Origin of the sequence: Natronomonas sp. (genome assembly GCF_046483325.1) — an archaeon.
Lineage (GTDB): Archaea > Halobacteriota > Halobacteria > Halobacteriales > Haloarculaceae > Natronomonas.
Window position 1 is genome coordinate 1 of sequence record NZ_JAWODL010000038.1, and the last position, 57,671, is coordinate 57,671.

Consider the following 57,671-nt stretch of genomic DNA (forward strand, 5'->3'; position numbering starts at 1 on the left):
GGGGAACTCACCTACGCCCGGTACGGGCTCTGGCACTACGTCAAAACGGCGCAACGCGGTACTGACGGGAGAGGTTGCCGACCGTGTAGAATCCATCCTCCACGAAATTGCCGACGAGAAGGGCTTGGACATTCAAAACCTGACTGTCCAGCCCGACCACGTTCACCTATTCGTCAGTAGCCCGCCCAAACACAGCCCATCACTGCTCGCCAACTGGTTCAAGGGCATTTCCTCACGGAAATACAACCACCGCCACGCCGACCACGACGGCGAGAAAATTCGGTGGGCACGCGGCTACTACGCCGGAACAGCCGGGCACGTCTCCAGCGAAACTGTCGAGAACTACATCAACCGGCACAAGGAGGCCGAAGCGTGACCGAACTCACGAAAACGCTCGAACTGAAGCTTGTGGACCCGAACGTCCACAAGCGGCAGAAGCTTCGTGAGACACAGGACGCGTACCAGCAGGCACTTCAGGCCGCCTTCGCCGCTGGCTGTGACACACAGTCAGCCGCCAACGACGTGGTTGTCGAGTACGACCTGAGCGGCTACGCCAAAAACGCCCTCAAGAAGTACGTCCCACAACTCTGTGGGAACAGCTACGATGCCGACAAGCTTCACGACGACCATCCGGTGCGGTTCACCAACGAGGGACTGCAACTTGACCATCAGCCACAGAACGCTATCGAGTGGTACGTCAAAGTCCCACACCACGAGGATTACCACCTCTGGATACCGGCACGCGCCAATCCCGAACAGCGGGAGTGGCTCGAAGCGGTGTACGCAGACGACGCCGAGATGGGTGAAAGTCGGCTGTTCGAGCGGGACGGGACGTGGTATCTCCACATCACCGTTACCCGCGACGTGGAGGACGAATCTGAGGCGTCCGCCGACGAGCGGACGCCGATAGGCGTGGACATTGGAGAAGCGAGTCTCGTCACGGTGTGTCACCGCGACGAGAGCGGTTCTCCTGTTCGCCCCGAACTGTGGGCCGACGACGGCAAGACCGTTCGTCGGCTCCGCAAAACCTACTTCACCGCCAAGCGACGGCTTCAGCAGCGCGGCAGTGAGCGAATCGCGGAGTCCTACGGCGACTCGCTGTGGGACCAGATTGACGATGTGTTCCACCGTGTAACCCGCGAGGTCGTGGCATACGCCGAGTCTGTCGAGAACCCAGTGCTGGTGCTGGAAGACCTGACGTACATCCGCGAGAACATGGACTACGGCGAGGACATGAACCGACGGTTGCACGGGTGGGGCTTTGCCAAGCTCCACGCACAGATTCGCTACAAAGCCGCCGAGAAGGGGATTCCCGTCGAGACGGTGAATCCTCGGAACACATCGAAGGCGTGCCACGCTTGCGGTGAACACGGCTACCGGCCACGACAGGCGACGTTCAGATGCTCGAACGACGACTGCTGGCTCGGTGAGTATCAAGCCGACGTGAACGGGGCGATAAACATTGCAGACCGCTACCGTAGTGGAGAGAGTCACCGCCAAAGCGACCGGACTTCCCGACAGAAGGCCGGTGACGATGACTCGGCTACGGATGGGGCCTCTTTGACCGGGCCACAAGACAGCCACGCCGATGCTGAAAACCAGCAGACGACGCGTGGAACGTATGCGTCTTGAAACCAACAGGCCGCTACACTCGGCCTGAAATCCCGTGGTGGGATTCCTCCGCGTTCACGCGGAGGAGGTCAATTCCCGTTACGCTAACACTTATCTAAGTCCTATTCACATAATCCGGTAGCACATGATACGCACAGGTGTAGATATTGGTGGCACATTCACCGACGTGATCATCTTCGACGAAGCATTGGAAGACATCGAAATAACCAAAACGCCGTCGACACCGGACAACCCCGCTGTCGGCGTGATAAACGGTCTCGAAAAGGCGGCGACACCGATCGAGGACATCGACTTCTTCTCGCACGGGTCGACCGTCGGGACGAACGCACTCATCGAGCGCGAGCTCCCGCGTATCGGCCTCATCACGACGGAGGGGTTTCGAGACGTCCACGAGATCCGCGACTCGACGAAAGACGAACTGTGGGACGCCTACGAGGACGTCGCCGACCCGTACGTGAAGCGGCGCGACCGGCTGGGCGTTCCCGAACGGATCGACGCGAACGGGGATGTCGTCGAACCGCTCGACGAGGACGCCGTCCGTGAGGTCGCACGCATCTTCGAGAAACGCGGCATCGACACCATCGCCGTCTCGCTCATCAACGCGTACGTCAACGGCGAACACGAGCAGCGAATCGCCGATATCGTCGCAGAGGAGCACCCGGACGCCTTCGTTTGTACCTCCCACGAGATCCTGCCGGAGATGTTCGAACACGAGCGCAGTAGCACGACCATCATCAACGCGGCGCTCGTACCGGTCGTTCGGGAGTACCTGACCGACCTCTCGGCGCAACTGGACGAACGGGGCTATCACGGTGACGTACTCGCGATGCACTCGGGCGGCGGCGTGATGACGACCGAGGCCATCGCCTACTACGCGGCCCGGATCGCGAACTCCGGGCCGACGGCGGGGGCCATCGCCAGCCAGTACATCGCGGACCAGTGTGGCTTCGAGAACGCCATCGGCTTCGATATGGGCGGCACCAGCGCCGACATCTCCTTGACCCACGACGGGGACATCGAGATGACCGACCAGTGGTCGGTGGAGTACGGCTACCCGATCATGTTCCCGTCGACCGACATCGAGACCATCGGGGCGGGCGGCGGCTCGATCGCGTGGATCGACGACGGCGGATCCCTCCGCGTCGGACCGCGGAGCCAGGGTGCCGATCCCGGCCCGGCCTGCTACCAGCGCGGCGGTGACGAGCCGACGATCACCGACGCGAACGTCGTCTTGGGCTGGGTCGACCCGACGGCCTTCCTCGGAGGCGACATGGACGCAACGGCCGATCGCGCCCGCGAGGTCATCGAACGGGACATCGCCGATCCGATGGGCATGGATCTGATCGAGGCGACCTCCGCGGTCGAGCAGATCGCCGTCGCGAACATGTGCAACGCCGTCCGACTGGTTTCGACCAGCAAGGGGTACGACCCGCGGGATTTCGCGCTGGTGGCGTTCGGCGGTGCCGGCCCGATGCACGCCGCCCACGTCGCCCAGCAGATGAGCATTCCGAAAGTCATCGTCCCGCCGTATCCCGGGATCAACTCCGCGCTCGGCTGTCTGCTCGTCGACGTCGAGCACGACCTCTCGCGGACCTTCATCGCCGACGCGACGGCCGACGTGGTGACCGAGATGGAGGACGCCTTCGGGGAGATGGAGTCGGAGATACACGAACGGCTCGCCGCCGAGGGCGTCGAGGACGACGAGATGCGGATGGATCACACGGTGAAGATGCGATACAAGGGGCAGTTCCGCTCGCTGGAAGTGCCCTGTTCGCGCCCCATCGACAGTATCGAGACGGTCCGCGAACGCTTCCACCGCAGCCACGAGCGGACCTACGCCTACTCCGACGAGGAGCAGCCGGTCGAACTCTACGGCCTCCACGTCACTGGTCGCGGCGTGGTCACAAAGCCCTCGTTCCCGCAGATAGCGGCGGGCACCGCGGAAGACGCCCACCGTGGCACGCGCGAGGCTTACTTCGAGGAAGCCGGTGAGTACGTCGAGACGGACGTCTACGACCGCGACGCACTCGGGGCCGGGGCCACATTCACCGGCCCCGCGATCGTCGAACAGATGGACTCCACCGTCGTCGTCCCGCCGCAGGTGACGGCCGAGGTGGACGAAACGGGCAACATCATCATCACGGTATAACAATGGCAAAATCACGACCTCAAGCGGATATCGACCTCGACCCGGTGACGTTCGAAGTGCTACGCAGTTCCTTCCGGAACCTCGTCGACCGGATGGCAGAACAGATAGAACGGACGTGCTACTCCTTCGTCATTTACAATCGCGACTTCAGCAACTGCCTGAACGACGCGCAGGGCAACACGGTGATGCAGGGATCGAAGGACATCGCGGTCCACGTCGGCACGCTTCATTACACCTGTAAGGCGACGCTCGAGTACTTCGAGGGCGACATCAACCCCGGCGACGTCTACATGGTCAACGACCCGTATCTGGGCGGCACCCACATCAACGACGTCAGGATCATGCGCCCGGTGTTCCACGATGGCGAACTCATCGCCGTCACGCAGTCTAACGGTCACTGGGCGGACGTCGGCGGGCCCGCGCCCGGCTCGTTCAACATCGAGGCCAACAGCCACTTCGCGGAGGGACTGCGCATCCCACCGGTGAAGATCTGGGACGCCGGCGAGTTCCGCGAGGACGTCGCCAACGTCCTGACGACGAACATGCGACTCTCCGAAGACCGCCTCGGCGACATGCGCGCGCAGGCCGAAGCGACGAAAATCGCGGCCGACCGACTGCTGGAACTCGTCGAGAAGTACGGCGTGGAGACGGTGCTGACCGCCTTCGACGAGTCACAGGACTACGTCGAGCGCATCATGCGCGAGCAGATCCGCAACCTGCCGGACGGGACCTGGCGGACGGAGGATTACATCGACGCCGACCCGCATAAAGAGGAGGGCTTCGTCAGCGTCGACGTCGAGATGACCATCGACGGCGACGAGGTGCACTACGACCTCTCCGGGTCGGACGAGTATATCGGAAACTTCCTGAACGCGACCTTCGGCACTTCCTTCTCGGCGGTCATCGCCGGGACGAAGATGTTCTTCCCGGACGTCCCATTGAACTCGGGGATGTACCGCGTCGTCAGCGCGGAACTGCCGGAAGGAACGGTCGTCGACGCACCGGCACCGATCCCCGTCACGGGGGCGGTCGCCGGCACCTACGAGAAGGTGATGAACGCCATCTTCGAGCTCTGGTCGGAGGTGCTACCCGAGCGCGCGATGGCCGGCGCGTTCAACCTCGAATACCTGCTGGCGGGCGGCAACGACCAGCGGGAGGGACGCGAGGGCCAGGAGTTCGCGTGGTACGACTGGATGGCCGGCGGCTGGGGCGGCCGCGACGGGAAGGACGGTTCGAACGCGACGGCACCGGTGTTCGGTGCCGGACTGGCAGTGCAGTCACTCGAAGGACAGGAGCGTGAAGCGCCACTCCTGACCAGTCAGCACGACATCGTCACCGATTCCGCCGGTCCCGGCGAGTACCGCGGCGGCTGCGGACTGCGCAAGGGTGGTCGAATGCTCGACTGCGAGGGCAGCGTCATCTCGTACTGTTCGGATCGCGCCCGCTCCATCACGTGGGGCATCAACGGAGGGCTCCCCGGTATCCCCCACGGCGTGACGCTCACGCGGGAGGGCGAGGACCCCGAGGAGATGGGTACCGTCTTCTCGAACGTCCCCATCGGGCCCGGTGACGAGTTCGGCCGTCCGTCCTCGGGCGGTGGCGGCTTCGGCGACCCGCTCGACCGCGACCCCGAAGCCGTCGTCGAGGACGTCAAAGACGACTACGTCTCCATCGAACGGGCGGCCAAGGACTACGGCGTCGTCATCGAGGAGGTCGACGCCGACCTCTGTGCGTACGATATGGACGAGGACGCCACCGAGGAGAAACGGGCGTATATCCGACAGAACCGCGACGACTGGCTCGAAGCGGATCCCGAGGACATCGCACGGCGCTACCGCGACGGCGACCTCGACGGACTCGATTTGATCCGCAGATACGGCGTCATCTGCGATTGGTCGAACGGCGAACTGCTCGAACGGACGACCGAGCAGTTCCGCGAGATGCTCCGGGACAGAGCAGCGAGCGAGTGGAGCTAGACTGCCCCCGATAGCCACCCGCTTTCGACGACCGAAGCACATAGTATCCCCACGACGGAATGGCCGTCTATGGGCGAACTCGAACTCGTCGTCGACGACACCGTACTGACCGCCGAACTGTTGCCGGAGCGGGCGCCCGAGTCTGTCGCCGCCGTCCGGGCGTTCCTCCCGCTGGACTCCGAACTCATGCACGTCCGCTGGAGCGGACACGCGACGTGGGTCAACATCGACGACCTCGATCTCCCGGAGCTTCCGCGCGAAAACCACACCGTGTATCCGTCCTACGGCGACCTGTTGCTGTACCCCGGGTACAAGAACGAACAGGAGATCCTCGTCCCCTGTGGCCCGACCTGTTTTAAGAGTCCCGCCGGCGAGCTCGCGGGCAATCACTTTGCGACGCTGTCCGCCGACCGCGACCGCCTCGCCGCGCTGGAGGAGAGGACGCTTCGGGACGGCGCACTCGATATCACGATCCGGTTGGCCGACTGAGCGAGGCACCTTCTACCGCAAAAACGACCGTGTCGCGTGACTACTCGGCGCGCCGTTGTGCCGTCGCCGCCTCGTCGACCGTCAGGTCGTCCGTCAGGACGACCCCGTACACGCGTTCCGCGCGCGCTTTGCTGAGGAGGTCGTCCCGAACGTCCTCGCGGACAGCCTCGGGGTCTCGCGCCTCGGGGTCGCCCCAGCCGCCGCCGCAGGGGCCGATCGTCTGGAGAGACTGCCCCGCGTCCATCCGCTTGTTCGACATCTTCGAGCGGGGCGTCGACTCGTCGATTTCGTCCTCGACGATGACCGCGCCGGGCGTGCCGTCGTGGCCGCCGTCGAAGCCCCACGGAGGGTACTTGCTACCATCGCCCTCGATGGAGACGCGCCCTGCCGTCTGGAACTCCATCTCGCGAATGGCACCGATACCGCCGCGGTGGGTGCCAGCCCCCTCGACGTCTTCTCGCAGTTCGTAGCGATTGACCCGGAGCGGGTAGTGGCTCTCGATGTCCTCGATGGGGTTGTTCCGCGTGTTCGCGTACAGCGTGTCCACCGCGTCGAGGCCGTCCTTCGTCGGTCGCGCTCCGTAACTCCCGGATGTGATGTCCATGTACACCCAGTACTCGTCGTCCTCGGTCACGCCGCTGTACGTACAGATCTTCAGGTTGCCGATGCCCGCGCAGGTCTTCTCGGGGACGACCCGTGCGAGCGCCTGCAGCGTGAGGTCGGCCAGTCGGTTCCCCGGGCAAAAGCGCGCGATGGTCGGCGCCGGGAAGCGGGGGTTTGCGATGCTGCCAGCCGGCGCGTGGACGTGAATCGGCCGGGTTATGCCGTGGTTTTGCGGGACGAGCTCGAACTCCTCCGTATCGAGCAGCGTCGAGCGGATCACCAACAATACGGCGGGAACGACTGTTCCCTCGAAGGGCATGTTTATCGGTCGGCCGTCGACCTGGTCGGCACACCGCGAGAGGTCCACGTTGATGTCCGAGCCATCGATCTCCAGATCGACCGCGAGGAGGATGTCCTTCTCGCGCTCGTCGTCCGAATCCAGGAAGCCGTCGATGTAGCCCTCCGCGGAGTAGGTGCCGTCGGGCAGCGCTTCGATCTCATGGCGGAGCATCCGCTCGGAGTAGTCCATCATCGCCTGGCCGGCCAGTTTGACGGTGTCGTGGTCGTACTCGTCGAAGAGGTCGTGAAGCCGGTCGGCGCCGACCCGAGCGGCGGCGATCTGTGCTTCGATATCGCCCATGACCATGTCGGGGACCCGGATGTTGTCCTCGATGAGTTGCCAGGCGGTGTCGTTGCGCTCGCCGCCCTCGATTATCTTCACCGCATCGAGACGGACGGACTCGCTGTAGGCGTCGACGGTGTCGATGATGCAGGTACCGGGCTTGTCCGCTCCGACGTCGAGGTGATGCGCCGTCGTCACCGAAAAGGCGGTGAGATCACCGTCGCGGAATACGGGGATGACGACGGCGAAATCGGGAGCGTGGCTCGCGCCGTAGTAGGGATCGTTGTGCAGGATCACGTCCCCTTCTTCGAACGTCGCGCCGCGTTCTTCGAACAGGTCGACGACGCCCCGGACGTAGGCTGGAATCGGCCCCATCTGCAGCGGCGTGCTGTCGGTCTCGGCGATCTGTCGGGCCTGTTCGTCCAGGATCGCACAGCCGAAGTCCTCCGATTCGCGAATGATCGAGGAGTAGGACATCCGCGTGAGTTTGTGCCCCATCTCGTCGCAGATGTTGACGAGACTGCCGCTGATGACGCGCTGTCTGACGGGGTCGATGTGGTCCTCCGGGTCGTCGACGCGGTTCCGCGGGCTGGTCTGATCGAGAACGGTGCGGTCGGTTTGGGTGGTCTTGCTCATATATATCACTCCGTGTTGACGAGTTCGATGTCGCCGTACTCACGCACCGTCGCCCGGAAGTCCGGCGGGACGATGAGCGTCGAGTCCTTCTCGCCGACGATGGCCGGCCCCTCAACGACGTGACCGGTGCGCAGGTCCGTTCGGTCGTAGAACGGCGTGCGATGGCTCCGGATGTCGCCACCGACGCTGAACTGTACCTCTTCCCGGGCGAGGACGTGCTCGGAGCTGTCCGTCGACTTCTCCGGGACAGAAACGAGGTCCGAGGAGGGAATCCCGCCGTAGCCGGTGACCCGTTCGTTGACGATTTCGACGGCGTTGTCCTCGAAACTGTGGCCGAACTCCGCTTCGTGGGCCCGGTCGAAGCGCTCGCGAATGGTCGCCAGCGCGTCGAGATCGCCGTCGGTCCCGACGGGAATGTTGAGTTCGTACCCCTGTCCCTCGTATCGGCAGTCGGCGGTCATTTCGATCGTCATGCCCGCGCGATCGATACCGTCCGCGCGGAGTCGTCGTTCCGCGGCCGCGATGAGATCGTCGTAGTTCGTCTGTACCTTCGCGTGGTCGGCGTCCTCGACGAGCGTAAACTCCGTGTTGATGTAGTCGTACTGGAGGTCCGTCGTCGACAGACCGACCGCCGAGAGGACACCGGGGTTGGCCGGAACCAGCGTCCGCTCGACGCCGAGTTCGCGGGCGACGTCCGCGGCGTGCATCGGGCCGGCACCGCCGAACGCCACCAGCGTGAACGCGCCGGGGTCGCGTCCCTTCTGTACGGTCTTCGCCCGGATGGCGTTCGCCATGTTGTTGTTGACGATGTCGAGCACGCCCAACGCCGCGTCGACGGTGTCCATCTCGAGCGGCTCCGCGACGTGTTCAGTCACGGCCTCGGTCGCACCGCCCGTATCGAGTTCCATCTCCCCTCCGAGGAAGAACTCCTCGCGGATGCGTCCGAGTGCGACGTGCGCGTCGGTCACCGTCGGCTCCGTCCCGCCGCGGCCGTAGGAAACCGGGCCCGGAATCGCCCCGGCGGATCGGGGCCCGACGCGGAACGCCCCACCCTGGTCGACGTGAGCGATCGAGCCGCCGCCCGCGCCGATGGTCTCGATGTCGATCATCGGTGCCATCACCGGATAGCCGCCGATCTCCGTCTCGCGGACGTTCGCCTCCACGATGTCACCGTCGTCGATGATGCCGATGTCGGCGCTCGTCCCGCCCATATCCAGCGTGATGGTGTTGTTCGGCGACTCCGTCGGGGTGTTGGCGTCGCTGCGCCACTGCCCGCCGAGAACGCCCGCCGCCGGCCCCGAAAAGAGCAGCGAGACGGGCTTTTCGACGACGATCTCCTCGGTCGCGATGCCGCCGTTCGACTGCATGATATGCAGTTCGGCATCGATATCCATACCCGAGAGTTGTTCTTTGAACCGGCTGATGTAGGCGGCCACGGGCGGACCGATGAAGGCGTTCATCGCGGTGGTGGTAAAGCGCTCGAACTCGCGGAACTGCGGATACACCTCGCTGGACGCCGTCGCGTACGCCTCGGGGTACTCCTCCTCGACGATCTCCTTGGCTCGCTGTTCGTGGTCGTCGTTGAGATACGAGAACAGAAAGCAGACAGCGATGGCGTCCACGCCGTCGGCGCTGAGTTCGTCGACGGCCTCACGGACGGCGGTCTCGTCCAGTTCCGTCTCGACGCTGCCGTCCGGCGGGACGATCCGTTCCGGAACCGTCTTTCGGTGACGGCGCTCGACCAGCGGTTTGTCCTGCCAGGGGATGTCCTGTTGTATCGAGTAGTTCTGTGGCCGCTGGTGGCGACCGATGTGTGTGATGTCGCGGTAGTTCTCCGTCGTTATCATCCCCGTCTCGACCCCGTCGTGTTCCAACACCGCGTTGGTCGCGATGGTCGTCCCGTGGAGGACGTAGTCGATGTCGCTCGGGTCGGTCCCGGTCATCTCACACAGTTCCCGGATGCCGGTGAGCGCACCCTCCGATGGGTCCGCCGGCGTCGTACTCACCTTGTGAATCGTCTGTGCGTTCTGGACGTTGTCGACGAGATAGAGATCGGTGAACGTGCCACCGATATCGATCCCCAAAATCTTCATTGTTAGCTATTCTCCTCCGGACAGATTATCAGCGTTATGGTTCCCTGCACTGGTGTGATTCGGCAGGCCCGTTTACACTAACAGTTATTGAGACGGACCGATAACCGTTCACACAGAGTATGACCATTCGAATCAAGGCGATCAACCCGAACACGACGCTGGAGATGACCGAGAACATCGGGCGGCAGATACGTCGATACACGAGCGACGACGTCGAAGTCGAAGCCGTCTCGCCGGAGAAAGGCCCGATCAGCATCGAATCCTACTACGACGACTTCCTCGCGGTTCCCGGCGTCTTAGAGGAAATACTGAGTGCCGACGACGACGTCGACGCGTTCATCAACGCCTGCTGGGGCGACCCCGGCATCGACGCCTGTCGGGAGGTCACGGAGAAGCCGGTCGTCGGCATCGCCGAAGCGTCGATGTACACCGCCAACATGCTCGGCGCGAACTTCTCCGTCGCGACCATCCTCCCGCGCGCACGTGACTTCATCGAAGAGCGGATCAAAACCACGGGACTGTGGGGCCAGTGCGCCTCGGTTCGGTGTACCGAACTCACCGTCGTAGAGACCGAAGAGACCCGTAACGCCGCCGAAGAAGCGCTCTACGACGCCGCGGTGACGGCCATCGAGGAGGACGGCGCGGAGGCGATCTGTTTGGGGTGTGCCGGCATGGGCGGGCTCGACGAGCCACTCGAAGAGCGCTTGCCGGTCCCAGTCATCGACAGCGTGGCCGCTGCCGGCGTCATCACCGAGGGGATGGTGCGGCTCGGCAAGACGACGAGCAAGATCATGACCTACAAACAGCCGGAGTCGAAGGAACTGAAAGGCTATCCCGACTGGCTGGAGTTCTGAGCGGAGCGACTACCGACGACCGATAGCGTCGTCGACGCCAGGTCGTCTACCCGCGCTTTCATCGAAATCCGCCTGGATCGCCGTCTGCGTCGATAGAACAGAGCGGAACGAATCACCGGGATCCGATCGTGGACCCCATTTTCAGCCGGCGCATAACCGACGGAGTGCTCGGTCACTGCACGCTATCGACGAACGCTGCGATCGGCACGCGCGAGTGTCGTAATATATAATTCACTACCCGTGCAATCGTATGGCATGGTCGTGATAGATATCAACTGCGATATGGGAGAGAGCTTCGGCAACTACACGATGGGCAACGATGCGGCCGTGATGCCCTTCATCACGTCGGCGAACATCGCCGGTGGGTTCCACGCCGGCGACCCTCACGTGATGAACGAGACCGTCGAACTCGCGGCCGAGCACGGCGTCGGCGTCGGCATCCATCCCGGACTGCCGGACAAGATGGGATTCGGTCGCAGAACGATGGACGCCACGCCCGAGGAAGTGCGCGACTACGTGGTCTACCAGCTCGGCGCGCTCCGGGCCTTCGCGGACGAACACGGCGTCACCTTCCAGCACGTCAAGCCCCACGGCGCGATGTACTCGATGCTCTCCGAAAGCGCAGACCACGCACGGGCGGTCATGGAGGGTATCCTCGAGGTCGACGACGACCTCATCTACCTGGCGACCGACAGCAACATTTACCAGGTGACGGAGGAGTACGACGACCTCAGGGCGGTGTTCGAGGGGTACGTCGACCTCGAGTACCGCGCCGACCGGAGCCTCATCGTCGAACAGGAGAAGGGAAGCCGCGATCCGGAACTGGCCGCCCAGCGCTTCGTCGACATCGCCACGGAGGGACACGTCGAGGCTGCGAACGGCGAGATGATAGACGTGCCCGCCGAGAGCATCTGCATCCACGGCGACGGGCCGAACCCGGTAGAACTGCTCGAAGCGATCCACGACGCGGTCGACGATCACGATATCGAACTCGCGCCGCTGTCGGAAATCGCCTGAGCGTCACGCGCTGATTTCGTCGAGGGCGCCGCGAAGCGCCTCGATCGTTTCTTCGAGTTGCGCCCGTTCGATGCTCAGCGGCGGCTGGAGGCGCATCACGTTCTTGTGGAAGCCGCCGACGCCGATGATGATGTGCTCGTCGCGGAGATGCTCGCTGACCTTCTTGGCGTACTTCGGGGCCGGCTCGGGGGACACGCCCATCGGGCCGGTGTCGCCGTCGGGATCGACCAGTTCGAGACCGCGCATCAGTCCCAGCCCGCGGGCCTCGCCGACGACGTCGTACTCCGACTCCAAGGCGGCGAGTTCCCCGTCGAGCCAGCCGCTCTGCTCGCGTGCGTTGTCGACGAGGCCGTCCTGCAGGGCATCGATGGTCGCGTTTGCCGCCGCGCAGGCGACGGGGTTACCGCCGAACGTCGAGAGGTGATCGCCGGACTCGAAGGCGTCGGCGATCTCCTCGGTCGCCGTGAAGGCACCCAGCGGCAACCCGTTGGCGATGCCTTTGGCCTGTGGCATGATGTCCGGGACGATGTCGTAGTGATCGACGCCCCACATCTCGCCGGTGCGACCGTAACCAGACTGCACCTCGTCGACGATGAGCAAGGCGTCACGCTCGTGGGCGATCTCCTGAACCCGCTCGAGCCACCCCTCCGGCGGCACGACCAGCCCGGCTTCACCCATGAGGGGTTCGACGACGACCGCCGCGAGGTCGTCGGCGGTGTGGGTGTCGATGACTCGCTGGACGTCGTCGGCGCAGGCGTTCGAACAGGGACCGCCGTCGCACATCTGACACCGGTAGGCATAGGGCGGCGCGGCGTGGGCCACATCGTTGATCGTCGGTGCCATCTCCGATTTGTAGCTCTTGTTGCCCGTCAGCGCGAGGCTACCGAGCGTCCGGCCGTGAAAGCCCATCTCCAAGGCGACGATCTCCTTGCTCCCGGTGTACTTCCGAGCGAGTTTGACCGCACCTTCGACGGCTTCCGTCCCGGAGTTACAGAAAAACGACTTCTTCAGATCCCCCGGCGTTACCTCGGCGAGTTTCTCGGCGAGGTCCGCGACGGGTTCGCTCGGATGGAGGTACGAACAGCCGTGGATGAACCTGTCGAGTTGCTCGTGGGCTGCGTCCACCATCGCGCGGTTGCCGTGGCCGGCGTTGGTGACGGAGATCCCCGAGAAGACGTCGAGATACTCGTTGCCGTCGTAGTCCTCGACGTAACACCCCTTCGCCCGTTTGATGGGAACGTCCAGGGACTTCCAGATGGGCATCATGTACTCGTCGTATGTCGATTCGATGTCCTCGTTCGATGTTGACCGTCGTGTTTGTTCAGACATATGTGGGCACCCGGTCGCGATGACCGTTGTGTACCTAATCAACGTAAGCCAAAATACAAAAAACTACCCTCCGTCAGATCGGCGGATGACGTCGAATCCGTCCGTTTTTCGAAGGCGTCGAAGCGGGATACGTCGGAAGGAGGCTCGTTCGTCGACGACGTTCGCCGTCTCATTGCACCGTCCGGACGGCTCGCCGGACGCGTAACGCTTGCCGGTCACGTCGGAGCGAAACCCACCGGTAATTATATGATTACAACTGCAGAATAGAACGCCTGTTGATGTCAGAATCCAGAATAGAGCGACAATCGCTCCCGTCGCCACGGTACGAGTATGGAGGCGACGACCACATATTCGTCGAGCTTGCGGAGTCGATGAGCTTCTCCGCGAACTTCAAGGCACAAGCCATAACGCAGGAACTCAGAGCGCACGACCTGTCGGGAATCATCGAAATCGCCGCCTCGAACGCATCGTATCTCCTCCACTTCGATCCGGGAGCGATCGCCCCGGACGATCTCATCGAGGAGCTTCGCGCCATCGAAGACGCCATCGACCTTACCGAGTACGCGTGGGAGGCCCGAGTCATCGACGTCCCGGTACTCTACGACGACCCGTGGACCCACGAGACGCTGATGAAGTTCCGCGACCGCCACCAGGATCCCGACGCGACGGACCTGGAGTACTCCGCCCGTATCAACGGCTTCGACGGCCCGGAGGAGTTCATCGAGGCTCACGCGGGCGCGCCACACATGGTGACGATGGTCGGGTTCGTCCCGGGGCTGCCCTGGACGTTCCAGATGGTCCCGCGCGACCAGCAGATCGAGGTACCGAAGTACGTCCAACCGCGCACGGAGACGCCGTCGCGCGCCGTCGGCTTCGGTGGTGCCTTCACCGCCATCTATCCGGTGCAGGGCGCCGGCGGCTACCAGCTGTTCGGCCGGACGCCGGTGGAGGTACTCGACGTCGACCAGCAGCTGAGCGCCTTCAGCGACTCGATGGTGTTGCCGAACCCCGGTGATATCATCAACTTCCGGCGCGTCGATCGCGACGAATACGACGTCATCCGCGAGGAGGTCGAGGCCAACGACTACGAGTACAACATCGAACCGTTCAAGTTCGAACCGGAGGCGTTCTTCGAGCGACCGAAGTCTTACACCGAGCAGATCACGGAGGTGCTCGAGTGATGTTGCACGTCACTGAAGGCGGTCTGTCGACGACGGTACAGGACACCGGCCGGTTCGGCAACTACCACATCGGAATGCCGCCGTCGGGCGCGGTCGACCAGTACGCCCACCGCGTTGGGAACTTCCTCGTCGGAAACGAGGCCGAGGCGGCCACGCTGGAGATGACCTACACCGGCCCGACCATCGAGTTCGACGAGGACGCGCTCATCGCCGTCTGTGGCGCCGACATGTCGCCCGAGCTGGACGGTGAGGCCGTGCCGATGTGGACCGCGGTCGGCGTCGACGCCGGACAGACCCTAGATCTCCAGTTCGCGACCGAGGGAGCGCGCGCGTACCTCGCCGTCGCCGGCGGCGTCGACGTCGACCAGGTGATGGGCAGTCGCGCGACGTACACGCTCATCGGTATCGGCGGCTACGAGGGTCGCGGACTCGAAGCGGGCGATGAACTCCCGATCGGCGACGCGTCCGTCGACGGGTGGGAGGGTGCGACGGTCGACGACGCGTTCATTCCCGACTACGGCGACGACGATCCGATCCGCGTCGTGATGGGACTGTGTGACTACCGGCTGACCGACGAGGGGCGCGACGTCCTGCTCGGAACCGAGTGGAAGATCAGCGACGAGGCCGACCGCGTCGGCTACCGGCTCGACGCCGACGTCGACATCCAGGGTATGTTCCGCGAGCGCGAGCAGCCCTTCGGCGCGGGCACCGACCCGACCAACGTCGTCGACCTCGGCTACCCCATCGGCTCGATACAGATGGCCGGCCAACCGATCGTCCTGATGCGCGACGCCGTCACCGGTGGTGGGTACGCGACCGTCGGCACGGTGATCAGTCCCGACCGCGGCACCCTCGCTCAGGGACGGTCCCACGAGACGGTCACGCTGAAATCGGTTTCCGTCGACGAAGCGCTGGCGGCACGGGAGGCGTGGAACGACCGCCTGGAAACGCTCCGCGATCGACTGCTGGACTGAGCGCCGTCCCGCTGCCCCGACGTGGGATGCTATCGCCGTCCCAGGGGGGAAATTATATAATCGCTCCGAGAGTTGTGACCGGTATCCGAAAATGGCTGAAACTATCACTATCGAAGCACCGATACCAGGCGTATTCTACCGACGACCGGACCCGGACACTCCCGTCTTCGTCGAGGAGGGTGACGAGGTCGAAGCGGGCGAGAAAGTCGCACTCATCGGCGTGATGAAGAACTTCCACGATATCACGGCGGATACGGACGGCGTCGTGGTCGAGTTTCTCGTCGAAAACGAGAGCGAGGTCGAGGCGGGCGACGGGCTCGTGACTATCGAGCCGAACTGACGGGGAGACAGTAGTTATTTAGTCGGCTCGGCCCTCTACCCGGTGTGTTCGACAAAGTCCTCATCGCCAACAGGGGCGAAATCGCCATCAGAATCATCCAGGCGTGTCGCGAACTCGGCGTGACACCCGTCGGGATCTACAGCGACACCGACGAAACCGCGAAACACGTCAGGTTGGCCGAGGAGGCGTACAACGTCGGCGGCTCCGTCGCCCGCAAGAGCTACCTCAACGTCGACGCCATCCTCGACGGCGCTCGCGAGGCCGAGGTCGATGCGATCCACCCCGGCTACGGCTTCCTCGCGGAGAACACGGCCTTCGCGAGCGCCGTCGAGGAGAGCCGGTTCGTGTGGGTCGGCCCGCCAAGCGACATCATGGAGCAGTTCGGCGAGAAGACCAAGGCCAGAGCGTTGATGGACGAGGCGGGCGTTCCGATCGTGCCGGGCACGACGACCCCCGTCGAAAGCGTCGAGGAGATACACGAGTTCGGCGAGGAACACGGCTTTCCGCTGGCCATCAAAGCCGACGGCGGCGGTGGCGGGCGGGGGATGCGAGTCGTCCACCGCGACGACGATATCGACGGCGAGTTCGAGGATGCCCGTCACGAGGCCGAGGCGTACTTCGGCAACCCCGACGTTTATATCGAGCGCTTTCTCGACGATCCGAAACACATCGAGGTGCAGGTGCTCGCCGACGAACACGGCAACGTCCGGCATCTCGGCGAGCGGGATTGCAGCATGCAACGGCGCCAACAGAAACTCATCGAGGAGACCCCCTCGCCGGCGCTCGACGACGAGGAGCGTGACGCGCTGTGCGAACGAGCGCGCGAGGGCGTCGCGGAGGCCGGCTACGTCAACGCCGGTACCGTCGAGTTCCTCTATCAGGACGGCGACTACTACTTCATCGAAGTCAACGCACGCATTCAAGTCGAACACACCATCAGCGAAGTGGTGACCGGCTTCGACATCGTGAAATGGCAACTGCGAATCGCCGCCGGGGAAGAGATCGACTTCGAACAGTCCGCGGTTGAGCCACGCGGGGCCGCCATCGAGTTCCGCATCAACGCCGAAGACCCATCGAGCGGCTTCGATCCGCTCCCGGGAACCGTCGAGACGTACCGTCAGCCTCGGGGGATCGGCGTCCGCGTCGACGACGGCATCGACGAGGGCGACGCTATCGCGCCTTTCTACGACTCGATGTTCGCGAAGTTCGTCGTCGCCGGCCAGTCCCGCGAGGAAGCGATCGAGCGGGGCAAACGCGCCCTCGGCGAGACGACGATCGAGGGCGTGCCGACGACGATCCCCTTCCACCGACAGGTGCTCGATGACGATCGCTTCGTCGCGGCGGAACACTCGACGACGTTCGTCGAAAAAGAGATGGATGTCGAGTAGCCCGCTCAGTGCATCGCGTCGCCACCGTCGGGACTCAACGTCTGTCCCGTGTAATAAGAGCTGTCCTCGCTCGCGAGGAAGACGGCGGTCGGAACCACGTCCTCGACGCGACCCAGTCTGTCCATCGGTAGCTCGGCTTCCTTCGCCTCGCGCCACTCCTCGGAGATGTCCTCGAGCAGCGCCGTCTCGATGGGGCCCGGTGCGATCGCGTTGACTCGCACCGTCGGTGAGACCTCCCGGGCGAGTGCCCGCGTGAACGCGATGACGCCGCCCTTCGCCGCGGAGTAGTGGACCAGCTCTTCGGCCCCCTTGATCCCTAACTGTGAGGCGACGTTGATCACGGAGCCGTTTCCGGAATCCAACATTCCCGGGAGCGCAAAGCGGGTCGTCAAAAAGACCCCGCGCAGGTCGACGTCCATCGTCTCGTCCCACATCTCGACGGGCATCTCCGCGAGTTCGGACTGCGTGAGGATCCCCGCGTTGTTCACGAGCACGTCGACCGTCCCCCACTCCTCCTCGAACCGCTCGAGCATCGATTGAACGCTATCGGCATCGGAGACGTCACCTTCCAGCGCCATCGCCTCGCCGCCGCCGTCGGTGATTTCATCGACGACGTCGAGTGCGACGGCTCGCTCGCCGTCACCCGGCGGATGGTTGACCGCGACTCGCGCACCCGCATCCGCGAGGCCTTCCGCAATGCCGCGACCGATACCGCGGCTCGCTCCCGTGACTAATGCGTTCGCTTCTGGTAATCGAGGCATGAGCCACCCTACCGAGGCCACATAGAAATATGTTCCCAGAAAGATCGTCCGACCCTACGAGGAGGAACTAAAGAAGATGATGAACCCGCCGACCGCGAGCAGTAGCGTCGAAAAGACGGTCGTCACGGCACCCAGCGCGAACAGTTCCGGAGTCGCACGCGTCCCGGCGGCGATCGCGAAGATCTGGATCGGGAGCGTGTTGTCCTGACCGACGAGGAGCAGACCGCGGGTCGCCTCGTTGTACGACAGCGTGAAAGCGAACACGGCGGCACCGAGGACGGTCGGCGCGATCTGGGGAAGGATTATCTCGCGGAAGCGCGTCCAGCGATCCGCCCCCATCACGCGTGCGGCCCGTTCGTTCTCGGCGAGCGTTCGCGGGAACCCGGCCAACAGGACGATGACCGCGAACGGCATCGTCCAGACGACGTGGACAGGCGTCGCCAGCCAGAGGTTTTGCCCGATACCGAGCAGTTCGCTGAGGAACAGTGACGCACCGACCCCGTAGGTGATACCGGGCGTGATGATGCCGAGGATGAGGAGATACAAAAGCCCCCGCTGCCCCCAGAAATCGTACCGATACGCCATTGCGGTCGCCGTCGAGAGGATCGTCGTGATGACTGTGACGACCAACGCGAGCTGGAGCGACCGTATCGTCGCGTCGATTATCGTCTGGTTCTCGAACAGTATCGAGTACCACTCGGTGGTGAATCCGACGAACGGAAAAGTGAGACCGGCACTGTTGAACGAGAAGGCGATCAGCGACAGTATAGGCGCGTAAATATACACGACCATGAACGCGACGAAGGCGATGAGGACGTGCCGCATGTTCAGCCGTTCGGATAATCGTACCAAGGTGGATTTGTGCCTGGTACTACTCGTGGCTTTCGATTCGGTTGCCATTACACTGTGCCAACACGCATAGTGACTTAAAACCGACGGAGCGGGCGAACGTTGGTGTTATACTGCTCGGTTGCTTGGCCATATAGTATGAGTCAGGACGCGGGCAACGACGGCAAAGTGGGGCGAGCACCGCCCGGAATGGAGGGCGCGGAGTTTCCGACTGCGAACATGAACGCGGTTTGGGCCATCGCGGGCGTCGTGGCGTCGACACTCGGCCCGACGCCGCGGGACAAACTCATCGTGACGGCGCTGGAAACGCGTCAAGAGGAGAACCCGGCGAACCCGCCACAGGACGTCTTTACGGTCACGACTGACGGCGCGACGATACTCGAGGAGCTCCCGCTGGAACACGCCATCGCGCCGCTGGTGCGGCGCATGATCGGTCCGGAACGGCCGGGGGACACGGACATCGAGGGGAAGGACATCTACGACGGCGTCACGACGAGCGTCGTCCTCGCGGCGTCGCTCCTCGACGAGGCGAGTGAGCTGATGGAACTGGGCGTCCACCCCACCGATATCAAACGCGGGTACTGGTCCGGGCTAAACGTGGCGACGGAGGCGCTGGCGGAGCTGGCGCGGCCGCTCGATCTGGCGAACCGAGAGCGTGCGGAGGCGATCGCGCGCTCGGCGATGAACGGCAACGACGTCGGCGGCCTCCTCGAGGCGTGGGTACCGCTCGCCGTCGACGCCGTCGAACAGGTCGGCGCACCGAACGGAAAGACGTTCGCGATCAGAACCAAGCGGACCGGCCGACTCAGCGAGTCCCGTCTCGTCGACGGCGCGATCCTCGACCGGAGCGGTCGAGCGGACGATGGGATGCCCAAACGCGTCGAGGACGCGTCTGTGCTCGTCCTGGGCGGACACGGTACCGGCGGTCTCATCGACCCGGCGCTGGAACGGGACTGGTCGGCCGCCAGCGACGAACCGGTCGACCTATCGAAACTCGCGTCGGCGTTCGACGGCCGCCGGGAGGACATCATCTCCGACATCGTCACCGCCGGCGTCGACGTCGTCCTCGCCCGACAGGGGATGGAGCCGGAGTACAGAGCCGCACTCGCGGATCACGGGATCCTCGGCGTCCGTGCGGTCAACCGGCTCAAACTCGCGCAGGCCGCGCTCGCGACCGGCGCGACGATCGTCAACGACGTGACCGACATCAGGGCCGAACACCTCGGATACGCGGGGAGCGTCTCCGAACGGCACCACGACCCGCGTCCCGGCCGTCGACGCACGCGAAAGATGATCGTCATCGAGGGCTGCGACGGCCCGAAGTCTGTCACGGCGCTACTTCCGGGGACGCTCGATCAGGGGGGTGAGGAACTCACCAGACAGCTCAGAAAAGCCGCCGCCGCCGTCGCTTCGGCGGCCGGCCACGGCACGGAGTATTCCGGCTACGTTCCGGGTGGCGGCGCGACGGACGTCGCCGTCGCGCGACGGGTTCGGGACACGGCGACGACTCACGGCTCGAAAGCGCAGTTGGCCGTGGAAGGATTTGCCGACGCGCTCGAGATGGTCCCATTCACCATCGCGAAGAACGCCGGTGACGACCCTCTCGATGCCGTCGCAGACATCCGCGTGAGGCAATCGACCCACGGTGACACCTACGGCTACGTCGTCCCGGAGCGATCAGTCACGGACGTTCTCGATGCGGGGATACTCGACGCACACGCGACCCGCCGCCGGTCGCTCGTCGTTGCGACGCAAGTCGCCAACATGATTCTCGGCATCGACGATGCGCTCGAGGCGCGGTATATGTGGGAGCGTCCCGACCCCGAGGACAAGATTTACGACAAGCGCGCCAAGAATGTCGAAGCCGCGCGCGAAAGCGACGAATAGGGAGTCGTCAGCTCTGTGCGATTTCGGTAATGTCTACGGTTCGCAACAGCGCGTAGACGAAGATGAAGATCATGAGCAACAGCATCATCGACATCGCGGCGGCATCGGGGTACCGCAGTCCGCGGTTCACCGAGTCGTAAATCAGCGTACTGATCGTCCCCTGTCCGCCGCTGAGGAAACTCGGTACCGAGAAGTTACCGATGGTCAGAACGAACGTGAACATACAGCCGATCGCGACGCCCGGCAGGCTCATCGGCAGCGTGACGTGGCGGAACGTCTGGACGGGGTTGCCACGGAGCGTCTCCGAGGCGTCCAATAGGTCCTCGTCGATCTGGGACAGCGAGATGTAGATCGGCGCCGCCATGAACACGACGTAGTTCTGTAGATAGCCGATCCCCATCGACAGCGGCGAGAACAGCAGCACCGAGATCGGTTCGTCGATGATCCCGATCCAGATGAGCACCTGGTTGATTATCCCTGTTCGGCCGAGGATCGGGATGTACCCGATGGTTCGGACGATGTCCGACGTCCAAAACGGGATGACCAGAAACAGCAACAGCAGGATACCCCCCTTTTCACTCAGGTAAAACCGGAGGTAGTAGGCGATCGGGTAACCGAAGACGAGCGTGATCGCGGTCACGATCAGGCCGATCCCGACGGTGAGTGCCGTCGCCGAGAGGACCGTACCCGAGAGGACGGTTTCCGTGTACGAATCCAGCGTGAACTCCCAGATGACCGAGAACGACTCGTAGGTGAGGAAACTGTATATCGCCACCACTCCCAGCGGTGCCAGCAGGAAGACGGTGAACCACAGCACGGTCGGGCCCGTGAGGACGTGGATTTCACCGAGCGACAGGTCTCGGTCGCCGGGCAACAGTTTGTCGGCTGTGCTCATGGCTTACGCACTCGTGAAGTCGCGCCAGCGGTCGGTCATGTAGCTCGCGTTATCGGGCCAGATCTGGAAGAACCCGATCCTGTCGATGCGCTCCTCGATGGGGCCGCTGTCCCGGGTGCTGCCGTCGTCGGACGGCTCGCCCTCCTCGTCCGCCCAGTCGTGTTCGAGCGGATCGAAGAGCGCCGGTTCGTCGATGGGATCGTACGTGGCCTCGCCGTTGTAGGCCCAGTCGTAGTACTCCGGTCCCATCCCGTCGCCGGTGTCGTCGGAGCCGTCGCGGACGAGCTCTTCGTTCGGGTAGTGGGGGACGGAGTACCCGTAGCCCTGAATGAAGCCGGGGAAGGCCGCGCCGTAGTGAACGTCGATGAGTTTCGCGACCTCGTCGTAGTTGTTGCGGTTGGACGCGCCGGGGTTCGTCGGGGAGATACCGCCGTACCAGTATCGATAGCCCTGGTAGCCGTTCTGGCCGGTCTCCATGGTCGCGTAGGTGATCGGCGTTCCCGACCGACGGGTGTCGAGCGCGGCCGGTTGCCAGAGGTCACCGATGACCGCCTCCTCGCTGGCCATCAGGTTGACCGATTCGCCGTACGCTTCCCACGTCGACCGGAACTGCCCGCTCGTCTTCTGTTCGATGAGGAAGTCGATTGCGGCGTCGAGTTGTTCTTCGGTCGGGTTGTTGAGGTCACCCACCTCACCGTCGAGCATCCCGTTGTCGACGAGGTGCATCAGCGCCTGCGGGATGGTGATCGAGGACGTCGAACCGATGATTGCTTCGCCCTCGTATTGGTCGTCGAAGAGGTCGCTCCAGAGGGTCGACTCATCGACGTACTCCGGATTGTAGCCGACCGCGTCGAAGTTGTAAACGTGTGGCGCGAAACGCAGTTCCGTCCGCTCGTCGTCCTGCCACAGGACCTCGTTCACGGTCTCCGTTTGTGCGCCGAGATCGCTGAGACGCTCGCCCGGGTTGGTGAACAGTTCGGACGTGACCTCGGGATCCCACCCGGGGAGATCCTCCGTTGGTACCGGTATGTGGGCATCGTTATCGTTGACCAGGGCACCGGCGCCAGCCGTGTCGAGAGAGAACGCGTCGAAGCTCTCCCGCTCGCCGCCGAGTATGCGCTGCTGGACGGTGGGGATCGTCGCGTTCGTCGTGTCCACGTCGATGCCGGTGACGTTAGTGTAGATTTCTGCCTGCCCGTCTCGAACGGCCCACGCCGGGCCGATCCAAGTGAGCGGGCGTTCGCCGCTGTCGAGCCCGTCGCCATTACCGTTTCCACCGTTCCCGTTACCGTTACCGTTACCGTTGCCGCCGGTGCCGCCGTTGCCGCCGTTACCGCCGTTGCCGCCGTTACCCCCACTGCATCCAGCCATTGCTGCCCCGGCGCCGGCTATGCCGGCGTATTTGACAAACTTTCGTCGCGGAATCTGATCATCAGTCATATTCTTCAACTCACCTTATGTAACATCTCATATTAAGCTTTGGGAGGAGAGCAATATTCAAACATATTCAAACAGACCGGTGGGTGGAACGCGCTCGCCAAATGAGATAAGACCGGATACAAACGACAGCACCAACGGTGCAGAAGTCTCGAACGAGGGGTGAAACGCGAGCGCAAAACCTTCATTACCGGGCTAGATGAAGGAGGGGTATGAGCGCTGAAGTCGCAGTCATCAGCACTGGCGGTACCATTGCCAGCACCCGAGACGAGACGGCGGCGACACCACAAAAGAGTGGTAAAGAACTGATAGCGGCTGTTCCGGAACTGTCCGAGTACGCGACGCTATCGGTTCGTGACATCGCGCAGGTGCCGAGTTTCGATATGGATCTCGACACCATCGCCGACGTCGGCGACGCGGTCGCCGACGTGATCGCCGCCGACGCCGACGGCGTGGTCGTCACCCACGGCACGGACACGATGGAGGAATCCGCCTACGTGCTGGATATAACCCGCGATTTCGACGTCCCGGTGGTGTTTACGGGCGCACAGCGGCGCCCCGATGAGCACAGTCCCGACGGCCCCGCGAACATGCTAGCGGCGGTACGTGCCGCAACGCACGATCGCCTCCGGGCTGCCGGCGGCGTCTACATCGCCTTCGACATGGAGTTACACTCCCCCCGCGACGTGACCAAGTCCCACACGAGCGCGCTCGGGACGTTCGATTCCCCGGACAAGGGACCCGTTGGATCGTTCACGAGGGAGAGTATTCGGTTTCATCGACAGCCAGGGAGCTACAGCGGAACGTTCGTTCCCACGCGGTCGTCCGCGGACGTGCGAATGATCAAGTCCGCGGTCGGTATCGGTTCCCAACAGCTCGACACTGCCGTCGAACAGGGTGTCGACGGCGTCGTCATCGAGGGAACCGGTCTCGGCAATACCACGTCAGCGCTGGGTAACGCGGTCGGCGAGGCCGTCGAGCAGGGGATCCCAGTCGTCGTTACCTCACGGTGTCACGCGGGATCGACTGGCCCTGTGTACGGAACCGACGGCGGTGGGCAGACGCTCGTCGACAACGGTGCAGTCCATGCGGGCGATCTGCCCGCACACAAGGCCCGACTGAAGCTCGCGTTCGCGCTCGAAGCCGTCGACGAACCGCTCACCGCAACGGAGTACTTCTGAACGGTCAGTTCGTGCCAAACGTTTTTGACGGGTGGTTGCGGTCTCTAGTACGTATGCAACGTTTGAACGACCGCGTGGCGCTAGTCACAGGTGGGAGTTCGGGTATTGGAAACGCAATCGCCGCCGCGTTCGGCCGCGAAGGGGCCGACGTCGTCGTGGCCGACGTGCGTCGGGAGCCGAAACTCGACGACGAGCGGTCGGTGTTCGATAAACTGGACGAGGCCGACGCGGAGAGCCTGTTCGTCGAGACGGACGTGACCGACGAGACGGCCGTTCGCGAGGCGGTCGAGGCGGCCGTCAGCGAGTACGGCGGGCTCGATATCCTGGTCAACAACGCCGGGATCTACTACCAGTACGAAGCACACGAAACGCCGACGGAGGAATACGACGCGATTACGAACGTCAATCTGCGCGGCACCTTCCTCTGTAGCAAGGCAGCCATCCCGGAACTGAAAGACAGCGAGAACGCGAAGATCATCAATCTCTCGTCGATATTCGGGCTCGTCGGAGGGGGCTCGAGCGCCGCGTATTGCGCGTCGAAAGGCGGCGTTTCGAACCTGACACGGCAGATGTCGCTGGACTACGCCGACGACGAAATCAACGTCAACGCCATCGCACCGGGGATCATCAAGACTGCACAAAACGTCGAATGGCGCGAGAACAACCCGGAGATCGTCGCCGACTGGGAGGCGAAGACGCCGTGGCCGCGGTTCGGCGAGCCGGAGGACGTCGCAGCGGTCGCCGTGTTCCTCGCGAGCGATGAAAGCGATTTCATCACGGGGGACATCCTGAGCGTCGACGGCGGCTGGACGGCACAGTAGACCAAGCGTGACAGCCAACGTTATGCGAGTGAAATACCTATCACCGAGCGAAACCAACGATTTAATACATGATTGAAACCATCCTGATAGCCGTCGAGGACAACGAAACGCGCATGCGACCGGTAGTCGAACACGCGGCAGAGATCGCCAGCGGTCTCTCCGCCCACGTCGTTTTGTATCACGTGTACGAACCTGACGAGTTCAAAGACTTACTGTCGGCACTCGATTATGAATCGGCGGATCCCGCGGAGATGGCTCGACAAAACGGGACGATCGAACTCGCGGCGGACATCCTGACAAAGGCAGGTGTGGACATCTCGGTGGAGGCCTCGACGGGGACGGCTGACGAGGAGTTGGTATCCTTCATCGGGACACACGACATAGACCACGTGTTCGTCGGCGGCCGAAATCGCTCGCCGGCCGGGAAGGCGATCCTCGGGAGCGTCTCACAACGGATCATGCTCGGCACCGACGTGCCCTGTACGCTGGTCAGATAGTGGCGATACTCTCGCCTAACCACAACAACTAATATACGCCGTCGCGCTTTATATTCGTAATGAGTTCAGAGACGGCATTGTCGATAGAAAACTTATCGAAACATTATTCGAACGAAACTGTCCTCCGAGATATTTCACTGGACGTCGAGACCGGTGAATTTTGCGTTGTTATGGGCCCGAGCGGGAGCGGAAAGAGCACGCTGTTGCAGTCTATTGCCGGACTCATCGAGTACGAGGGAACGATACGGATCAACGGTACCCCGGTCGAGACGGTCCCGGTGGAGGAACGTGATCTTGGATACGTCTTCCAGGAGTTCGAGGACGCGCTGTTCCCGCACAAGACCGTTTTCGAGAACGTAGCGTTCGGCCTCCACCAGCAGGACGCCGACTATACCCAGTCGGAGATCGACGAGCGAATCGACGAGGTGCTGGAACTGCTCGCTATTTCGCACACTCGCGACGACCTCCCCACGGAGCTAAGCGGCGGCCAACAACAGCGTGTCGAGCTGGCGAGACAGCTCGTTCGGGAGTGTGACATCGTACTCTTGGACGATCCGTTGGCCGATCTGGACTACAAACTGCAAAAGCGGATGGAACTCGAAGTCCGCCAGATCCAAGAGGAGATGAACAGCACGTTCGTTTATGTCACGCACAATCAGGATCAGGCCCTCAAGTTGGCCGACAAGCTGGTCATCCTCAATCAGGGTCGAATCGAGCAGATCGGGCACCCCGAGGAAGTGTATTACGAACCGGCCTCGGCGTTCGTGGGGCAGTTCGTGGGTGACTCGAACGGTTTCATCGGAAACGCGACCCATGGGGGTGACGACACGGTGGCTGTCGAGACGGAGATCGGGGAGATGTCGGCGAGGGTGCAGGGCGACGATATCGACCCGAACCAGCGATCGATCACGATCGTTCGGCCCGAAGACGTGGGGTTCGGCGACGCGGCGGTCGGGCTGGACAACGTCTACGAGGCGACGTTCGTCGACTGGACATACATGGGCAGAGAAACCGAGTACGCGTTCGAAATAGAGGGCCTCGACTACGCAATCCGGTCGATCAAGGACGGTACCCCGACGATCGGCAACGAAACGATCGGCGAGTCGATATCGATCGGCTGGGACAAGGCGGATACGCTCTGTTTCAGTACGCTGAGTTCGGCGTCGACCGCGACTGTCGAGACTCTCATGGAGGTATAATCATGTCCGATATAGAACACAGCACTGAAGTGGAACCGACCGCGGCGAGCGCCGGCGAGGGCGAACGCATCTCAGCAGAAAGCGACTCCCGAAACAAGATCTTGGAGGTGTCGGGGCTGACGAAGATCTATCCGGACGGCACGCTCGCAGTCGACGACATCAGTTTCAGTATTCGTGAAGGTGACTTCTGTGTCGTTATCGGCCCGAGTGGCTGTGGGAAGTCCACGACGTTGCACTCGCTGGTCGGGAAAATCGAGCCGACCGAGGGGACCGTCGAGCTCGACGGCGAGGAGATCACCGACACGAACACCTACGACAGGGACATCGGACTGGTCTTTCAGGACTTCCAGCTGTTCCCGCATCTCAACGTGGAGGAGAACATCCGGTACGGTCTCGAACGTATCGACCTGCCCGATAGCGAAATCCAGCAGCGACTCGACGACATCATCGAAACGATGCGACTGGGCGGGAGCAAAGATCGCGATCCGATGGAGCTGTCGGCGGGACAGAAACAGCGGGTCGCGCTCGCGCGCAGCCTCGTCCTCGAACCCAAGCTGCTGTTGTTGGACGAGCCGCTGGGTGACATGGACTACAAACTGCAAAAACACATGGAGCAGGAACTGCTCCGCATCCACCGGGAGTTCGATACGACGATGGTCTACGTCACGCACGACCAGACCCAGGCGATGCGCCTCGCCGACCAAATCATCGTGATGAACGACGGCAAGATCGAGCAGGCCGAATCCGTCAACCGGACGTACAACAAGCCCGCGACAGCGTTCGTCGCGACGTTCGTCGGAGACTCGAATATTTTCAACGGGACCGTGACGGACGTCAGTGAAGACGGGGAGCTCGCTCACGTCGAAACGCACCTCGGAACGTTCGTGGCGTCGACGGCCAATCTGAGCTCTTCGCCTCAGGATGTCGTTGGGACTCAACTCTCGTTCAACGTTCGGCCACAGCACCTGTCCCTCGATGGCGCGGGCGAAAACGAACTCGAGTGCCGCGTCGAGGACATCATCACCCACGCCGGCCAGGGAACGCAAGTGTTGCTCGAACCCGTCGACGACGAATCGATGGAGTTCCAGCTGTTGAACCGCGAACTCATCTCCGATCTCGACGAGACGGTCACCGTCAACTGGGCGAGTCACGACACGGTGCTCCTCGAGAAGACGAGCGTCGTCGATGACGTCGACCTCCAGAAGGATATCCTGGGCGAGTAACGTATCAGTGAGATAATCACTCTTTTTCGTTCCGCGGTCAAACGCCGCCAGAGTCGGTATCGGTTCGTCGGGATACGTCGCGTGATTTTTACACGGAGCACCCGAAACTGACGACCGGATCGAGCGCGGGAAATTAGTGATAGGAATACTACTGTTTCAGAAATGTTTTAGTGTGACTCGGTTCAATCGCTAGACGCATATGACGTCAACAGTGTGCCTATCATACGATTTCGACGCCGTATCGACGTGGCTTTGGTCATACGACTCATGGGACATGCCAACGCGGCACTCTCGCGGTGTTTTCGGTGCAGAAAAGGGAGCGCCCCGACTCCTCGACCTCCACGACAAGTACGAAGTTCCGGCGACGTGGTTCATCCCGGGACATACGATAGACAGTTTCCCCGAGATCTCCGGCGAAGTGTACGACCGAGGGTACGACATCCAACACCACGGCTGGAGTCATACGGGGCCGGCGACGTACGATACCAAAGAAGACGAGATGGCGGACGTCGAGCGCGCGATCGAGTCTATCGTCGACCTCACCGGCGAGAAACCCGACGGATATCGCTCGCCTGCGTGGGATTACTCCGAGAATACGCTCGAGATCCTCGACGAGGTGGGTATCGAGTGGGACTCCAGCAAGATGGCGTCGGACTTCGAGCCCCACTGGGTGTACGGCGACTGGAGCGCTCCAGAAGACGGGCCGTACGACCGGGGCGAACCGACGGATATCGTCGAACTACCCGTCTCCTGGCAGCGTGACGACTGGCCAGCGCTGACGTTCACCTGGGCGCGTCCCCACCGAATGGGCTACGTGAGCGAGGATTCGCTGTTCCAGCGCTACTACGACCAGTTCGACTGGATGCACGAGCACGTCGACGACGGGGTGTTCGTCATGACGATGCATCCGCAGGTCATCGGTCAGGGGCACCGTCTCTCCCGGCTCGAAGACCTGATACAACACATGCAGAAGAAGGACGACGTCGAGTTCAAGGAGATGCACGACGTCGCGACCGAGTTCCGAAAGAACAACTGAGCATCGACGCGGTCGTAGGCGACCACTACTCCAGTATTTTTGCTTTCATTTCCTCGAACTCCCGGTCGGTGATCGCCCCGCGGTCGTACAGGTCTGCCAGTCGTTCGAGGGCGTCCAGCGATTCGGTAACGCCGCCCGCAGCGTCGCGGTGAGTACGCTCCCCGGTGAGTTCCGTAGCATCGATGTACTGGCTCGCCGAATCCGTTTCGGCGCTTTCTGTCTGTGACGTATCGATACGGTACGATTTGTCCCCGGTTCGAACGGAAAGACGGTGGTTACCGCCTGGAGCGTTCTCCGCGTTGACCGCGACGACATCGCTAAACGGGACACTCAAGCGTTCGATGTCGTCCGTTCGGGGGAGAAGCACCAAGAGCCGTCGGTCGGTCACGACTGTCGACAGGGACGTCCCGCTGCTCGCAACCTTGCGACGGCGGCGACCCGGATCGGATTCCGGGGCGGATTCGTCGACGATATCGAGCATGCTGCCGGTGAGAAAGTACTGGGGCCGTTCGGCGTCCTCTAGGAGTTCATGGAGGGGTTGGCCGTTGATTTCTCGTCGTAGTACCTCGGTCGTGACGGAATCACCGTCTGCCGTGTCGGCGAGTTCGTCGAGGCGGTCGGCGTCGGTCATATACCTGCAGGTTCGCCGCAGATACCTAAAAAGTGCGCGCTGGACGGCGGGGTCGACACAACCCATAGGGGCGTATGCTTTTGCGAGGCACAAACGCCGTGGGCACCGCCGGGACTACTCGGTGTGTTAACTCCCATCAAGAACTGTACCTATATACGTCTCGGCGAGTAATCCCGGGATACGCACGAATATAAGAAAACAGTCACTTGCGTGTTGCAAACGCTTTGCGTCTGCTGGTTTTGCACAAAAAGAACGTATTAACTCAGTATAAATGGGAGTCTAACCGTTCTCACGCCGATATTCAGCCATATTACCCCAGAGCATAATTTTGGATGCTGTTCACGTATAGAAAATATTTAGTATAGTCAACAATATGGATGGAGTAATCATGTCCAACCATCGTACGGAAGATACGGGGCCACGAACGCTAGAGACGGCGACCAGGACGTTGGACGTCATCAACAGACTCAAGCGGATGAACGGAGCGACCGTGACGGAGATGGCCGATGCGCTCGGGTGTTCGAAGGGGGGTGCATACAATCACCTCGTCACTCTCTACGAGAACGATTTCGTCGTGAAAGACGACAACGTCTACAAGCTCAGTCCACGCTTCATTTTGATGGGCGAGCACGTGCGACAGGACAACCTCCTCTATCAGTTCGGCAAGGGCGAGTTAGACGAACTCATCGAAAAGACCGGCGAGTACGGGCAGTTAGTGACCGAAGCGCACGGGCTGGCGATCGTCATCTACCTCCACCGCGGCGAAAAGGCGATCGGCAGCGACTACCCCCTCCATATGGAAAAAAAGCCCCTCTACCTCCACCATCTGGCCGCTGGGAAGTCGATCCTGGCCCACCTACCGAAAGCAGAGGTCGAGAAAATCATCGACAAGCGCGGCCTCCCACAGCGAACGGAGAACACGATCACGGACAGCGAGACGCTGTACGAGGAGCTGGAGACGGTCCGTGAGCGGGGATACGCCCACAACAAAGAGGAGGAAGTTGACGGACTCCGGGCGATCGGCGCTCCGATCAGCGGTCCGGATGGCGAGATGCTTGGCGCGCTGAGTCTCTCGGGGCCCAAAAGCCGTATGCAGGGGGAGCGGTTCGACGAAAAAATACCACAAATGGTTAAGAATACTGCTGATATTATCGAGATAAACATAAAGATGGCGTACAGAACGAAGGATATTTGAATTGAGTGTTTGCACCATACAAACGATTTGTGATCAAATCGGAGATCATCTCGGGAGGAACTCGAACGGGAACCGAATCAGCCAGTCACACGGAGAGCACGTCGGTGTGCGTGATAAAACAAATTAATAACGTTATTAATATTGTTACTGTATAAGCACCGACGGAGATATAGCGTCAGGAGGGATACGAGAAGCGCGGTGGGGACAACGTCCTCAAAGACGCGTCGCGTTTCTGATGGGCCACACGAGGGGCAGGTCCCCGTGGACGCCGTGTTTCCCGTCGATGGCTGATACTCGTTGAAAGGCGTCTGTCGTCGTCACGGCCTCGATCTCGGATGTAAAAAACATGGGAAACCGAAGTAGTGTCGAACGTATCTTCCGAGTGATAAAACGGGGAACGACCGGTTTCGAAAACTCCGTTAGCAACGCCGAAGCGGAAACTGCCGACGACTGGCTCAGCTCGTTCGGCTTCGCATGGAATCAGCGTATCTGAGTGCTACCGCGACGTCGGACCGGGAAGGTATTCGAGGTGTCTTCCGGTACCGAGTGATACTCCGGGGCTGTCCGGGGTCCTGTCGGGACCGATTCATTGATAAATATTTATCATACTAAGATATTTGTAATATTTCATAAATATCAGATATGGGACCAAAATCGTTTCGGACTGCAGATACGATAAGCGGAAGATGCCAGTCGATGCGTGTCAGAAGCTTGGACCGCTCCACGAGTACCGCGGCCAACCGCGCAAAGCACTGTCGAAACGAGGACACGGTATTTGTATATGATGCAATACCGAGAACCGAAACGTTCGACCGCCACGTGGTGAATACCCCCGTTGTGGGAGCCGATAACGGAACCACGTGTCACGGAATACACACTACCACCCGACACTCGAAACCCGTTATAGCGATTTATCCGCCGTCTTTCGCTCGGGTTTCAGTGAATCAGTCGAAGGCGACACCGATACCGTCGGAATCGGCCGCCATCAACAAGGTGAATCCTCGGAGGAAAGTAAAATTGTATAGGATGGGCAAAACAATCGCCAGCTGTAGCGGTGACCTTCCGCATCACCGAACGAGTAGCCGAGAAAGTGTCAAACAGACAGTTAGAACGGATGTGTCGGCGGTCGAGTCGAATATCCGGAGATCTCCGCCCGCGAGGATCACCGATTCTCTAACGACGGAACCTCGGGAACGAAGCCGACGACCCGCGATCGCGTTTGATCAAAACCCACATCCATCAGCGGCCGTAGCCGCTCGGTCGGGTCGAACGTGGTAGGGTGAGAGCCGGACACCGAGCCGGTCGGCGAAGCCCGGCATCCAGATCTATCTATCAAAATGTCAATTTTATATATAACTAAATAATTTATTATTTTCGGTTCTAAGCGGCCGACGAAGTCGTTAACGATCGGGTACGGAAAGCCGACCGACAGCCGATCAGCGACGCGGATCGCGTTGCGCTCGACGGGACCGTGCTCCGAACACCGAGACACCGATACGGGGATCTAACAGGACATGTACAGGAGAGATCAGCAAGATCACATGTTCGTGTAGTACCGATGTTCATCTCAGAGTTCGCGGTACGCGTCCGCCCACGGTCGCGCCCGTTCGAACGCCGCCGCGACCGCCAGCACGTCCGTCTCGCCGAACCGGCGGCCGACGACCTGCAAACCGACCGGGAGCCCGGCGTCAGTGAAGCCGGCCGGAACCGACGCCGCGGGGTGGCCGGTCATGTTGAACACCCACGTGAGCATGGCGTCGGTGGGGACGCCACGAACCGATCGGCCATCTATTTCCGTCGGATAACGGTCCGCGAGACGTTTCCCGTACGGCGGCACAGCGAGCGTCGGGGTCACCAGTGCGTCGTGGCCGTCGAGCGCCGCCTCGATCGCCCGGTAGGCGTCGGTACGGGGAACGTTCGCCAGGCGCTGCTCGAGCGTTTCGATGCCCTCCGAGAGCGCGATCGTCGATCGGAGCGTCTCCTCGACGTCCGCCGTCTCGAGGTCGATCCCGTGGGCCGATTCGACCTGCGCGCCGAACGCGCTGAAGAAGGCCCCGACGAGGCGCACGTACGCCAGCGAGAGCTCGTCGTACGGCGGGAGCTCGACCCCCACGGACTCGACTGCCGCGCCGGCGGCGGCGAGATCGTCGACCGCCTCGCCCACCGTCTCTCTGACCGCGGGGGCGACCGGCTGGAGATCCAGATTCGGGCTGTAAGCGATCGAGAGGTCATCGGCCGGCCGATCGGTCGCGTCGACGTACCGGGCGTCGCCGAGGGGCACCGACAGCGGATCCCGGTCGTCGTGGCCGGCCATGACGTCGAGCATGAGGGCGGTATCGTCGACGGTTCGGGCCATCGGCCCGCCGACGAAGCAGGGGGACTGAGCGGTGAACCCGTCGAACGCAGTGAACTCCGGAACGACACCGAGCGTCGGCTTCAGCGCGACGACGTTACAGCAGGAAGCCGGGACCCGAAGGGATCCGCCGATGTCCGAGCCGGTGGCGAGTCGAACCGACCCCGCCGCGAGCGCTGCCGCCGAGCCGCCTGACGAGCCTCCGGCGGAGCGTTCGGTGTCGAACGGCGTCGCCGTCGCGCCGACGAGACGGTTTTCTGTCTTGATCGTGTGCGCCAACGCGGGCGTGCTCGTCGTCCCGACTACGACCGCGCCCGCGGCCTCCAGCCGCTCGACGGCGATCGAATCGTCCGCGGCGACGTTGTTCGCCAGCGGTTGTAGCCCCAGCGTGTTCGGGACGCCCTTCTTTCGGGTCCGGAGGTCCTTGATCGCGACGGGGAACCCGGCGAGCGGACCGGGGTCACGCCCGTCCGATACGGCCGCATCGATCTCGGCTGCGCGCTCGCGCGCACTATCGGCGATGACGGTTATAAATGCGTTCAGGTCGGCCGTGGCGTCGATGCGATCCAGCGCGGCCTCGACGAGGTCGACGGACGACCGACGGCCGGTTCGAACGTCGCTCGCGCGGCGACTGGCGCGATCGTCGGGGTCGGACATACGTGACGATGGCGCGTCCGGGCGATAAATCCCGAGGACGGTCCCGTCGAACCGAACGGGACGCTTTTATTCGCCGCAATCCGAGCGATCGGTATGACCGGTTCGGAGATCTCGGAATCGCACCCCAGATACGAGTCGCTGTTGACGCGACACCGCATCGAGGACGGCGTCGACCGCGGTCTCACGTCGCGTCAGGGACTCATCGCCCAGGGCCGCGGCGAGGCGTTCGATTATCTGCTCGGCGAGGCGACGATACCGAGCGCTGACGAAGCCGAGCGCGTCGCCGCCGCTCACCTGCTTCGCGCAGAGCACGCCGTTTTGTCAGTCAACGGCAATGTAGCCGCGCTCGTGCCGGGCGAGACCGTCGAGTTGGCCGAGGCGACCGGGGCGGACATCGAGGTGAACCTCTTCAACCGGACCGACGAGCGGATCGAGCGCATCGCGAGCCACCTCCGCGAACACGGCGCCGAAAACGTCAAGGGACTCACGGCGGACGGGCGGATCCCCGGTCTGGATCAAGAGCGCGCGAAGGTCGATGCCGACGGGATCGGGGCGGCCGACGTGGTTCTCGTACCGCTCGAGGACGGCGACCGCGCCGAGGCGCTCGGTGCGATGGGAAAGACGGAACTCGTTATCGATCTCAATCCCCTGTCCCGGTCGGCGCGGGCGGCAACGGTTCCGATCGTCGATAATTTGATTCGCGCCGTCCCGAACGTGACGGCGCACGCGACCGAACTGGCCGACGCCGACCGGGCGACGCTCGATTCGATCGTCGAGTCGTTCGACGCCGCCGAGGCGCTCGAAGCCGCCGAACGGCGGATTCGGGACGTCTGAGAGAGGGTTCGACCGGCCGATCGTCTTGCGCGTGTCTGACATAGTGTTTTGTGGGTCGAACGAGAACGGCTCGTATGGCTAGCCTCACGGAGGTCTACAGGGGAGGGGGCGGGGCCGGCCTCCGGCGGCTATACGCCGGTGTCGCGTTGTTCGGAGTCGGGGCGATCCTCGTCACGACCGGTCTCGTCGTCGTCTCGACGGAGCTAGGCTCGTATCTCGGACTCGGACAGTTCCAAGCGCGCAAGTTGGCCGGCGTGTTGGGCGGGCTCGGATTTCCGGCTGTGCTCCTCGGGACGATGGTCGCACTACCGAGAGCCTCCCGGCGACTCCAGACCGCGGCCGCCGTCGGCGCGGTGCTCAGTATCGTCGGCGTCGGGCTGTTCGTTCGCGCCTACCCGGTCGATTGGGTCGGCGGCTCCGGAGACACGACGATGACGCTCGTCGTCTCCGTGATTTACTTCGTCGGGACGATCGTGACGAGTTGGTGTCTGTTCACCGCCGTCGCCAACTTCAAAGCCCGCAACGATCCGGGCGGGACTATCTCGCTCGAAATCACGAGGGGAGGCGAAACGCGCATCGTCGAGGTGTCGAACGACGAGTTGCGCGGCCGTCTCGGCGGCATCGGCATGTTGGGGGCGGCGCCCGACGGCGAGGTCGAAACCCAGACGAACCGACCGGACGGCGGAACGCGCACACGCCCTGGCGGGGCGAGCGCCAACTCGACCGACGGCGGGACCGATCACGAACCCGCGATACGCGAACCCGGCTTCTCGGAGGGTGCGGAGTTCATCGACGACGGCCAGCCGACGCCGATCAGCGACACGTACTGTGGCAACTGCGCGTACTTTCGGTACGTTCGCACCGACGACGGACTGGTGCCGTACTGCGGGCTCCACAGCGAGGCGATGGACGATATGGACGCCTGCGACGAATGGTCGCCGAACACTAACTGAGCGTCTCGTCGATCCGATCGTAGTGGCTGCCCTTCCAGAAGATCTGTCCGCACGAGCGACAGCGCCAACAGTCGGTGCTCGCGGAATCGGGCGCATAGTCGGGCGTCTCCGCCTCGGACGGAACGGGATCGAGTTCGCCGTTGCAGCGCCCACAGCGCGACGGTGCGTCGTCGATTTCGAGGTCAAAGCCCCCCTCACGGAGTTCAGCCACCTGTGCGTCGGGCTCGTGAGCGGTCAGCAGAACAGCTCCCTCGACGCTCGCAGCCAACTCGACGTCACGCGTCAGCAGACGGCGACCCTCCCTTTCGGCGAGCGTCGCGAGTCGGTCGTCGTCCTCGATTCCGCGATCCAGCGCGTAGACCGTATCGTATCCGCAGAACCGGAGGTAGACGGCGAGTTTTCCGAGCATGACGTCGAGGAGGAGTCGATCGGTATCGGGTCGGATCACGCCACGTTCGTCGTCCGATGTGGGGGACATCACTGGAAGAACGCTCGAACGCCGCTCGCGTCCCGACAGTTGAGCACGTCGTCCGGTTCGACCCAGCCGCGACGGGCGGTGTGGACGCCGAACCGCATGTAATCGTAGCCGTCCGTGCCGTGAGCGTCGGTGTTTATACTAATCGTCGCGCCGGCCTCGAGTGCGACCTTGGCGTAGCTCGATCGGAGATCCAGTCGTCGCGGGTCGGCGTTGATCTCGAGTGCCGTATCGTGTTCGACCGCGGCCGTGGCGACCCGTTCGATGTCGATGTCGTGGCCGGGGCGTTGGTTCAACAGACGACCGGTCGGGTGGCCGATAACGTCGACCTCGGGGTGTTCGATCGCGGTCACGAGTCGGTCGGTCCCGTCGCCGTCGAGGGCGCTATGCGGCGAGGCGACCACGCAATCGAGAGCGTCGAGTGCGTCGTCGCCGACGCTTATCGATCCATCGGTACCGATGTTCGCTTCGACGCCGGCGAACAGTTCGATCGATGTGTCCCCGTTCGCCTCGCGGACGGCGTCGGCGTGGGCGAGCAGTTCGTCGTCGTCCAGACCGACGCCACCGACCATTCCCGGACCCGTGGCGTGATCGGCGATTCCGAGGTACTCGTGGCCGTACTCGGCGGCTGTCTCCGCCATTTCGGCGATCGTCGCGACGCCGTCCGAAGCGGTAGTGTGTACGTGGAGATCCCCGAGCACGTCGTCGCGGGAGAGGAGCGTCGGGAGCGTTCCCTCGGCCGCCCGCTCGATCTCGCCGCGGTTTTCGCGCAACTCGGGCGGGATGTGCGGCAGTCCGAGCGCAGCGTAGACGTCGGCTTCCGTCTTGCCCGCGACCCGAGTCCCGACGCGCTGGCCGGCGTCGGGATCTTCGACCGCTGAGACGTCGAAGACGCCGTACTCGTTGACCTTCAATCCCATCCCGATGGCGCGGTTTCGGAGCGCGACGTTGTGCTCTTTGCTCCCCGTGAAGTACTGCAGGGCCGCTCCGAACTCCTCGGGGACGACGACGCGCATGTCGACGCGTTGGCCCTGAGATCGAACCGAGGCCTTGTTCGTCCCCGCCTCGATCACCGAGTCGGTCCCCTCCCACGCCTCGAACGCCTCGATGACCGCGTCGCCGTCGTCGCTCGCGACTAACACGTCGATGTCGCCGATCGTCGGTCGCCATCGCCGGATCGATCCGGCCGTCTCGACCGTCTCGGCAGCCTCGTGTTCGGCGAAGAAGGCGACGATCCGATCGGCGACCGGCCGGGCGTCCCCGAGCAGGCTCCGTTCGCGCGCCTCGCGGGCGAACGGGATGTTCGCTAAGATGTTCGCCTCGGTCTTCGCGCCGAATCCCTTCACCTCGCGTATCTCGCCGGCTTCGGCGGCCGCTTCGAGGTCGTCGAGCGTTTCGATGCTCAACGCCTCGTACAGCGCGCCGACGGTTTTCGGGCCGACGCCCTCGACGGCAGTCAGTGCGGCCATGTCGACGGGCATCTCCCCGCGCAGCTTCTCGAGCTCTTCGATCGTCCCCGTCTCGAGGAACTCCGCCGTCTTGGCGGCGATGGCGTCGCCCACGTCCTCGATCTCGCGAAGGGCTTTCTCGCCGCCCTCCTCGTACAGGCGCTCGATGGCGACGGTGTGGCCGCGAATGCTGTCGGCCGCCCGACGGTAGACGTTCGGCTTGTACTCGACGTCGCGCGCGTCGAGGTGATCGGCCAGCTCGTCGAAAAGCGCCGCAACCGTGGCGTTTTTACTCACGTAGATCTCCCGTGTATGGTCGGTTCATCGCCCGCCGATCCGCGGGCCGTCGTCGTTGCCCAACGCCTTCTTCAGGAAATCCATCCAGCGTTTCGTGTCCGCGGCCTCCTGTCGTTTCGCCTCGGCGGCGACGCTCTCGGCACCGAGGCTCTCGAGCGCCTCGAGCGCGCGGTCGATGCCGATGATGGCGTTGGCGACCGACTCGCCGGTCTCGAAACTGATCTCACCCTCCTCGATGAGCGCCTTGCGTTCGAGCCGTTCGCGCCGAAGGTTTCGTTTCGCCCGCTCGACGCGGTCGCGTTCGCCCGCCGGCACCGTCTCTCGGCGTTTGATCTCGAAGACGAACTCCCGGAGATCGATCTCTTCGCCCTGGATCTCTATCCGTTCGGGGATGTCGACGCCGAGCGTCGATCCCTCCCGACCGATGCGCTCGAGCAGCTGTTTACGCTCGTACTCCTGCACAGCCCACACTCCGTGGTCGAGGGGCAAATAAGAATCGGCGTTCGCGGCGAACGGCTCGCTTTCACGCGTGTCGGTCTGGCCGACTAGCCACCGCCGCCGCCCTGCATCATCTCCTGGATCTCCTCGTCCTGCAACAACACGTCGGGGTCACCGCTGTCGACGATGTCACCGCGTTCGATGACGTACATCCGATCGACGATCTCCGGGACGTGACTCGCGTTCGATTCGGCGATGAGCACGGAGATGCCCCGGTCGATGATCGCCCGAAGGTACTCCTTGAGGTTCTCGACGACGATCGGCGCGAGCCCCTCGAGCGGCTCGTCGAGGATCAACAGGTCGGGGTCCAGCGCCATCGCGCGGCCGATGGCGCACATCTTCGCCTGGCCGCCGCTCAGGTTCTGGACCTCGGTGTCGCGGCGGTGGTCGAGTTCCTCGAAGAGCTCGAAGATGCTCTCGACCATCGCGTCCTCGTCGTCGATGCCGCGGGCCTTCCCGGAGCTCCAGATCGGCAGCCGGAAGTTTTCCTCGACGGTCATTCCGGTGAACAGGTCGCGGTTCTCCGGCTGGTAGCCGATGCCGCGGGTCGGGATGACCTCCGGGGGGAGCTCGGTGATCTCCTCGCCGTTGTACCGGACAGAGCCCGTCTTCAGCGGGGTGAGCCCCATCACACCGCGGAACGTCGACGTCTTGCCGGCGCCGTTCCGGCCGACCAGCGCGACCGCCTCGCCCTCGTTTACCGTCAGGTCGATCCCGTGAGTCACCTCGAAGCCCTCGACGATCGCGCGGTTGTCCTCGAGTTCGAGGAGCGGATCACTCATTATCACTCACCCCCAGTAGGGTGCGACGGAGGTCCGGATCGGTGTCGAGAAGCGTCGGCGGTCCCTCGCGGAAGACGCTCCCCTCGACCAGAGCGATCATCCGGTCGGCGTAGTTCCGGACGATGTCCATGTCGTGTTCGATGGTGACCGTCGTGACGTTCTGTTCGTCGCTCGCCTCCACGACCGTTTCGATCACGTACTCTTTTTCCTCGGAGCCGACCCCCGAGGTCGGTTCGTCGAGCAGCAGGTAGTCCGGATCGAGCGCGAAGGAGATGGCAACGTCGAGCAGTTTCCGGTCGCCGTGGGGTAAGGTTTCGGCGACCTCGTCGGCGACGTCCTCGAGGCGGAACTGCTCGAGCAGTTCCGCGATATCGTCCTCGACGACCTCGTGTTCGTGGTCGAGACTGCGCATCTCCGAGATCTTGTCGTGGTTCGAGAGGGCCGCCGTCCGGAGGTTCTCCCGGACCGTCATCTCCTCGAAGAGGTGGACGATCTGGAAGCTCCGGACGAGCCCCTCCTTGACCCGCTTGTCGGGCCGCATGTCGGTGATGTCGTGCTCGACGGTGTCACCGCCCTCCGTGCGGTGCATGACGACCGACCCCTCGTCGGGCTCCAACAGCCCGGTCAGGAGGTTGATGAGCGTCGTTTTGCCGGCGCCGTTGGGGCCGACGATGAACACCATCTCGCCATCTTCGGCGCCGAACTCCAGCGATACGTCGTCCGTCGCGCGGAGCTTACCGAACTCCTTCACTAAGTTGCGTGCCTCGAGCATCTCATTTCACCCCGAAGAGCAGGACCTTCGTGGTCCGTGCGGCGTCCCGGAGCTTCGAACCGACGAGCGCGGCGATGAAGCTCGCGTCCTCGGCCACGAGGCCGGGGTTCCGGGCACGGTCTTTGATCCCGCCGAGGATGGCGGGCAGCGATCCGATGACCCCGTTCGGCAGCAGGAAGACGACGAGAAACAGCATGAACCCCGTCAGGAACTCCCAGTACTCCGTGGCGAACCGGAGCTCGGTGAGCATGTAGGTCAGCACGATGCCGCCGATTATCGGCCCCAAGAGCGTCTGGAAGCCGCCGAGGATCGCCATGAACAGTATCTCTCCGGAGCGGAGCACGAACAGGGTGCCGTTCGGTCGGACGTGCAACAGGCTGATCGAGTACAGCCCGCCGGCGAGGCCGCCGTAGACGCCCGAAATGACGATGGTAGTCCAGACGTACCGTTTCACCGGAATGCCGATGAACCGTGCGCGCGTCCGGTCCTGGCCGATGGCGTCGAGCGCGCGTCCAAACGGCGACTGGACGAGCCGCCAGGTCACGAACAGCATGACGAGCAACACGACGATCAGGATGTAGTAGCTCAACACCTCGAACTGTCTCGAACTCCACTCCATCCCGAACAGCGTCGGGCGGATGAGATCGCTCTGGGGCCGGACCGCGAGCCCGTCGTCGGAGCCGAGGATGTCGGTGCTCCCCATCACGATGGCAAAGAGCAGTTGGTTGAACGCGAGCGTCAGAAGCGAGAAGTAGATGTCGAGGTAGCCGGAGACGAGCCAGCCGATAGCGACCGCGAGCGATGTCGCCAGCAGAACCCCGATGAGCACCAACAGGAGCGCCTCCTCGACGCCTGCGTACTGTGCGGCGAGGGCCGACCCGTAGGCGCCGCCGCCGAAGTACGCGGCGTGGCCGAACGAGACCAGTTCGGTATGGCGCAAAAGCAGATTCAGCCCCAGCGCCGCGATGCCCCAACACAGCCCCAAGTAGATCGTCTGGGTCCGGAGGCTCGAGCTGAGCCCCTCGATTTCGGGAACTGCGAACAGCGCGAGCACGCCGACGATCAAGTACAGGATCTGCCGCGGCGTCAGCTCGATGCCCTTCAGCAGGCCGATTCGGCGCGGCCCGTCGTCGGTGTCGGCGCTCATTCGATCTCACCCCAGGTGCCGTAGAGCCCCTCTGGTTTGAAGAGCAACACGGCGATCATGATTCCGAACGGCGCGGCCAGCTCGGCGGGCGGGTACAGCATGATCGCCCACCGGCTGGCGAGGCCGATCAGTAGGGCACCGACGAAGGCGCCCTTGATCGATCCGAGGCCGCCGATGACGATGACGACGAAGGAGAGCACGAGCGGGTTGGTGCCCATTCCGACGTCCGCCGAGATCGCCCCGGCGCCGTGGATCGCACCCGCAAAACCGGCGAAGAACCCGCCCATCGCGAACACGAGCGTGAACACCCGGTCGGTGCTGACGCCCATGGCGGTCGCCGCCTCGCGGTTGATCGCGGTGGCGCGGACGATCCGGCCGGTCTTCGTCCGCTCGAAAAACCAGATCAGGAAACCGAAGACGCCGATCCCGATCAAGATCGCGAAGATGTTGTAGCTCGGATAGTTGAACCCGACGAGTTCGGTCGTCGGGACTTGGTTGACCGCGTCGAACACCGCACTGAAGCGCCGCGGCGATCCGCCCCAAATGTACAGGAACACGTCGACCATCATCAAAAGCAGGGCGTAGGTCAAGAGCAGCTGGTAGACCTCCTTCCGTTCGTAGATCGGCCGGATGATCGTCGCCTCGATGAGCGCGCTCACCGGAAGCAGGACGATCGCGGAGAGGACGACGGCGAGAAGGCCGGTTAGAGAAATAATAGCGATTGACATCGGGCCGGTCGCCGGGCCGACGGTGCCGACGAGGGCCCCACCGAGGCTGAACACGAGGAACGCGCCGAGCGCATAGAACTCCCCGTGAGCGAGGTTCAAGATGCCTAAGACGCCGAAGATGATCGTGAGCCCCGTCGCGATCATGAACAGTATGAGGCCGAAAAAGACCCCGTTGAGCGTCTGCTCGAAGAACAGCCCCGGCGAGATAAACAGCGGCGTCTCAAACACGGGGATCACCCGGTTGGGTTGGCAGCGGCCGTTGTCGTGGGATTGCGAGCATGCGTGATAAAAATACTAGTGAGGAATCTACCAGTTCTCGACCCACTCGACCGACGCCATCCCCTGCGGCGGGGAGACGTGGCTCGGCGGGATGGCCTCGATGTCCTCGAGGACGGCGATGCCCATCTCGTCGTCCCACTCGATGCGGCCGAAGTGCGCCGTCGAGTAACACTGGTGGTCGGGGGCGACGGTGTGATAGCCTGCTGGAGTGTAGAACCCGTGGTTCTCCATCGTCGCCGCGATCTGTTCTTGGCTCGGCCAGCCGCCGACCAGCTGGACGGCCTTCTCCGCCGCGGTCGCCCACTGGGCGACGGCGCCGTACCCGCTCATGAAGTGCCCCGTCGGGACGACGTCGTGTTCCTCTTGGGCCTCGTTGAACAGTTCCTGACCGGCGCTCCACTGATCGAGCGGCGGCGAGCCCCAGTAGTAGTTCCGGGAGCCGCCCCAGAGATTGCCCTGGACGTCGTCTTCCTCGAGGTCGTTGACTGAGCCGTACCAGACGGTGCCGACGCCGATGCCGATCTCGTCGAAGAGGTCCTGCGATTGGCCCTGGTCGAGCAGGAGCGTCGCGTCGCCGCCCCAGCAACTCGTAAAGAGCACGTCGGGTGCTTCCTCGGCGACCGCAGTAATGTGCGTCGACATGTCGCTCGCGCCGAGGCTCGGGTTCCCGCTGTAGACCTCCTCGGCGCCGGTCAGGTTCTCGATGGCCGCGTTGAACAGTTCGCGCTCGTCGTACCCGAACGCGTAGTCGGGGTTGATGTTCGCGTAGGTTTCGATATTCTCCGCGCCGAGGTCGGCGACGGCGGCGCGGGCCGCCGCGACGGCCTCCATGACGTCGTGGTTCTGGTGGCGAAAGGAGTAGGTGACGTCGTTTTCCTCATACAGCGAGGCGACGGTACCGTCCGTCGAGACGTTGACGACGCCCTCGTCCTCGACGACCGGGAGCAGTTCCTCGTGGCTCCCGCTGGAGATGGGGCCGAAGGTGACGTCCTTGCCGTCGTCGACGAACCGCGAGTAGTTCTCGATCGCCGCGCCGGCCTCCTCGACGACCTCGAGTTCGATCTCCCGTCCGGCGACGCCGCCCGCCTCGTTGATCCGCCGAACGGCCGTGAGCGCGCCGTATTCGGCCTGCAGGCCAAGCACCGAGGGTGCACCCTCCCGGAACGTCTGGAGGCCCGCCTGGATAGGTTCGTCGGGTACCTCGTCGGTCTGTTGTTGGCCGCCGTTGCCGCCGTTACCGTTCTCGTCTTCGCCACCGATCAGCGACGAACAGCCGGCGAGCGCGGCTGCCATCGCGCTCCCGCCGGTCGCCTTCATCATATCGCGTCGATTTAGTTGGACATCCATTGTCATGATATACCCTCGTAGGTGATACAGTAGCGAAACTAAATATAACCAAGGGTGAACATATCAACCGTCACCGCCACAGGCGCGAAAAACGAGCGTGGAGCCGAACGGATCGAGTTCGCGCGACGCAAAACAGTGGCGATATTTATAATTCTGCGCGTTCGAGCGCCTCGACGGCACTGAAATCCTCGTGGACGACCAATGCGACGGCGCGTGCGATCCGCTCGGGATCGTCGTGTTGGAAGATCGTTCGCCCCATCGAGACGCCCGCCCCACCGGCGTCCATGGCTCCCCGGACCGCGCGCAGCGATTCGAGGTCGCCGTCGGGCGATCCGCCGGCGATGAGTACCGGGCGACTCGTGGACTCACAGACGTGCTCGAAGCTCTCGGCGTCGCCGCTGTAGCCGGTCTTTATCAGATCCGCCCCGAGCTCCTCGGCGAGTCGAACCGCGTGTCCGAGCGCCTCGGGATCGTCGCCCTCAACGTCCGGGCCGCGCGCGTACGCCATCGCGAGGACGGGTAGCCCGTACTCCGCGGCCTCGTCGGTGAGTCGTCCGAGCGCTTCGATCTGTTCGCGCTCGTACTCGGAGCCGACGTTGATGTGAAACGAGACGGCGTCGGCGCCGGCCCGCAACGCGGCCTCGACGGAACCGGTGGTCCGCTTGTCGTTCGCGTCGGGGCCGATAACCGTCGAGCCGTTCATGTGAGCGATGTAGCCGGCGCCGTTTTTGTTGCCGTGAACGCGGCGCGCGATACCTTTCTGCGTCAGTACGGAGTCGGCGCCGCCGCGCGTGACGGCGTCGATCGTCGATTCGATGTCTTTCAGTCCTTTGACCGCCCCGAGCGTGATCCCGTGATCCATCGGTACGACGACGTACCGACCGTCCGTCCCGATGCGCTGGAGGCGTGCTGTGATCCCTGGTGTCATGATATCTATGAGTGTGAGAGGTTTACTCAAGTCCGTTCCGGTCGCGGACGACGCCGTGCACCCTCGAGTGCGCCCGCCTTCAACTCCCTGGCGAGGGCTTCGAGCTTTGCTGCGATGTCGGCCGTGGGTTCGTCGTTTTCGTGCCCCTCGGCGACGATATCGATCAACGCGGAGCCGACGATGACGCCGTCCGCGCCCGCGGCGACGACGCCCGTGGCGTGGTCGCCGGTCGAGATTCCGAACCCGACCGCTTTGGGAACGTCGTAGCCGCCGAGTCGGGCGAGCGTCCCGGCGGTGTGATCGGAGAGCGAATCGCGCGCGCCGGTGACGCCGAGACGCGCCTGCACGTAGACGTAGCCCGACACGCGGTCCATGATCCGATCGAGGCGCTCACCGGTCGTCGTCGGAGCGACGATGAAGATCAGATCGAGGCCGAACTCGTCGCAGACTTCGCGGAGGAGGTCGGCCTCCTCGGCGGGCAGGTCGGGGACGACGAAGCCCTCGATGCCGACCTCGGCGGCCCGCTGGACGAACGAGCGGACCGGCTCCGAGCCGTACTGGTAGATCAGGTTGTAGTACGTCATACAGACGAGCGGCACGTCGACGTCGAGCGCCTCGACGAACTCGAAGAACCGCTCCGGCGTCATGCCGCCGTCGAGCGATCGGACGACCGCCTGCTGGATCGTCGGCCCCTCTGCGATCGGCTCCGAGAACGGGAGGCCGAGTTCGATCACGTCCGCGCCGCCGCGGGCGAGCGCCTCCACGTACTCGAGCGATGAGTCGAAGTCCGGGTCGCCGGCCGCGAGATACGGCACGAACGCCGGTTCGTCGAAGGCGTCGTCGAGCGTCACCGATCGAACACCTCCATCCGCGGGGCGTTATCGAGGTCGCGCTTTTCGGTCTCGTCGATCGCCGCTTCGAGGTCCTTGTCACCCCGCCCGGAAACGTTGACGACGACCGGTTCGTCGAACTCGACGGAGCCGTCGCCGTCCGGTCCGGCGACCGTCTCGAGGAAGCCGAACGCGTGCGCCGTCTCCAGCGCGGGGATGATTCCCTCGTCCTGTGAGAGCCGGTGGAAGGATTCGAGAGCGGCATCGTCATCGACGGTAACGGGTATAACGCGCCCCGTATCGACGAGATACGAGAGCTCCGGTCCGACGCCCGAGTAGTCCAGCCCCGAGGAGACGCTGTGGGACTCCATGATCTGTCCGTGGCTGTCCTGCAGCAGTTTCGTGCGCGCGCCGTGAAGGACGCCCTCTTCGCCGGTCGACAGCGACGCCGAGTGCGGCGCGACGCCCGTCTCCTCGTCGACCGTGAGCGAGGAGCCGCCGGCCTCGACGGCGTACAGCGTCACCGCCTCGTCGTCGAGCAGTTCGGCGAACGCACCCATCGTGTTCGATCCGCCGCCCGCACAGGCGACGACCGACCCCGGCAGTCCGCCGAGTTTGTCGAGCGATTGCGCCCGGATCTCCTCGGAGATGACCGACTGGAAGTCGCGAACCATCGCCGGAAATGGGGCCGGGCCGACGATCGATCCGATGACGTAGTGGGTCGTCTCGACGGTCGTCGCCCAATCGCGCATCGTCTCGCTGATCGCCTCCTTCAGCGTGCCGCGGCCGATGTCGACCGGACTGACGTCGGCCCCGTTGATCCGCATCCGGAACACGTTAGGGCGTTGGCGATTGATGTCGCGGCGCCCCATGTATATCTCACACGGCATGTCGAGGTGTGCGGCGGCCATCGCCGTCGCCGTGCCGTGTTGCCCCGCGCCGGTCTCGGCGATAATCCGCTCTTTACCCATGTACTTCGCCAACAGCACCTGTCCGAGGGCGTTGTTGAGCTTGTGTGCGCCGCCGTGCAGCAGATCCTCACGCTTCAGGTACACGTCGACGCCGTAGCGCGCCGAGAGCTGTTCGGCGTGTTGTAGCGGCGTTGGTCGACCGCCGAAATCCCTGATCCGGTCGCGGAACTCGTCCATGAAGCCGTCTTGGTTCTCCAGGACGTACCGCTGATACGCGTCAGTCAGTTCCTCGATGGCGGGCATCAACGCCTCTGGGACGTACTGGCCGCCGTAATCGCCGAATTTGGTGTCAGGTTGGGGCATGGGTGAGTCGCTTCGTTCAGACATCGGTGAGTCGCTCCGTTCAGACATCGGTGAGTCGCTCCGTGTTGGCGCGGACGTCGCCGTCCATGATCGCGGAGCCGACGAGGAGACCGTCGGCACCGGCCGCCCGCATCCGCGAAACGTCCTCCAGGGAGGTTATGCCGCTTTCGGCTATCAGGGTAACGCTCGCACGATCCGTTGCCGGGATCGAACCGACGACGCGCTCGAACGTGCCGAGATCGACCTCCAGTTTTCCCAGATCGCGGTTGTTCACGCCGATCATCTCGGCGCCCGCGTCGAGGGCAGCCTCGAACTCCTCGGGGGTGTGCGTTTCGACCAGTACCTGAAAGCCTCGTTCGCGCGCGGCGGCGAGCAACCCGTCAAGATCATCCACGAACCGGGCGATGAGCAAGACGATATCCGCCTCGACGACATCGAGTTGCGCCTCCCGGAGAATGAAGTCCTTTCTGAGTACCGGCACGTCGACGGCCGCTCGAACGGCCGCGAGCGTCTCGGGCGAACCGCCGAAGTGGTCAGGTTCAGTCAACACCGACAGCGCCGCAGCGCCGCCCGTGATCATCGCCTCGGCGAGTTCGACCGGATCGTCGGTCCGCTCGCCTGTGGTCGTCGGACTGGTCGGTTTTAGCTCCGCGATGAGCGGAGCGCGCCCGTCGGCATCGGCCGCCGCGAGCGCGTCCGGGAGCGATCGCGGGGTCACCGACAGCGGTTCGGAACCGCCCGCTCGGCCCTCGGCCGCCTCGAGGATCGACCGGACCGCCGGCGCCAGCCCGTCATTAGTGTTCATTACTGTACATCAACGGGCGTATTTGTACAAAAGGGTTGCGCCTCGGGGTCACAAAGCGGTCGCTGGTGGGGTATAAGACGAAACGCCGAAGAACGCCCGCGTCTACAAGTTCGGCGCGTCGCCACCGAACTCCTCGATGAGCGCGGGCACGACCTCGAAGAGGTCGTCGACGATGCCGTAATCGGCGATATCGTAGATCGGTGCGTTCGGGTCCGTGTTGATCGCGATGATCGTGTCCGCTCCCTTCATCCCGGCGACGTGTTGGACCGCGCCCGAGATCCCGATCGCGATGTACACGTCCGGCGTGACGACCTTCCCGGACTGGCCGACCTGCCGGTTCTGCGGCAACCAGCCGTTGTCGACGATCGGTCGCGACGACGACAGCGTCGCGCCCAGCGCGTCCGCCAGCGCCTCGATCAGCGGGATGTTATCCTCCTCTTCGATACCGCGGCCGACCGACACCAACACCTCCGCCTCCGTGATGTCGACGTCGCCGCCGGCGACCTCCTCGAATCCGTTGACGGTCGTCCCGAGCGCCGACTCGTCGATATCGACGTCGAACGCCTCGATCGGCGCATCGCCGGCTTCTTCGGCGACGGGCCACTCGGCCGGCCGGATCGTCAGGGCGTACTGGTCGGCATCGATGTCGTAAGTCGTCTCCACCTTTCCGCCGTACTGCTCGCGGGTGATCTCGACGGCGTCGCCACCTTCGAGCCCGATCACGTCGGTAGCGAGCGGGAGATCGAGCGCGCCGGCGACGGCGGGCGCGTAATCGAGCCCGTTGACCGTGTTCGGCAACAAGAGCGCCGTCGGCTCGAGTTCGGCGTACAGTTGCTCGATGGTCTGCGTGTAGACCCCGTGGTTGAACTCCTCGCCCTCGTCGACGGTGTAAATCGTGTCGACGCCCGTCCGGTTCAGATCGTCAGCGAAGCCGTCGACGTCGCCGCCGATGATTGCGATCGCGAGGTCGGTACCGTGTTCGTCGGCGAGTTCGCGGCCGGCGTTGATGAGTTCGTAAGAGACGTCGCGCAACTCACCGCGGCGGTGTTCGGCGACGGCGAGCACCGTCATCCTTCGACCACTCCCTTGTCGCGGAGGAACGCCGCGAGTTCTGTGGCGGTTTCCTCGGCGCTACCTTCCCAGACGACGGCGTCGCTCTCGGATTCGGGTTCGTACATCGACGTGCGCTCGACGGCCGAATCCGCGACGCTCTCGTCGAGACCGACATCGTCGAGCGTCTTCGCATCGAGGGGTTTCCGCTGGGCCTGTCGGATGCCGCGGAGGCTGGCGTAGCGCGGCTCGTTGATGCCGGTCTGGATCGTTAGTACTGCGGGGAGTTCGACGTCGGTGAGCTCCTCGATACCGCCTTCGAGCTCGCGGTGGACGGCGGCCTGCCCCGCGTCCGCGTCGAGGTCGAGTTGGTTGACGACGGCGGCCCACTCGAAGCCGAGACGGTCGGCCAAGGCGACGCCGGTCGCGCCGTTGGAGTCGTCACCCGCTTGGACGCCCGAGAGGACGAGATCGGGGGCTTCCTCCTCGGCGACGGCGGCGATGATGTCGGCTTTGGTGCTCACGTCGAGGAACTGGACCTCGTCGAGGGAGTCGTCCCACACGCGGATCGCGCGGTCGGCACCCTTCGCGAGAGCCATGCGGACGGTCTCCTCGGCGCGCTCGGGACCGATGGTGACCGTGACGACCTCCACGTCGTCCATCTCCTCGCTTATCTGAACGGCCTCCTCAACGGCGTAGTCGTCCCACTCGTTGAGATCGTAGTCGAGGGAGCCTTCGGCGATATCGAGTCCGGAAATCTCGAACTCGTCATCGACCTCGGCAACCTCCTTGACGGTGACCAGTATCTTCATAGCAGCTTGTCGTTAAGACTGACGACCGTTCAAGGTTAAACGTTTCCGAATCGCACGGCGAGCTCACCGGCTCATCAGTGCTCACTCACAGCGGTCGACGCTCACGGGAGTCGGAGCGGCTGAGGATCGCCGTCACCGCTCGTCGTCGCCGTTGGCGAGATCGCCGATCCCCTCGCCGGGGAGGCTGATGAGGTTTTCCCGGCCGATCCGGAGTTTGTCCACCTGATCGGCCTCGTCCATCGACGAGAGCAGTTGGGAGACCTTGGCGTTGGACCAGCCGGTCTCCTTGACGATCATCGCCTGCTTCATCCGCCCGCCGTTCTGTTCGAGGAGGTATTCTACCCGTTCCTCGTCGGAGAGGAGATCGAAGTCCGGTTCGTCGCCCGTGTCGGCGCCGTCTTCAGAGTTATCCGAGGCCCTCTCGGTCGTGGAGGCGGGTGTATCGGCAGGGGAGTCGCCCACGGGTTCCGAATCCGGTGGCCCCGCTTGCGCCCCGGCGGCGTCCGAAACGGTGGACGCGGCCGTCCGGGGGGACTCGCCGTTCGACGTAGCACCACTCCGTCGCCGCGCCATCAACAGGTACACACCCAACAGGAGTGCCGAGCCGCTCAAGGCCAGCGCGCCGACGACGAGCGTGGTCGAGACGCCACCGGCGGGGGCCGCCGTCGACGACGGGTGGTAGACGATCGTGAAGTACCCCGGTTCGAAGGTCGTGGGACCGCTCCAGTGGAGATCGCCTCCCTCGGCGCCGACGGGTGAGGTCGTCGGGCCGCCGTACCCCGGCGGGGAGCGAATCGTCAGCGACTGATCGGCGCTGAGCGCCGGAAGCCATGTCCCGTCGGTGGTGTTGAACGCGTCGTCGACGTACAGCGTGTTGTTCTCTCCGGGGCGCGCGAACGACTGCCAAGTGAACGTGATTCGGAGGACGCCGTGCCGAGCGGCCGGATCGTCGGCGTCGGTCGCCGTGGCGGGACCGTCGGTTCCGGCGTCCGTAACTGATCCGTCGGAACCGGTAACGACTCGACTGTCGCGACGCACCGATTCGATCGACATCTCCCGGCCGCTCGCCGACGAGGCCTCGGCGGCTGCTTGCCTGAACGAATCGGTACCGAGATCGAGGTTCTCCTCTCCGGCCTCGAAGCGTTCCGCGAACGCCTCGAACTCCTCGCGTTCGTCGTCGTTTTCGATCGGAACGCGCAGGGAGACGTTCCACGTCGCGTCGCCGTCGGCGTGAAGTCGTACGTCGAAGTGAGTCCCGTCGGTCTGGGGCTGTCCGGAGGCGGGGACCGCACCGAACGGGGCGAGGACGAGGAGGAGGGCACAAAGCAGGATGGGGACCCGACACCGCATGGGTAGTTCATCGACACCGGCGCGGGAAAACGCTTTCCATACCGCGATAAAACGTCTCCGGGCCGTATAAACCGTCTCGACAGCGCTCTGTCGCGCATTCATCGCGAGACAGGACGGCGGATTTTTGTTTCTCGGGGGCAACACCCTGGACATGGACGGTACCCGTGCGTTCGTCGTCGCCCTCCTCCTCTGTGTCACCCCGATTGGCGGGGTCGTCGTCGCGGATACCGCGGGAGACGCCGGCGAGCCGCAGCAGACGACCGAGGACTCCGAGCAGTTGATGTCGGTGTACACCGCCGAGAACACCTCGGAATACCTCGCCCCGTCTCCGGACCGGATCGATCGGGCGGACGGAGCCACGGTCGGACTCGACGTCACCGCGGCGGTTGGCGCCGACGCGGGCGCGGTCGAAAGCGCGTACCTCGCGAGGACGCTCGAACGCCGCTATGCCAACGCCGAGACCGACGCCGAGCGTCGAACGGTCGTCGAGAACGGCACCGAGCGGCTGACGGCCCACGTCGACGCTCTGGTCGCGAGAGAGCGAAACGCCGTTCGACGGTACAACGACGGTGCGATCGGAGAGCGCGAGTTGCTTCGAGCGCTGGCGGTAGCGGGTCGCGAAGCTGAAGTGACCGCTGGCACGCTCGAGTGGCTAGAACTCGCCGCCGACGGCCTCGATATGGATGCGGAGGCCGAACGCGCGGCGAGCGGGCAGGTCCGGCTCGTGCCGATGCGAGGGCCGGTCAGAACCGGACTCGTCGACGCCGCCGCGGGCGAACGACCGCTCGACGTGTACGTCGAAACGGCCGACGACGGAATCGTGCTCGCCGCGATCGATCGAACCGACGGAACCTACCTCCGGGAGGCTCACGATCCGACGGTGAAGACCGACGCGACGGGCGACCAGTACGAGGGGAACCCCTCACCCGCGTTGGACCGGTTCAGCGAGCTCTATCCATGGGTCATAAACAGTTTTGACGGGATCGACGCCATCGGCCCCGAGCGGGTTCGGCTGTATCGGTTCAGCGCGACGCACCCACACGGAGAGCTCGAAACGTATCTCGACAGCGGTTCGACCGAAATCCTCTACGAACAACAGCGGATCCGGGCAGAATCGGCACCGAAGACCACGCTCGAACGGACCGACGGCGACCTCACGGTCCGGCTCAACACCACCCGAGCGGCCGGGCCGCTCGAGATCACGGTACTCGACGCCACAAGCGAGACGCCGGTCGACGCCGAGGTCGAGCTAAACGGCGATCCGATCGGCTCGACGGGCGCCGATCGGTTGTGGACCATCGCACCGCGCGGATCGACCGTCATAAACGCGACCCACGCGAGCGAGACGGCCTCGATCGAAACGACGTTCGACTGATCGTCGGCACGGCCGACGGCCGCTCATTTATATACAAAGACGGGACCAGACCCCCCGTGCCATCCCGTGGACTCACTCCCGTCGTCGGCGTCGTCTGTCTGCTCGCGGTGACGGTCCTCCTCGCCGTCACGGTGGGTGCGACCGCCTCGATCGACCCCCCCGCGGAGCCGACCGTCGCCGCGTTCGAGTTGACCGTCGATTCCACCGGTGAGCTGCGGGTGATACACCTCTCCGGCGACGCGATCGATCCCGACGACCTCTCGGTTCGCGTTCGGGTCGACGGCGAGTCGCTCGACGAACAGCCGCCCGTACCGTTCTTCTCCGAACGGGGGTTCGAGAGCGCGCCAACGGGGGCGTTCAACAGCGCGACGACGGGCCGTTGGCGGGCGGGTGAGACCGCCTCGCTTCGAGTGGCGGAAACGAACCGACCGACGATCGAGGCGGGCGACACCGTAACCGTTCGGCTCGTCGAGAATGACACGGTGATCGCCACCCTCGATGCGACCGCCTAGACCGGATCCGCCGCGTTGCCGTCGTTCGGAACGCGCGCGATCGTGGTGATCGCCCGGGGCGTGCCGGGCGCGCGCTGTTGGATGTGATGTTCGAACGTCTCGAAGCCGGCCTCGGCGAACATCCGATCCGCCTCTGCCTCGTCGTAAAACAGCATGATAGCGTCGGCGAGTCGCTGAAAGACCGTCGAGTTGGGGTAGTCGGGGCCGACGATCAGGACGGGACCGCCCGGCTTCGTCACCCGGCGAGCCTCGCGAAGGGCGGCGACGGGATCCGGCCAGTACTCGATCGATCCCGACGACCAGTAGGCGTCGAACGAATCGTCGGCGAAGGGGAGCCGTTCGGCGTCGCCACGGTGGAACTTCACGGAACCCCGCTTGCCGAACTTCGCGTAGGCCTTCTCGAGTTGGTGTGCGGACTGATCGAGTCCCCAGACGTCGTCGGTGTAGCTCAACAGTCCCTCGGTCGCGAAGCCGGTCCCACAGCCGACGTCGAGGACGCGATCGCTCGCTTGGATTCCGAACCACTCCAGCGCCTCATCGCGCATCTCCTCGTTCCAGATGAACGGGTTGATCGTGTCGTACACCCGCGAGAGGTATTTATAAAAGAGGCGAGCGCGGGCCTTGTCTTCGAGCACTCCCATTGGAACACTATTGTGGCCCTCGGGGCATAACCCCCCTGATTTTCGCTCCGGCGGCGGGGTGAGAGCCGTGGACGGATCGCACGAATCGTCAACACTCATTACGGGGCCCGCCCACAGACGAAGCATGGCTTTCGACGACATGGACGTCGACACGATCTGGATGGACGGCGAGTTCGTCGACTGGGACGACGCACAGACCCACGTGTTGACCCACTCGCTCCACTACGGAACCGGCGTCTTCGAAGGGGCTCGCTGTTACGACACGGTCGACGGACCGGCGCTGTTTCGCTGGGAGGAACACCTCGACCGGCTCTTCGACTCCGCGAAGGTGCTCGATCACGACATCGATCACACGCGTGAGACGCTCACCGACGCGACGCTGACGCTCATCCGCGAGCAAGGCCTAGAGTCGTGTTACATCCGACCGATCGTCTACTACGGATACAACTCCCTCGGCGTCTCGCCGAAGGACTGCCCGACGCGGACGACCATCGCCTGCTGGCCGTGGGGCGCGTATCTCGGCGAGGAGGCGATCGAGGAGGGCGTCGACGTGATGGTCTCCTCGTGGCGCAAACACGCCTCCAGCCAGTTGCCGACCAACGTGAAGGCGACCGGGCCGTACCTCAACTCGATGCTGGCCGGCGAGGAGGCCCGCAGAAACGGCTACGTCGAAGCGATCGTCCTCAACAAGGGGGGGAACGTCGCGGAGGGCCCCGGCGAGAACATCTTCATGATCAACGACGGCGAGCTGTTCACGACCGGCGTCTCCGAATCGACGCTCGACGGCATCACCCGCGATACGGTCATCGAACTCGCCCGCGACCTCGGCTACACCGTCCACGACGAGGCGTCGATGGGCCGCGGCGAACTGTACACCGCCGACGAACTGTTCTTTACCGGCACCGCCGCCGAGGTGACGCCGATCCGAAGCGTCGACGACATCGAGATCGGCAACGGGAGTCGCGGTCCGATCACCGAGGAGCTCCAACAGCAGTTCTTCGACCTCGTCGAGGGGAAACTCGACCGCTACGGCGAGTGGTTCCTCGAGGTCTAAGCCCGAAGCGAAAAGAGGCGGACTGGATCGATCAGTAAAACGCGACCGGCATGCCGGGCGAATCGTCGCGTTCGATCTTTCGCAGGGCGGCGTCGAAGTCCTCGCGGGTGACTTCCGTTCGGCCGTCGCGGATGGCGAACATCCCGGATTCGGTCGCGAGGCTTTCGAGTTCCGCACCCGAGAAGCCCTCGGTGTCCTCAGCGATCCGTTCGAGATCGACGCCAGGTGCGAGGTTCATCCGACGGGTGTGAATCGACAGAATCTGCGTTCGGCCCTCGACGTCGGGTTCGGGCACCTCGATGAGTCGGTCGAATCGGCCGGGGCGGAGAATCGCCCGATCGAGCATGTCGAAGCGGTTCGTCGCCGCGATGATCGAGATGTCGCCGCGGCGGTCGAAGCCGTCCATCTCGGAGAGCAACTGCATCATCGTCCGCTGGACCTCGGCGTCTCCGGAGGTCTTCGACTCGGTCCGTTTCGAGGCGATCGCATCGATCTCGTCGATGAAGATGATGGCGGGCTCGCGCTCGGCGGCGAGTTCGAAGAGGTCCCGGACCAGCCGTGCGCCCTCGCCGATGAACTTCTGGACGAGTTCGGAGCCGGCCATCTTGATGAACGTCGCGTCCGTTCGGTTCGCGACGGCCTTCGCGAGCATCGTCTTTCCAGTCCCGGGTGGACCGTACAGCAACACGCCGGTCGGCGGGTCGATACCGATCTTCTCGAAGGCTTCGGGGTTCAAAAGCGGATCCTCGACGGCTTCTCTGACCTCAGTGATCTGCGTTTCGAGGCCGCCGATGTCGTCGTAGGTGACGTCCGGCTTTTCGGCGATCTCCATGGCCTGCGCGCGGGCGTCGGTCTCGGCGTCGAGGATCGTCTGAATCGCGAAGGAGTCGTTGATCGCGACCCGATCGCCGGCCTCGAGCTGATCGTACAGTCGCGGCGAGACGTCGGTGAGGACCTCCTGGTTGTTGCCGTGCTGTTTGAGGAGCACCTGATCGTCGGTCAGCTCCTCGACGGTGGCGAGATACAGCGAGGACGTTTTCAGCGCCTCGTTTTCCTTCTGTAGTTCCGTAACGTCCTCGCGGAGTTCGGATTGGCGGTCGCGGGCGAGTTCGAGTTGATTTGAAAGCTCGTCGTGAACCCGTGAAACGTCGACGTAATGCTCCCTGAGTGCGGCCAGACGCTCGTCGACCGGCATGTCGGGGTCGAGGTTGAGCGTCGGGCGGTCCGGGAGCGAGGGGCTATGCGACATTATCGTGCGATAGTCGCCGGAGATTAAAAGGACCTTTGGGTGGGGGAGATGTTTGCGGTACTTGCCAATACGGAGACTACGGCGAATTGTGTCGTTTTAATTACGCCAGGATCCGCGGGCTACGTCAGCGACGCGAACTCATCAACCATCTCGTCGTACGTGTCGATCGCCGCCTCGACCGGCTCGGACGACGACATGTCTATGCCGGCTGTTTCGAGGAGTTCGAGGGGATACTCGTGCGAGCCGGACCGGAGGAATTCTCGGTAGTCCACAGCGGCCGACTCCCCCTCGGTCGCGATCCGATCGACGATGGCGTTTGCGGCGCTGATGCCCGTCGCGTACTGATATACGTAGTAGGCCCGATAGAAGTGCGGGATCCGCATCCACTCGCGGGCGATCCGGTCGTCAACGACGGCGGGATCGTAATAGTCGGCCTTTAGCCCGCCGTAGAGGTCCTCGAGCCGATCCGGCGTCAACGCCTGCCCGTCGAGTTCGAGCTCGTGCGCGCGGTGTTCGAAGTCGGCGAACATCGTCTGTCGAAACAGCGTCGACCGGAAGCGTTCGAGATACTCGTCGAGGACGTGCCTGCGGAACCGATCGTCCTCGACGGTGTCGAGCAGATGGCGGGTCAACAGCGCCTCGTTGACCGTCGAGGCGACCTCGGCGACGAAGATCTCGTAGCCCGAGTAGACGTACGGTTGCGTTTCGCTCGTCAGCTCTGAGTGCATCGAGTGTCCCAGCTCGTGGGCGAGCGTGTACATCGAGACGATGTCATCTTGGTAGTTCATCAGGATGTACGGCTGACTGTCGTAGGTCCCGCCGCTGTAGGCGCCCGACTGTTTGTTCGCCGTCTCGTAGACGTCGACCCACCGCGAATCGAGCCCCTCGGCCATCCGGTCGGCGTACGCGTCACCGAGCGGTTCGACGGCCTCGATGACATACTCCCGCGCGCGGTCGTACCCGACCTCGGGACTCTCACCCTCGGCGAGCGGAGCGTAGAGGTCCCACATCTGGAGTTCGTCGACGCCCAGCGCATCGCGTTTCAACTCGACGTGTCGATGGAGCACGTCCAAGTTCGACTCGACGGTGTCGACGAGCGTGTCGTAGACGTCGATTGGCACGTTCGGCCCGTCCAGCGCAGCCTGGCGCGCCGACTCGTAGTTTCGCGCGGCGGCCAGTTTCTCGTCGGCCTTGACGCTGTTTTTGTACGCGGTGCCGACGCTGTTTCGGTACTCCGCCCACTCGTCGTAGAAGGCCTCGTAAACCCGCCGTCTGAACGCCCTATCGGAGTGTTTCTGCAGTTTCGCGAAGTTCGACAACGTGATCTGCCGCTCGTCACCGTCGGGGCCCTCGACCGTCGGGAAGGTCATGTCGGCGTTGGTCAGCATGTTGTACACGTCGCCTGCGGCCCCCGTCACTTCGCTCAGATCGGCGAGTAACGCCTCGATCTCCGCCGATCGGGTGTGGGGCTTCATCCTCAACACGTCGTGGAAGTAGTGTTCGTAGGGTTCGAGGTCGGGGCACCTCCCGATGAATGTCGAGAGGGTCTCGCGGTCTGCGTCCTGAAGCTCCGGTTCGATGAAACTCGCTGCGCTGGAGGCGTTGGCCGCGAGCGACTGTGAGCGAGCCGTCAGCGCTTGATAGCGTTGATTCGTCGTGTCCTCGTCGCGACGCATCCGCGCGTAGGCGGCGACGTTCGAGACCTCGCGCATGATCGACTCCTGGAGGTCGAGGATCTCCGCGAGCGTCGCCGCGCTTTCGGTGACGCGACCCTCGTAGGCCGATAGCTCGTCGATCCGGTCGGCCGCCGTCTCGTAGGCGTCCTCCCACTCGTCATCGTCGACGAACAGGTCGGCCAGATCCCAGATGTACTCCTCGGCGATGTCGCTCCGCTCGGGAACCGAACTCATACCCGCGTTACGGACAGCATCGTCCTAAACCCGTCGTCGTCGGGCGAAGATCGATAACCGACTACGGCTCGTCGTTCAACAACGACCCGGCGACGCGGGCGGTCGCGAGCCGCCGCGTTCGACGCCGCTGGAATATCTCGCGGGCGATCGAGTGCGCTTCGGCGTCGAGCTCGAATTCGACACCGGGGTAGGACACGTCGAGAAGCACGAGCGGTTCGGGGGAGGCTGGGGCGATTCCTTCCGGCCCCGAAAGCGGCTTCGGGCCGAGCGCGCGATCGATAAACGCCGGCTCACGGAGCTCAAGTGCGACCGACTCGATCCCCGTGACGAGCCGACGGACGAGCTGTCGGGCGAAGCCGCCCGCCCGACAGTCGATCACCAGGAACTCGCCGTCGCGTCGGATCGAAACCGAGAGG

Annotated in this window: 52 protein-coding genes and 1 pseudogene (1 of these 53 running past the window's edge); 25 read left to right on the plus strand and 28 right to left on the minus strand. The window is 63.6% G+C overall.

What is annotated here, in order from left to right:
• The 5 genes from tnpA to R6U53_RS10390 form a co-directional block, all read left to right on the plus strand.
• The coding region (gene tnpA / locus R6U53_RS10370; protein ID WP_410322289.1) for an IS200/IS605 family transposase at positions 1 to 376 on the plus strand (376 nt) is incomplete at its 5' end.
• Positions 373 to 1,632 carry an RNA-guided endonuclease InsQ/TnpB family protein gene (locus tag R6U53_RS10375; protein ID WP_410322290.1) on the plus strand — a complete coding sequence of 420 codons (1,260 nt, stop codon included), beginning with the start codon at positions 373 to 375 and terminating at the stop codon, positions 1,630 to 1,632. The genes tnpA and R6U53_RS10375, both read left to right, overlap by 4 nt.
• 124 nt (positions 1,633 to 1,756) lie before the next feature.
• Positions 1,757 to 3,781: a hydantoinase/oxoprolinase family protein gene (locus R6U53_RS10380; RefSeq protein WP_410322291.1), complete on the plus strand. Its 2,025-nt coding sequence runs from the start codon at positions 1,757 to 1,759 to the stop codon at positions 3,779 to 3,781.
• A 2-nt stretch (positions 3,782 to 3,783) separates the two neighbouring features.
• On the plus strand, positions 3,784 to 5,757 hold the full coding sequence (locus R6U53_RS10385) for a hydantoinase B/oxoprolinase family protein (protein WP_410322292.1): 1,974 nt from the start codon (positions 3,784 to 3,786) through the stop codon (positions 5,755 to 5,757).
• Between the two features lie 69 nt (positions 5,758 to 5,826).
• On the plus strand, positions 5,827 to 6,246 hold the full coding sequence (locus R6U53_RS10390; RefSeq protein ID WP_410322293.1) for a DUF3830 family protein: 420 nt from the start codon (positions 5,827 to 5,829) through the stop codon (positions 6,244 to 6,246).
• Between the two features lie 40 nt (positions 6,247 to 6,286).
• Here the strand turns inward: R6U53_RS10390 and R6U53_RS10395 are convergent, their stop codons facing one another.
• Together R6U53_RS10395 and R6U53_RS10400 are read right to left on the minus strand one after the other, a co-directional pair.
• Positions 6,287 to 8,107, minus strand: a complete 1,821-nt coding sequence (locus tag R6U53_RS10395) for a hydantoinase B/oxoprolinase family protein (protein WP_410322294.1) — start codon at positions 8,105 to 8,107, stop codon at positions 6,287 to 6,289.
• Positions 8,108 to 8,112: 5 nt separating this feature from the next.
• The gene (locus R6U53_RS10400; RefSeq protein ID WP_410322295.1) at positions 8,113 to 10,200 is read right to left on the minus strand and encodes a hydantoinase/oxoprolinase family protein; all 2,088 of its coding nucleotides are present in this window, start codon (positions 10,198 to 10,200) and stop codon (positions 8,113 to 8,115) included.
• A 119-nt stretch (positions 10,201 to 10,319) separates the two neighbouring features.
• Between R6U53_RS10400 and R6U53_RS10405 the strand changes: the two genes are divergently transcribed.
• Positions 10,320 to 11,054, plus strand: a complete 735-nt coding sequence (locus tag R6U53_RS10405; protein ID WP_410322296.1) for an aspartate/glutamate racemase family protein — start codon at positions 10,320 to 10,322, stop codon at positions 11,052 to 11,054.
• Positions 11,055 to 11,309: 255 nt separating this feature from the next.
• Positions 11,310 to 12,071 carry a LamB/YcsF family protein gene (locus R6U53_RS10410; RefSeq protein WP_410322297.1) on the plus strand — a complete coding sequence of 254 codons (762 nt, stop codon included), beginning with the start codon at positions 11,310 to 11,312 and terminating at the stop codon, positions 12,069 to 12,071.
• 3 nt (positions 12,072 to 12,074) lie between these two features.
• Here the strand turns inward: R6U53_RS10410 and R6U53_RS10415 are convergent, their stop codons facing one another.
• The gene (locus R6U53_RS10415) at positions 12,075 to 13,400 is read right to left on the minus strand and encodes an aspartate aminotransferase family protein (protein ID WP_410322298.1); all 1,326 of its coding nucleotides are present in this window, start codon (positions 13,398 to 13,400) and stop codon (positions 12,075 to 12,077) included.
• 278 nt (positions 13,401 to 13,678) lie between these two features.
• On the opposite strand from R6U53_RS10415, the gene R6U53_RS10420 reads away from it, so the two are divergent.
• The 4 genes from R6U53_RS10420 to R6U53_RS10435 all read left to right on the plus strand — a co-directional run bounded on the left by R6U53_RS10420 (position 13,679) and on the right by R6U53_RS10435 (position 17,283).
• The gene (locus R6U53_RS10420; RefSeq protein WP_410322299.1) at positions 13,679 to 14,581 is read left to right on the plus strand and encodes a 5-oxoprolinase subunit B family protein; all 903 of its coding nucleotides are present in this window, start codon (positions 13,679 to 13,681) and stop codon (positions 14,579 to 14,581) included.
• Complete coding sequence (locus R6U53_RS10425; RefSeq protein WP_410322300.1) at positions 14,581 to 15,555, plus strand: biotin-dependent carboxyltransferase family protein; 975 nt, start codon at positions 14,581 to 14,583, stop codon at positions 15,553 to 15,555. The genes R6U53_RS10420 and R6U53_RS10425 overlap by 1 nt, the downstream gene beginning before the upstream one ends.
• Positions 15,556 to 15,646: 91 nt before the next feature.
• Positions 15,647 to 15,895 (plus strand): acetyl-CoA carboxylase, encoded by a 249-nt coding sequence (locus R6U53_RS10430; protein WP_410322301.1) that lies wholly within the window; start codon positions 15,647 to 15,649, stop codon positions 15,893 to 15,895.
• A 44-nt stretch (positions 15,896 to 15,939) separates the two neighbouring features.
• The gene (locus tag R6U53_RS10435; RefSeq protein WP_410322302.1) at positions 15,940 to 17,283 is read left to right on the plus strand and encodes an acetyl/propionyl/methylcrotonyl-CoA carboxylase subunit alpha; all 1,344 of its coding nucleotides are present in this window, start codon (positions 15,940 to 15,942) and stop codon (positions 17,281 to 17,283) included.
• 5 nt (positions 17,284 to 17,288) lie between these two features.
• Here the strand turns inward: R6U53_RS10435 and R6U53_RS10440 are convergent, their stop codons facing one another.
• On the minus strand, positions 17,289 to 18,044 hold the full coding sequence (locus R6U53_RS10440; protein WP_410322303.1) for an SDR family NAD(P)-dependent oxidoreductase: 756 nt from the start codon (positions 18,042 to 18,044) through the stop codon (positions 17,289 to 17,291).
• A 54-nt stretch (positions 18,045 to 18,098) separates the two neighbouring features.
• A complete protein-coding gene (locus R6U53_RS10445; RefSeq protein ID WP_410322304.1) occupies positions 18,099 to 18,944 on the minus strand; it encodes an ABC transporter permease in 846 nt (281 codons plus the stop codon).
• A gap of 87 nt (positions 18,945 to 19,031) precedes the next feature.
• On the opposite strand from R6U53_RS10445, the gene R6U53_RS10450 reads away from it, so the two are divergent.
• A complete protein-coding gene (locus R6U53_RS10450; RefSeq protein ID WP_410322305.1) occupies positions 19,032 to 20,780 on the plus strand; it encodes a TCP-1/cpn60 chaperonin family protein in 1,749 nt (582 codons plus the stop codon).
• A 7-nt stretch (positions 20,781 to 20,787) separates the two neighbouring features.
• On the opposite strand, the gene R6U53_RS10455 is transcribed toward R6U53_RS10450, so the two are convergent.
• Entirely contained in the window at positions 20,788 to 21,675 is an 888-nt protein-coding gene (locus R6U53_RS10455) for an ABC transporter permease (RefSeq protein ID WP_410322306.1), read from the minus strand.
• A 3-nt stretch (positions 21,676 to 21,678) separates the two neighbouring features.
• Complete coding sequence (locus R6U53_RS10460; RefSeq protein WP_410322307.1) at positions 21,679 to 23,115, minus strand: spermidine/putrescine ABC transporter substrate-binding protein; 1,437 nt, start codon at positions 23,113 to 23,115, stop codon at positions 21,679 to 21,681.
• Positions 23,116 to 23,324: 209 nt separating this feature from the next.
• Between R6U53_RS10460 and R6U53_RS10465 the strand changes: the two genes are divergently transcribed.
• The 6 genes from R6U53_RS10465 (at position 23,325) to R6U53_RS10490 (ending at position 29,069) form a co-directional block, all read left to right on the plus strand.
• Positions 23,325 to 24,293: an asparaginase gene (locus R6U53_RS10465; RefSeq protein ID WP_410322308.1), complete on the plus strand. Its 969-nt coding sequence runs from the start codon at positions 23,325 to 23,327 to the stop codon at positions 24,291 to 24,293.
• A 53-nt stretch (positions 24,294 to 24,346) separates the two neighbouring features.
• Positions 24,347 to 25,114, plus strand: coding sequence for an SDR family NAD(P)-dependent oxidoreductase (locus R6U53_RS10470; protein WP_410322309.1), 768 nt, complete (start codon positions 24,347 to 24,349; stop codon positions 25,112 to 25,114).
• Positions 25,115 to 25,182: 68 nt separating this feature from the next.
• Positions 25,183 to 25,611, plus strand: coding sequence for a universal stress protein (locus tag R6U53_RS10475; protein WP_410322310.1), 429 nt, complete (start codon positions 25,183 to 25,185; stop codon positions 25,609 to 25,611).
• 59 nt (positions 25,612 to 25,670) lie between these two features.
• The gene (locus R6U53_RS10480; protein WP_410322311.1) at positions 25,671 to 26,810 is read left to right on the plus strand and encodes an ABC transporter ATP-binding protein; all 1,140 of its coding nucleotides are present in this window, start codon (positions 25,671 to 25,673) and stop codon (positions 26,808 to 26,810) included.
• Between the two features lie 2 nt (positions 26,811 to 26,812).
• Complete coding sequence (locus R6U53_RS10485) at positions 26,813 to 28,033, plus strand: ABC transporter ATP-binding protein (RefSeq protein ID WP_410322312.1); 1,221 nt, start codon at positions 26,813 to 26,815, stop codon at positions 28,031 to 28,033.
• Positions 28,034 to 28,307: 274 nt separating this feature from the next.
• On the plus strand, positions 28,308 to 29,069 hold the full coding sequence (locus R6U53_RS10490; protein ID WP_410322313.1) for a polysaccharide deacetylase family protein: 762 nt from the start codon (positions 28,308 to 28,310) through the stop codon (positions 29,067 to 29,069).
• 25 nt (positions 29,070 to 29,094) lie between these two features.
• On the opposite strand, the gene R6U53_RS10495 is transcribed toward R6U53_RS10490, so the two are convergent.
• On the minus strand, positions 29,095 to 29,700 hold the full coding sequence (locus R6U53_RS10495) for an SHOCT domain-containing protein (RefSeq protein ID WP_410322314.1): 606 nt from the start codon (positions 29,698 to 29,700) through the stop codon (positions 29,095 to 29,097).
• A 388-nt stretch (positions 29,701 to 30,088) separates the two neighbouring features.
• Here R6U53_RS10495 and R6U53_RS10500 point away from each other — a divergent pair, with 388 nt between their 5' ends.
• Both R6U53_RS10500 and R6U53_RS10505 read left to right on the plus strand, forming a co-directional pair.
• Complete coding sequence (locus R6U53_RS10500; protein ID WP_410322315.1) at positions 30,089 to 30,895, plus strand: IclR family transcriptional regulator; 807 nt, start codon at positions 30,089 to 30,091, stop codon at positions 30,893 to 30,895.
• A 264-nt stretch (positions 30,896 to 31,159) separates the two neighbouring features.
• Positions 31,160 to 31,388, plus strand: a pseudogene (locus tag R6U53_RS10505) (IS6 family transposase); the annotation flags it as partial.
• Positions 31,389 to 32,462: 1,074 nt separating this feature from the next.
• Here the strand turns inward: R6U53_RS10505 and R6U53_RS10510 are convergent.
• Complete coding sequence (locus R6U53_RS10510; protein ID WP_410322316.1) at positions 32,463 to 33,905, minus strand: amidase; 1,443 nt, start codon at positions 33,903 to 33,905, stop codon at positions 32,463 to 32,465.
• Between the two features lie 93 nt (positions 33,906 to 33,998).
• On the opposite strand from R6U53_RS10510, the gene R6U53_RS10515 reads away from it, so the two are divergent.
• Positions 33,999 to 34,739, plus strand: a complete 741-nt coding sequence (locus R6U53_RS10515) for a 4-phosphopantoate--beta-alanine ligase (RefSeq protein ID WP_410322317.1) — start codon at positions 33,999 to 34,001, stop codon at positions 34,737 to 34,739.
• A 74-nt stretch (positions 34,740 to 34,813) separates the two neighbouring features.
• Positions 34,814 to 35,692, plus strand: coding sequence for a ribonuclease BN (locus tag R6U53_RS10520; RefSeq protein ID WP_410322318.1), 879 nt, complete (start codon positions 34,814 to 34,816; stop codon positions 35,690 to 35,692).
• Here the strand turns inward: R6U53_RS10520 and R6U53_RS10525 are convergent.
• From R6U53_RS10525 to R6U53_RS10595, 15 genes are all read right to left on the minus strand, one after another.
• A complete protein-coding gene (locus tag R6U53_RS10525; RefSeq protein ID WP_410322319.1) occupies positions 35,685 to 36,170 on the minus strand; it encodes a Mut7-C RNAse domain-containing protein in 486 nt (161 codons plus the stop codon). The genes R6U53_RS10520 and R6U53_RS10525 overlap by 8 nt on opposite strands.
• Positions 36,170 to 37,912, minus strand: a complete 1,743-nt coding sequence (locus R6U53_RS10530; RefSeq protein ID WP_410322320.1) for a helix-hairpin-helix domain-containing protein — start codon at positions 37,910 to 37,912, stop codon at positions 36,170 to 36,172. Before R6U53_RS10530 ends, R6U53_RS10525 begins: the two co-directional genes overlap by 1 nt.
• A gap of 24 nt (positions 37,913 to 37,936) precedes the next feature.
• Positions 37,937 to 38,374, minus strand: coding sequence for a DUF5788 family protein (locus R6U53_RS10535; protein ID WP_410322321.1), 438 nt, complete (start codon positions 38,372 to 38,374; stop codon positions 37,937 to 37,939).
• Between the two features lie 83 nt (positions 38,375 to 38,457).
• Complete coding sequence (locus R6U53_RS10540) at positions 38,458 to 39,192, minus strand: ABC transporter ATP-binding protein (protein ID WP_410322322.1); 735 nt, start codon at positions 39,190 to 39,192, stop codon at positions 38,458 to 38,460.
• Entirely contained in the window at positions 39,185 to 39,964 is a 780-nt protein-coding gene (locus R6U53_RS10545) for an ABC transporter ATP-binding protein (protein WP_410322323.1), read from the minus strand. The genes R6U53_RS10540 and R6U53_RS10545 overlap by 8 nt, the downstream gene beginning before the upstream one ends.
• 1 nt (position 39,965) lies before the next feature.
• A complete protein-coding gene (locus R6U53_RS10550; RefSeq protein ID WP_410322324.1) occupies positions 39,966 to 41,111 on the minus strand; it encodes a branched-chain amino acid ABC transporter permease in 1,146 nt (381 codons plus the stop codon).
• Entirely contained in the window at positions 41,108 to 42,052 is a 945-nt protein-coding gene (locus tag R6U53_RS10555; RefSeq protein ID WP_410322440.1) for a branched-chain amino acid ABC transporter permease, read from the minus strand. Before R6U53_RS10555 ends, R6U53_RS10550 begins: the two co-directional genes overlap by 4 nt.
• Positions 42,053 to 42,145: 93 nt before the next feature.
• On the minus strand, positions 42,146 to 43,471 hold the full coding sequence (locus R6U53_RS10560; protein WP_410322325.1) for an ABC transporter substrate-binding protein: 1,326 nt from the start codon (positions 43,469 to 43,471) through the stop codon (positions 42,146 to 42,148).
• A gap of 139 nt (positions 43,472 to 43,610) precedes the next feature.
• The gene (locus R6U53_RS10565; protein ID WP_410322326.1) at positions 43,611 to 44,393 is read right to left on the minus strand and encodes a 2-amino-3,7-dideoxy-D-threo-hept-6-ulosonate synthase; all 783 of its coding nucleotides are present in this window, start codon (positions 44,391 to 44,393) and stop codon (positions 43,611 to 43,613) included.
• A 26-nt stretch (positions 44,394 to 44,419) separates the two neighbouring features.
• Complete coding sequence (gene trpA, locus R6U53_RS10570) at positions 44,420 to 45,244, minus strand: tryptophan synthase subunit alpha (RefSeq protein WP_410322327.1); 825 nt, start codon at positions 45,242 to 45,244, stop codon at positions 44,420 to 44,422.
• Entirely contained in the window at positions 45,241 to 46,545 is a 1,305-nt protein-coding gene (gene trpB / locus R6U53_RS10575; protein WP_410322328.1) for a tryptophan synthase subunit beta, read from the minus strand. Before trpB ends, trpA begins: the two co-directional genes overlap by 4 nt.
• Entirely contained in the window at positions 46,538 to 47,302 is a 765-nt protein-coding gene (gene trpC / locus R6U53_RS10580; RefSeq protein WP_410322329.1) for an indole-3-glycerol phosphate synthase, read from the minus strand. The genes trpB and trpC overlap by 8 nt, the downstream gene beginning before the upstream one ends.
• A 102-nt stretch (positions 47,303 to 47,404) precedes the next feature.
• On the minus strand, positions 47,405 to 48,373 hold the full coding sequence (locus R6U53_RS10585) for an electron transfer flavoprotein subunit alpha/FixB family protein (RefSeq protein WP_410322330.1): 969 nt from the start codon (positions 48,371 to 48,373) through the stop codon (positions 47,405 to 47,407).
• A complete protein-coding gene (locus R6U53_RS10590) occupies positions 48,370 to 49,164 on the minus strand; it encodes an electron transfer flavoprotein subunit beta/FixA family protein (RefSeq protein ID WP_410322331.1) in 795 nt (264 codons plus the stop codon). Before R6U53_RS10590 ends, R6U53_RS10585 begins: the two co-directional genes overlap by 4 nt.
• Positions 49,165 to 49,296: 132 nt before the next feature.
• A complete protein-coding gene (locus R6U53_RS10595; RefSeq protein WP_410322332.1) occupies positions 49,297 to 50,514 on the minus strand; it encodes a helix-turn-helix transcriptional regulator in 1,218 nt (405 codons plus the stop codon).
• Between the two features lie 151 nt (positions 50,515 to 50,665).
• On the opposite strand from R6U53_RS10595, the gene R6U53_RS10600 reads away from it, so the two are divergent.
• Both R6U53_RS10600 and R6U53_RS10605 read left to right on the plus strand, forming a co-directional pair.
• Entirely contained in the window at positions 50,666 to 51,889 is a 1,224-nt protein-coding gene (locus R6U53_RS10600; RefSeq protein WP_410322333.1) for a hypothetical protein, read from the plus strand.
• 56 nt (positions 51,890 to 51,945) lie between these two features.
• The gene (locus R6U53_RS10605; RefSeq protein WP_410322334.1) at positions 51,946 to 52,401 is read left to right on the plus strand and encodes a type IV pilin N-terminal domain-containing protein; all 456 of its coding nucleotides are present in this window, start codon (positions 51,946 to 51,948) and stop codon (positions 52,399 to 52,401) included.
• On the opposite strand, the gene R6U53_RS10610 is transcribed toward R6U53_RS10605, so the two are convergent.
• On the minus strand, positions 52,398 to 53,042 hold the full coding sequence (locus tag R6U53_RS10610; protein ID WP_410322335.1) for a methyltransferase domain-containing protein: 645 nt from the start codon (positions 53,040 to 53,042) through the stop codon (positions 52,398 to 52,400). The genes R6U53_RS10605 and R6U53_RS10610 overlap by 4 nt on opposite strands.
• Before the next feature lie 124 nt (positions 53,043 to 53,166).
• Between R6U53_RS10610 and R6U53_RS10615 the strand changes: the two genes are divergently transcribed.
• A complete protein-coding gene (locus tag R6U53_RS10615; protein WP_410322336.1) occupies positions 53,167 to 54,096 on the plus strand; it encodes a branched-chain amino acid transaminase in 930 nt (309 codons plus the stop codon).
• Between the two features lie 31 nt (positions 54,097 to 54,127).
• Here the strand turns inward: R6U53_RS10615 and pan2 are convergent, their stop codons facing one another.
• The 3 genes from pan2 to truA all read right to left on the minus strand — a co-directional run.
• On the minus strand, positions 54,128 to 55,345 hold the full coding sequence (gene pan2, locus R6U53_RS10620; RefSeq protein WP_410322337.1) for a proteasome-activating nucleotidase Pan2: 1,218 nt from the start codon (positions 55,343 to 55,345) through the stop codon (positions 54,128 to 54,130).
• A 119-nt stretch (positions 55,346 to 55,464) separates the two neighbouring features.
• A complete protein-coding gene (gene pepF / locus R6U53_RS10625; protein ID WP_410322338.1) occupies positions 55,465 to 57,255 on the minus strand; it encodes an oligoendopeptidase F in 1,791 nt (596 codons plus the stop codon).
• 61 nt (positions 57,256 to 57,316) lie between these two features.
• Positions 57,317 to 57,671 carry the 3' end of a tRNA pseudouridine(38-40) synthase TruA gene (gene truA, locus R6U53_RS10630; protein WP_410322339.1) on the minus strand. The gene runs 446 nt beyond the window's last position, so the window shows 355 of its 801 coding nt (coding positions 447–801); its start codon lies off the right edge, out of view; the stop codon is at positions 57,317 to 57,319.

Excerpts from the sequence above, each read along its gene's own strand:
- R6U53_RS10380 (WP_410322291.1), top strand. The coding sequence starts at position 1,757 with ATGATACGCACAGGTGTAGATATTGGTGGCACATTCACCGACGTGATC.
- R6U53_RS10385 (WP_410322292.1), top strand. The coding sequence starts at position 3,784 with ATGGCAAAATCACGACCTCAAGCGGATATCGACCTCGACCCGGTGACG.
- R6U53_RS10390 (WP_410322293.1), top strand. The coding sequence starts at position 5,827 with ATGGGCGAACTCGAACTCGTCGTCGACGACACCGTACTGACCGCCGAA.
- R6U53_RS10395 (WP_410322294.1), bottom strand. The coding sequence starts at position 8,107 with ATGAGCAAGACCACCCAAACCGACCGCACCGTTCTCGATCAGACCAGC.
- R6U53_RS10400 (WP_410322295.1), bottom strand. The coding sequence starts at position 10,200 with ATGAAGATTTTGGGGATCGATATCGGTGGCACGTTCACCGATCTCTAT.
- R6U53_RS10405 (WP_410322296.1), top strand. The coding sequence starts at position 10,320 with ATGACCATTCGAATCAAGGCGATCAACCCGAACACGACGCTGGAGATG.
- R6U53_RS10410 (WP_410322297.1), top strand. The coding sequence starts at position 11,310 with ATGGTCGTGATAGATATCAACTGCGATATGGGAGAGAGCTTCGGCAAC.
- R6U53_RS10415 (WP_410322298.1), bottom strand. The coding sequence starts at position 13,400 with ATGTCTGAACAAACACGACGGTCAACATCGAACGAGGACATCGAATCG.
- R6U53_RS10420 (WP_410322299.1), top strand. The coding sequence starts at position 13,679 with ATGTCAGAATCCAGAATAGAGCGACAATCGCTCCCGTCGCCACGGTAC.
- R6U53_RS10425 (WP_410322300.1), top strand. The coding sequence starts at position 14,581 with ATGTTGCACGTCACTGAAGGCGGTCTGTCGACGACGGTACAGGACACC.
- R6U53_RS10430 (WP_410322301.1), top strand. The coding sequence starts at position 15,647 with ATGGCTGAAACTATCACTATCGAAGCACCGATACCAGGCGTATTCTAC.
- R6U53_RS10440 (WP_410322303.1), bottom strand. The coding sequence starts at position 18,044 with ATGCCTCGATTACCAGAAGCGAACGCATTAGTCACGGGAGCGAGCCGC.
- R6U53_RS10445 (WP_410322304.1), bottom strand. The coding sequence starts at position 18,944 with ATGGCAACCGAATCGAAAGCCACGAGTAGTACCAGGCACAAATCCACC.
- R6U53_RS10450 (WP_410322305.1), top strand. The coding sequence starts at position 19,032 with ATGAGTCAGGACGCGGGCAACGACGGCAAAGTGGGGCGAGCACCGCCC.
- R6U53_RS10455 (WP_410322306.1), bottom strand. The coding sequence starts at position 21,675 with ATGAGCACAGCCGACAAACTGTTGCCCGGCGACCGAGACCTGTCGCTC.
- R6U53_RS10460 (WP_410322307.1), bottom strand. The coding sequence starts at position 23,115 with ATGACTGATGATCAGATTCCGCGACGAAAGTTTGTCAAATACGCCGGC.
- R6U53_RS10465 (WP_410322308.1), top strand. The coding sequence starts at position 23,325 with ATGAGCGCTGAAGTCGCAGTCATCAGCACTGGCGGTACCATTGCCAGC.
- R6U53_RS10470 (WP_410322309.1), top strand. The coding sequence starts at position 24,347 with ATGCAACGTTTGAACGACCGCGTGGCGCTAGTCACAGGTGGGAGTTCG.
- R6U53_RS10475 (WP_410322310.1), top strand. The coding sequence starts at position 25,183 with ATGATTGAAACCATCCTGATAGCCGTCGAGGACAACGAAACGCGCATG.
- R6U53_RS10480 (WP_410322311.1), top strand. The coding sequence starts at position 25,671 with ATGAGTTCAGAGACGGCATTGTCGATAGAAAACTTATCGAAACATTAT.
- R6U53_RS10485 (WP_410322312.1), top strand. The coding sequence starts at position 26,813 with ATGTCCGATATAGAACACAGCACTGAAGTGGAACCGACCGCGGCGAGC.
- R6U53_RS10490 (WP_410322313.1), top strand. The coding sequence starts at position 28,308 with ATGCCAACGCGGCACTCTCGCGGTGTTTTCGGTGCAGAAAAGGGAGCG.
- R6U53_RS10495 (WP_410322314.1), bottom strand. The coding sequence starts at position 29,700 with ATGACCGACGCCGACCGCCTCGACGAACTCGCCGACACGGCAGACGGT.
- R6U53_RS10500 (WP_410322315.1), top strand. The coding sequence starts at position 30,089 with ATGTCCAACCATCGTACGGAAGATACGGGGCCACGAACGCTAGAGACG.
- R6U53_RS10510 (WP_410322316.1), bottom strand. The coding sequence starts at position 33,905 with ATGTCCGACCCCGACGATCGCGCCAGTCGCCGCGCGAGCGACGTTCGA.
- R6U53_RS10515 (WP_410322317.1), top strand. The coding sequence starts at position 33,999 with ATGACCGGTTCGGAGATCTCGGAATCGCACCCCAGATACGAGTCGCTG.
- R6U53_RS10520 (WP_410322318.1), top strand. The coding sequence starts at position 34,814 with ATGGCTAGCCTCACGGAGGTCTACAGGGGAGGGGGCGGGGCCGGCCTC.
- R6U53_RS10525 (WP_410322319.1), bottom strand. The coding sequence starts at position 36,170 with ATGTCCCCCACATCGGACGACGAACGTGGCGTGATCCGACCCGATACC.
- R6U53_RS10540 (WP_410322322.1), bottom strand. The coding sequence starts at position 39,192 with ATGAGTGATCCGCTCCTCGAACTCGAGGACAACCGCGCGATCGTCGAG.
- R6U53_RS10545 (WP_410322323.1), bottom strand. The coding sequence starts at position 39,964 with ATGCTCGAGGCACGCAACTTAGTGAAGGAGTTCGGTAAGCTCCGCGCG.
- R6U53_RS10550 (WP_410322324.1), bottom strand. The coding sequence starts at position 41,111 with ATGAGCGCCGACACCGACGACGGGCCGCGCCGAATCGGCCTGCTGAAG.
- R6U53_RS10560 (WP_410322325.1), bottom strand. The coding sequence starts at position 43,471 with ATGACAATGGATGTCCAACTAAATCGACGCGATATGATGAAGGCGACC.
- R6U53_RS10565 (WP_410322326.1), bottom strand. The coding sequence starts at position 44,393 with ATGACACCAGGGATCACAGCACGCCTCCAGCGCATCGGGACGGACGGT.
- trpB (WP_410322328.1), bottom strand. The coding sequence starts at position 46,545 with ATGTCTGAACGGAGCGACTCACCGATGTCTGAACGAAGCGACTCACCC.
- trpC (WP_410322329.1), bottom strand. The coding sequence starts at position 47,302 with ATGAACACTAATGACGGGCTGGCGCCGGCGGTCCGGTCGATCCTCGAG.
- R6U53_RS10585 (WP_410322330.1), bottom strand. The coding sequence starts at position 48,373 with ATGACGGTGCTCGCCGTCGCCGAACACCGCCGCGGTGAGTTGCGCGAC.
- R6U53_RS10590 (WP_410322331.1), bottom strand. The coding sequence starts at position 49,164 with ATGAAGATACTGGTCACCGTCAAGGAGGTTGCCGAGGTCGATGACGAG.
- R6U53_RS10595 (WP_410322332.1), bottom strand. The coding sequence starts at position 50,514 with ATGCGGTGTCGGGTCCCCATCCTGCTTTGTGCCCTCCTCCTCGTCCTC.
- R6U53_RS10600 (WP_410322333.1), top strand. The coding sequence starts at position 50,666 with ATGGACGGTACCCGTGCGTTCGTCGTCGCCCTCCTCCTCTGTGTCACC.
- R6U53_RS10610 (WP_410322335.1), bottom strand. The coding sequence starts at position 53,042 with ATGGGAGTGCTCGAAGACAAGGCCCGCGCTCGCCTCTTTTATAAATAC.
- R6U53_RS10615 (WP_410322336.1), top strand. The coding sequence starts at position 53,167 with ATGGCTTTCGACGACATGGACGTCGACACGATCTGGATGGACGGCGAG.
- pan2 (WP_410322337.1), bottom strand. The coding sequence starts at position 55,345 with ATGTCGCATAGCCCCTCGCTCCCGGACCGCCCGACGCTCAACCTCGAC.
- pepF (WP_410322338.1), bottom strand. The coding sequence starts at position 57,255 with ATGAGTTCGGTTCCCGAGCGGAGCGACATCGCCGAGGAGTACATCTGG.